54 protein-coding genes, 2 pseudogenes and 1 riboswitch (2 of these 57 cut by a window edge) are annotated in these 56486 nt (G+C 76.3%); of the genes and pseudogenes, 27 read left to right on the top strand and 29 right to left on the bottom strand.

Annotated features, from left to right (window positions below; genetic code table 11):
- Positions 1–155, top strand: the 3' end of a protein-coding gene (locus ACI784_RS10680; protein WP_456924771.1) for a lysophospholipid acyltransferase family protein. It extends 610 nt beyond the left edge of the window; 155 of the gene's 765 nt are visible here — the last part of the coding sequence; the start codon falls outside the window, past its left edge; its stop codon occupies positions 153–155.
- A gap of 181 nt (positions 156–336) precedes the next feature.
- On the opposite strand, the gene ACI784_RS10675 is transcribed toward ACI784_RS10680, so the two are convergent.
- Together ACI784_RS10675 and ACI784_RS10670 are read right to left on the bottom strand one after the other, a co-directional pair.
- On the bottom strand, positions 337–651 hold the full coding sequence (locus tag ACI784_RS10675) for a DUF6221 family protein (protein WP_457013434.1): 315 nt from the start codon (positions 649–651) through the stop codon (positions 337–339).
- Positions 648–2033: pseudogene (locus ACI784_RS10670) on the bottom strand (FGGY family carbohydrate kinase); the annotation flags it as partial. The gene ACI784_RS10675 and the pseudogene ACI784_RS10670, both read right to left, overlap by 4 nt.
- Positions 2034–2234: 201 nt before the next feature.
- Between ACI784_RS10670 and ACI784_RS10665 the strand changes: the two are divergent.
- Positions 2235–2720, top strand: coding sequence for a polyadenylate-specific 3'-exoribonuclease AS (locus tag ACI784_RS10665; RefSeq protein ID WP_457013433.1), 486 nt, complete (start codon positions 2235–2237; stop codon positions 2718–2720).
- A 9-nt stretch (positions 2721–2729) separates the two neighbouring features.
- Here the strand turns inward: ACI784_RS10665 and ACI784_RS10660 are convergent, their stop codons facing one another.
- From ACI784_RS10660 to ACI784_RS10650, 3 genes are all read right to left on the bottom strand, one after another.
- A complete protein-coding gene (locus tag ACI784_RS10660) occupies positions 2730–3941 on the bottom strand; it encodes a cytochrome P450 family protein (protein WP_457013432.1) in 1212 nt (403 codons plus the stop codon).
- A 44-nt stretch (positions 3942–3985) separates the two neighbouring features.
- Entirely contained in the window at positions 3986–4840 is an 855-nt protein-coding gene (locus ACI784_RS10655; RefSeq protein WP_457013431.1) for an oxygen-binding di-iron domain-containing protein, read from the bottom strand.
- A gap of 89 nt (positions 4841–4929) precedes the next feature.
- Complete coding sequence (locus ACI784_RS10650; protein ID WP_457013430.1) at positions 4930–5829, bottom strand: NmrA family NAD(P)-binding protein; 900 nt, start codon at positions 5827–5829, stop codon at positions 4930–4932.
- A 77-nt stretch (positions 5830–5906) separates the two neighbouring features.
- On the opposite strand from ACI784_RS10650, the gene ACI784_RS10645 reads away from it, so the two are divergent.
- The 3 genes from ACI784_RS10645 to ACI784_RS10635 are packed head-to-tail and all read left to right on the top strand — an operon-like array spanning position 5907 to position 9298.
- The gene (locus ACI784_RS10645) at positions 5907–6929 is read left to right on the top strand and encodes a 6-phosphofructokinase (protein ID WP_456924777.1); all 1023 of its coding nucleotides are present in this window, start codon (positions 5907–5909) and stop codon (positions 6927–6929) included.
- 28 nt (positions 6930–6957) lie between these two features.
- Entirely contained in the window at positions 6958–8295 is a 1338-nt protein-coding gene (locus ACI784_RS10640) for a class II 3-deoxy-7-phosphoheptulonate synthase (RefSeq protein ID WP_457013429.1), read from the top strand.
- On the top strand, positions 8288–9298 hold the full coding sequence (locus ACI784_RS10635) for a threonine aldolase family protein (protein ID WP_457013428.1): 1011 nt from the start codon (positions 8288–8290) through the stop codon (positions 9296–9298). The genes ACI784_RS10640 and ACI784_RS10635 overlap by 8 nt, the downstream gene beginning before the upstream one ends.
- Before the next feature lie 46 nt (positions 9299–9344).
- On the opposite strand, the gene ACI784_RS10630 is transcribed toward ACI784_RS10635, so the two are convergent.
- From ACI784_RS10630 to ACI784_RS10605, 6 genes are all read right to left on the bottom strand, one after another.
- A complete protein-coding gene (locus ACI784_RS10630; RefSeq protein ID WP_457013427.1) occupies positions 9345–10589 on the bottom strand; it encodes a S8 family peptidase in 1245 nt (414 codons plus the stop codon).
- A 236-nt stretch (positions 10590–10825) separates the two neighbouring features.
- Entirely contained in the window at positions 10826–11320 is a 495-nt protein-coding gene (gene bfr / locus ACI784_RS10625) for a bacterioferritin (protein ID WP_457013426.1), read from the bottom strand.
- A gap of 92 nt (positions 11321–11412) precedes the next feature.
- Positions 11413–11610 carry a (2Fe-2S)-binding protein gene (locus ACI784_RS10620; protein ID WP_457013425.1) on the bottom strand — a complete coding sequence of 66 codons (198 nt, stop codon included), beginning with the start codon at positions 11608–11610 and terminating at the stop codon, positions 11413–11415.
- Positions 11611–11734: 124 nt separating this feature from the next.
- Positions 11735–12637 (bottom strand): deoxyribonuclease IV, encoded by a 903-nt coding sequence (locus ACI784_RS10615; protein WP_457013424.1) that lies wholly within the window; start codon positions 12635–12637, stop codon positions 11735–11737.
- A 23-nt stretch (positions 12638–12660) separates the two neighbouring features.
- Positions 12661–14664, bottom strand: a complete 2004-nt coding sequence (pknB, locus tag ACI784_RS10610) for a Stk1 family PASTA domain-containing Ser/Thr kinase (RefSeq protein WP_456924784.1) — start codon at positions 14662–14664, stop codon at positions 12661–12663.
- Between the two features lie 97 nt (positions 14665–14761).
- Positions 14762–16219, bottom strand: coding sequence for a glycine hydroxymethyltransferase (locus ACI784_RS10605; protein ID WP_457013423.1), 1458 nt, complete (start codon positions 16217–16219; stop codon positions 14762–14764).
- A 27-nt stretch (positions 16220–16246) separates the two neighbouring features.
- Positions 16247–16332: riboswitch (ZMP/ZTP riboswitch) on the bottom strand.
- A gap of 70 nt (positions 16333–16402) precedes the next feature.
- Here ACI784_RS10605 and ACI784_RS10600 point away from each other — a divergent pair.
- The 3 genes and pseudogenes from ACI784_RS10600 to ACI784_RS10590 all read left to right on the top strand — a co-directional run.
- Entirely contained in the window at positions 16403–16726 is a 324-nt protein-coding gene (locus ACI784_RS10600; RefSeq protein ID WP_456924786.1) for an Rv2175c family DNA-binding protein, read from the top strand.
- Between the two features lie 22 nt (positions 16727–16748).
- Positions 16749–17171: a lycopene cyclase domain-containing protein gene (locus ACI784_RS10595; protein ID WP_457013422.1), complete on the top strand. Its 423-nt coding sequence runs from the start codon at positions 16749–16751 to the stop codon at positions 17169–17171.
- Positions 17168–17377 (top strand): annotated as a pseudogene (locus ACI784_RS10590) (lycopene cyclase domain-containing protein); the annotation flags it as partial. The gene ACI784_RS10595 and the pseudogene ACI784_RS10590, both read left to right, overlap by 4 nt.
- Here ACI784_RS10590 and ACI784_RS10585 read toward each other — a convergent pair.
- Genes ACI784_RS10585 through ACI784_RS10575 form a run of 3 tightly spaced genes read right to left on the bottom strand, consistent with a single transcriptional unit; the run spans position 17374 to position 20935 of the window.
- On the bottom strand, positions 17374–18327 hold the full coding sequence (locus ACI784_RS10585; protein ID WP_457013421.1) for a phytoene/squalene synthase family protein: 954 nt from the start codon (positions 18325–18327) through the stop codon (positions 17374–17376). The pseudogene ACI784_RS10590 and the gene ACI784_RS10585 sit on opposite strands and share 4 nt — an antisense overlap.
- Positions 18324–19808: a phytoene desaturase family protein gene (gene crtI, locus ACI784_RS10580; RefSeq protein WP_457013420.1), complete on the bottom strand. Its 1485-nt coding sequence runs from the start codon at positions 19806–19808 to the stop codon at positions 18324–18326. The genes ACI784_RS10585 and crtI overlap by 4 nt, the downstream gene beginning before the upstream one ends.
- Complete coding sequence (locus ACI784_RS10575) at positions 19808–20935, bottom strand: polyprenyl synthetase family protein (RefSeq protein ID WP_456924790.1); 1128 nt, start codon at positions 20933–20935, stop codon at positions 19808–19810. The genes crtI and ACI784_RS10575 overlap by 1 nt, the downstream gene beginning before the upstream one ends.
- A 167-nt stretch (positions 20936–21102) precedes the next feature.
- Between ACI784_RS10575 and metF the strand changes: the two genes are divergently transcribed.
- Positions 21103–22005: a methylenetetrahydrofolate reductase [NAD(P)H] gene (metF, locus tag ACI784_RS10570; protein ID WP_456924791.1), complete on the top strand. Its 903-nt coding sequence runs from the start codon at positions 21103–21105 to the stop codon at positions 22003–22005.
- On the opposite strand, the gene ACI784_RS10565 is transcribed toward metF, so the two are convergent.
- The 3 genes from ACI784_RS10565 to ACI784_RS10555 all read right to left on the bottom strand — a co-directional run bounded on the left by ACI784_RS10565 (position 21935) and on the right by ACI784_RS10555 (position 24528).
- Positions 21935–22624: a hypothetical protein gene (locus ACI784_RS10565; RefSeq protein ID WP_456924792.1), complete on the bottom strand. Its 690-nt coding sequence runs from the start codon at positions 22622–22624 to the stop codon at positions 21935–21937. The two genes, metF and ACI784_RS10565, sit on opposite strands and share 71 nt — an antisense overlap.
- Positions 22625–22749: 125 nt before the next feature.
- Complete coding sequence (locus ACI784_RS10560) at positions 22750–23634, bottom strand: hypothetical protein (RefSeq protein ID WP_457013419.1); 885 nt, start codon at positions 23632–23634, stop codon at positions 22750–22752.
- Between the two features lie 87 nt (positions 23635–23721).
- Positions 23722–24528, bottom strand: coding sequence for a lipase family alpha/beta hydrolase (locus tag ACI784_RS10555; protein ID WP_457013418.1), 807 nt, complete (start codon positions 24526–24528; stop codon positions 23722–23724).
- Positions 24529–24596: 68 nt separating this feature from the next.
- On the opposite strand from ACI784_RS10555, the gene ACI784_RS10550 reads away from it, so the two are divergent.
- Both ACI784_RS10550 and ACI784_RS10545 read left to right on the top strand, forming a co-directional pair.
- A complete protein-coding gene (locus tag ACI784_RS10550; protein WP_457013417.1) occupies positions 24597–25253 on the top strand; it encodes a CDP-alcohol phosphatidyltransferase family protein in 657 nt (218 codons plus the stop codon).
- Between the two features lie 128 nt (positions 25254–25381).
- Positions 25382–26359: a carbohydrate kinase family protein gene (locus tag ACI784_RS10545; RefSeq protein WP_456924797.1), complete on the top strand. Its 978-nt coding sequence runs from the start codon at positions 25382–25384 to the stop codon at positions 26357–26359.
- Positions 26360–26469: 110 nt separating this feature from the next.
- Here ACI784_RS10545 and ACI784_RS10540 read toward each other — a convergent pair whose 3' ends face one another.
- Genes ACI784_RS10540 through ACI784_RS10515 form a run of 6 tightly spaced genes read right to left on the bottom strand, consistent with a single transcriptional unit; the run spans position 26470 to position 31780 of the window.
- Positions 26470–27120: a flavin reductase family protein gene (locus tag ACI784_RS10540; RefSeq protein ID WP_457013416.1), complete on the bottom strand. Its 651-nt coding sequence runs from the start codon at positions 27118–27120 to the stop codon at positions 26470–26472.
- Positions 27117–28253 (bottom strand): glycosyltransferase family 2 protein, encoded by a 1137-nt coding sequence (locus tag ACI784_RS10535; protein WP_457013415.1) that lies wholly within the window; start codon positions 28251–28253, stop codon positions 27117–27119. The genes ACI784_RS10540 and ACI784_RS10535 overlap by 4 nt, the downstream gene beginning before the upstream one ends.
- On the bottom strand, positions 28250–29050 hold the full coding sequence (locus tag ACI784_RS10530) for a carotenoid biosynthesis protein (protein WP_456924800.1): 801 nt from the start codon (positions 29048–29050) through the stop codon (positions 28250–28252). The genes ACI784_RS10535 and ACI784_RS10530 overlap by 4 nt, the downstream gene beginning before the upstream one ends.
- Entirely contained in the window at positions 29047–30687 is a 1641-nt protein-coding gene (locus ACI784_RS10525) for a phytoene desaturase family protein (protein ID WP_457013414.1), read from the bottom strand. The genes ACI784_RS10530 and ACI784_RS10525 overlap by 4 nt, the downstream gene beginning before the upstream one ends.
- Complete coding sequence (locus ACI784_RS10520) at positions 30684–31271, bottom strand: GNAT family N-acetyltransferase (protein ID WP_456924802.1); 588 nt, start codon at positions 31269–31271, stop codon at positions 30684–30686. The genes ACI784_RS10525 and ACI784_RS10520 overlap by 4 nt, the downstream gene beginning before the upstream one ends.
- A complete protein-coding gene (locus tag ACI784_RS10515; protein WP_456924803.1) occupies positions 31268–31780 on the bottom strand; it encodes a YbaK/EbsC family protein in 513 nt (170 codons plus the stop codon). Before ACI784_RS10515 ends, ACI784_RS10520 begins: the two co-directional genes overlap by 4 nt.
- Before the next feature lie 227 nt (positions 31781–32007).
- Between ACI784_RS10515 and ACI784_RS10510 the strand changes: the two genes are divergently transcribed.
- The 7 genes from ACI784_RS10510 (at position 32008) to ACI784_RS10480 (ending at position 39737) form a co-directional block, all read left to right on the top strand.
- Entirely contained in the window at positions 32008–32328 is a 321-nt protein-coding gene (locus ACI784_RS10510; protein ID WP_456924804.1) for a DUF6504 family protein, read from the top strand.
- On the top strand, positions 32328–32816 hold the full coding sequence (locus tag ACI784_RS10505) for an SAV_6107 family HEPN domain-containing protein (RefSeq protein ID WP_456924805.1): 489 nt from the start codon (positions 32328–32330) through the stop codon (positions 32814–32816). Before ACI784_RS10510 ends, ACI784_RS10505 begins: the two co-directional genes overlap by 1 nt.
- A 73-nt stretch (positions 32817–32889) precedes the next feature.
- On the top strand, positions 32890–36657 hold the full coding sequence (locus ACI784_RS10500; RefSeq protein WP_457013413.1) for a DNA polymerase III subunit alpha: 3768 nt from the start codon (positions 32890–32892) through the stop codon (positions 36655–36657).
- Positions 36658–36806: 149 nt separating this feature from the next.
- Complete coding sequence (locus ACI784_RS10495; protein ID WP_457013412.1) at positions 36807–37295, top strand: VOC family protein; 489 nt, start codon at positions 36807–36809, stop codon at positions 37293–37295.
- Between the two features lie 260 nt (positions 37296–37555).
- On the top strand, positions 37556–38314 hold the full coding sequence (locus tag ACI784_RS10490) for a class I SAM-dependent methyltransferase (protein WP_457013411.1): 759 nt from the start codon (positions 37556–37558) through the stop codon (positions 38312–38314).
- A 14-nt stretch (positions 38315–38328) separates the two neighbouring features.
- Positions 38329–39507, top strand: a complete 1179-nt coding sequence (locus ACI784_RS10485) for an alkaline phosphatase family protein (protein WP_457013410.1) — start codon at positions 38329–38331, stop codon at positions 39505–39507.
- A 101-nt stretch (positions 39508–39608) separates the two neighbouring features.
- Positions 39609–39737, top strand: coding sequence for a hypothetical protein (locus ACI784_RS10480; protein ID WP_457013409.1), 129 nt, complete (start codon positions 39609–39611; stop codon positions 39735–39737).
- 3 nt (positions 39738–39740) lie between these two features.
- On the opposite strand, the gene ACI784_RS10475 is transcribed toward ACI784_RS10480, so the two are convergent.
- The 3 genes from ACI784_RS10475 to ACI784_RS10465 form a co-directional block, all read right to left on the bottom strand.
- Positions 39741–40682 carry a sucrase ferredoxin gene (locus tag ACI784_RS10475; protein ID WP_456924811.1) on the bottom strand — a complete coding sequence of 314 codons (942 nt, stop codon included), beginning with the start codon at positions 40680–40682 and terminating at the stop codon, positions 39741–39743.
- A 10-nt stretch (positions 40683–40692) separates the two neighbouring features.
- The gene (locus ACI784_RS10470) at positions 40693–41781 is read right to left on the bottom strand and encodes a cupin domain-containing protein (protein ID WP_456924812.1); all 1089 of its coding nucleotides are present in this window, start codon (positions 41779–41781) and stop codon (positions 40693–40695) included.
- A 233-nt stretch (positions 41782–42014) separates the two neighbouring features.
- Complete coding sequence (locus ACI784_RS10465; protein WP_456924813.1) at positions 42015–42323, bottom strand: BatC protein; 309 nt, start codon at positions 42321–42323, stop codon at positions 42015–42017.
- Positions 42324–42538: 215 nt separating this feature from the next.
- Here ACI784_RS10465 and dinB point away from each other — a divergent pair, with 215 nt between their 5' ends.
- The 3 genes from dinB (at position 42539) to ACI784_RS10450 (ending at position 44757) form a co-directional block, all read left to right on the top strand.
- Entirely contained in the window at positions 42539–43741 is a 1203-nt protein-coding gene (gene dinB, locus ACI784_RS10460; RefSeq protein ID WP_457013408.1) for a DNA polymerase IV, read from the top strand.
- Positions 43742–43926: 185 nt separating this feature from the next.
- On the top strand, positions 43927–44334 hold the full coding sequence (locus ACI784_RS10455; protein WP_456924815.1) for a DUF3040 domain-containing protein: 408 nt from the start codon (positions 43927–43929) through the stop codon (positions 44332–44334).
- A gap of 84 nt (positions 44335–44418) precedes the next feature.
- Complete coding sequence (locus ACI784_RS10450; protein ID WP_457013407.1) at positions 44419–44757, top strand: DUF2750 domain-containing protein; 339 nt, start codon at positions 44419–44421, stop codon at positions 44755–44757.
- A 4-nt stretch (positions 44758–44761) separates the two neighbouring features.
- Here ACI784_RS10450 and ACI784_RS10445 read toward each other — a convergent pair whose 3' ends face one another.
- From ACI784_RS10445 to ACI784_RS10435, 3 genes are read right to left on the bottom strand one after another with little or no spacing between them, the layout of a single operon-like run.
- Complete coding sequence (locus ACI784_RS10445) at positions 44762–47161, bottom strand: transglutaminase family protein (RefSeq protein WP_457013406.1); 2400 nt, start codon at positions 47159–47161, stop codon at positions 44762–44764.
- Positions 47158–48516, bottom strand: coding sequence for a DUF58 domain-containing protein (locus tag ACI784_RS10440; protein ID WP_457013405.1), 1359 nt, complete (start codon positions 48514–48516; stop codon positions 47158–47160). The genes ACI784_RS10445 and ACI784_RS10440 overlap by 4 nt, the downstream gene beginning before the upstream one ends.
- A 14-nt stretch (positions 48517–48530) precedes the next feature.
- Complete coding sequence (locus ACI784_RS10435) at positions 48531–49511, bottom strand: AAA family ATPase (protein WP_457013404.1); 981 nt, start codon at positions 49509–49511, stop codon at positions 48531–48533.
- 363 nt (positions 49512–49874) lie between these two features.
- Here ACI784_RS10435 and mraZ point away from each other — a divergent pair, with 363 nt between their 5' ends.
- From mraZ to ACI784_RS10405, 6 genes are all read left to right on the top strand, one after another.
- A complete protein-coding gene (gene mraZ, locus ACI784_RS10430; protein WP_448619832.1) occupies positions 49875–50309 on the top strand; it encodes a division/cell wall cluster transcriptional repressor MraZ in 435 nt (144 codons plus the stop codon).
- 421 nt (positions 50310–50730) lie between these two features.
- Complete coding sequence (gene rsmH, locus ACI784_RS10425; protein WP_457013403.1) at positions 50731–51726, top strand: 16S rRNA (cytosine(1402)-N(4))-methyltransferase RsmH; 996 nt, start codon at positions 50731–50733, stop codon at positions 51724–51726.
- A 380-nt stretch (positions 51727–52106) separates the two neighbouring features.
- Complete coding sequence (locus ACI784_RS10420; RefSeq protein ID WP_456924861.1) at positions 52107–52505, top strand: hypothetical protein; 399 nt, start codon at positions 52107–52109, stop codon at positions 52503–52505.
- Positions 52506–52507: 2 nt separating this feature from the next.
- Positions 52508–54334, top strand: a complete 1827-nt coding sequence (locus ACI784_RS10415) for a peptidoglycan D,D-transpeptidase FtsI family protein (protein ID WP_457013402.1) — start codon at positions 52508–52510, stop codon at positions 54332–54334.
- A gap of 71 nt (positions 54335–54405) precedes the next feature.
- The gene (locus ACI784_RS10410; RefSeq protein ID WP_457013401.1) at positions 54406–55980 is read left to right on the top strand and encodes a UDP-N-acetylmuramoyl-L-alanyl-D-glutamate--2,6-diaminopimelate ligase; all 1575 of its coding nucleotides are present in this window, start codon (positions 54406–54408) and stop codon (positions 55978–55980) included.
- Positions 55981–56053: 73 nt separating this feature from the next.
- Positions 56054–56486, top strand: partial view of a UDP-N-acetylmuramoyl-tripeptide--D-alanyl-D-alanine ligase gene (locus ACI784_RS10405; protein WP_457013400.1) — the 5' portion only. It continues 965 nt past the right edge of the window; 433 of the gene's 1398 nt are visible here — the first part of the coding sequence; its start codon is at positions 56054–56056; the stop codon falls past the right edge of the window.

Genomic DNA, 56486 nt, shown 5'->3' with positions numbered 1-56486 from the left:
TGACGCTGTCGGCGCAGGAGTACGTCGACGTCTACGGCGCCAAGGTGAAGAAGTCGATGGACGCCACCGGCGCCAGCGCCTCCGAGGTCATCAAGGGCATGCAGCCCCCGGTCGACGAGGCCGCCGAGCGGACGCCGGACACCCTCGCGGGCTGAGGACCGCCCCTCGCGGGGCTCGAGCCCCGCGCCACGGCTCTGCCCCGGCCACCTCGGTCCGCGGGCTGTACGTCTCTGAGTGCCACCGCACTCAGAGACGTACAGCCCGGAACCCCTGGACCGTTCCGCCACCGGTCGGCCCGGGAACCCGCGGACGGCGAGGTCCGACGGGCACCGACCCTCAGGGGTGCGACTCCGGGTGCCACTCCGGGCGGTAGTGCGGGTGGTCGGCGTAGGTCTGCCCGATCAGGCGCAGCGCGTGGTCCATCGTGTCGCCGCGCGGGCCCTGCCGCTCGAGGTCGCGGAAGTACTCGACCAGCTGCCGCTTGGTCGCGACGTCACGCAGCACGTGGGCGACCAGGGCGCGGTTGCTGGGCGCGCGGCTGAGCTGGACGAAGCGGGCGGCCTCCTCGTCCTCGTCGAACCGCGCGAGCAGGAACTCCACGAGGTCGCCGTCCCGCAGCGGGAGGTCCGCGTGGCGCTCACCGTTCGTCACGCCCGGACCGCCCAGCTCCCGGCCCGGGCCAGCCCGGCGCGCCAGCGGTCGTGGCGGCCGTCGTCCCGCCGTCCCGGCTCCGGCTCGAACCGGCGGTCCAGCGACCAGGTGGCGGCCAGCTCGTCGGTGGTCGACCACACGCCGGTGCCGAGGCCGGCGAGGAACGCCGCACCCAGCGCCGTGGTCTCGGTGACCACCGGGCGGCGCACCGGCACGCCGAGCTGGTCGGCCTGCAGCTGCAGCAGCAGGTCGTTGGCGCTGGCGCCGCCGTCGGCCGACAGCTCCGGAACCTCCAGCCCCGCCTCGTCGACCATGACGTCGACGACGTCGCGCACCTCGAACGCGATCGCCTCCAGGGTGGCCCGCGCCAGGTGCGCACGGGTGGTACCGCGGGTGAGGCCGACGATGGTGCCGCGGGCGTGCGGGTCCCAGTGCGGGGCGCCCATCCCGGTCAGCGCGGGGACGAAGACGACGTCGCCGGAGTCGGGGACGGTGCGCGCCAGTCCCTCGATCTCGGCGGCGGAGTCGATGAGGCCCAGCCCGTCGCGCAGCCACTGAACCGCCGCGCCGGTCACGAAGATCGACCCCTCCAGCGCGTAGACCAGGCCGTCGCCGAGGTCCCAGGCCACCGTGGTGAGCAGCCCGGCACCGGAGCGGACGGGGGTCGTCCCGGTGTTGGTGAGGACGAACGAGCCGGTGCCGTAGGTGCACTTGCTCGTGCCGGGGGTGTAGCAGGCCTGGCCGAAGAGGGCGGCCTGCTGGTCGCCGGCGATGCCCGCGACGGGCAGCTCCAGGCCCAGGAACGCGTCGGGGTCGGTCGTGCCGACGACGCCGGAGCTCGGCACCACCTCCGGCAGCGCGGACCGGGGGACGTCGAACAGCTCGCACAGCTCCTCGGACCACCCGCCGGCCTCGAGGTCGTAGAGCAGCGTGCGGCAGGCGTTGCTGGGGTCGGTGACGTGCGCAGCGCCGCCGGTCAGCCGGGAGACGACGAACGAGTCGACCGTGCCCAGCGCCAGGCTGCCGTCGCGGACGCCGGCCCACAGGCGGGGCTCCTCGGCGGCCAGCCAGCAGAACTTGGTGCCGGTGAAGTAGGGGTCCAGCCGCAGCCCGGTGAGCCGGGCGACCCGCTCCTCGGCGCCGGCCTCCCGCAGCCGGTCGCAGATGCCGCTGGTGCGCCGGTCCTGCCAGACGATCGCCGGCCGCGGCGCCCGGCCGGTGCGCCGGTCCCACACGACGGCGGTCTCCCGCTGGTCGGTGATGCCGACGCAGGTGGGCTGCGCGTCGGTGCCGGCCAGCGCCTGGCGGCAGGCGGCGAGGGTCGCCGTCCAGATGTCCTCGGGCTCGTGCTCGACCCAGCCCGGGCGGGGGAACAGCTGCGCGAACTCGCGGTAGCCGCGGGGGGGGGGGGGGGGGGGGGGGGGCGCGGCCCGGCCCGCCCCCCCCCCCCCCCCCCCCCCCCCCCCCCCCCCCCCCCCCCCCCCCCCCCCCCCCCCACGACCAGCGCGGTCACCCCGGTCGTCCCCGCGTCGATCGCCAGCACCGGCATGAGGGGGAACCTAACCCGCACCTACGGTGGGTGTGTGCGGCGGTTCTTCTACGACACGGAGTTCATCGAGGACGGCACGACGATCGACCTGGTGTCGATCGGCGTCGTCGACGACACGGGACGGGAGTTCTACGCCGTCAGCACGGAGTTCGACGAGCGCCGGGCGATCCCGTGGGTGCGGCGCAACGTGCTCGACCAACTGCCGCCGCCGGCCGACCGCGCCTGGCGGACCCGGCAGCGGATCCGCGACGACCTGCTCGCGTTCCTCACCGGGCCCGGTGAGGAGATCGAGCTGTGGGCCTGGTTCGCCGCCTACGACCACGTGGCGCTGTGCCAGCTGTGGGGGACGATGCCCGCCCTGCCCCGGCCGATCCCGCGGTTCACCCGGGAGCTGCGCCAGCGGTGGGACGACCTCGGCCGGCCGCCGCTGCCCCCCAAGCCCGAGGGCACCCACGACGCGCTGGTCGACGCCCGCTACAACCTCGCCCGCTGGCGCGCGATGGAGGGCGCCCGCCGCTGAGCCGGCCGCTCAGCCACTCGGCGTCGGGGTGAACGTCACCGGCAGCTGCCGCAGCCCGCGTAGCACGCCGCCGGCCGACCACTCCAGCTCGCTCTCGTCGACGGCGAGGGCCAGGCCGGGCAGCCGGGCCAGCAGCGCGGTGAACGCGACCTGCCCCTCCAGCCGGGCCAGGGGCGCGCCGAGGCAGTAGTGGATGCCGTGCCCGAAGGCCAGGTGCCCGGGGCCGGCCGCCGCCACGTCGAGCCGGTCGGGGTCGGGGAAGCGGTCGGGGTCCCGGTCGGCCGCGGCGGTGGCCAGCAGGACGACGTCCCCGCGCGGGATGGCCACCCCGCCGATCTCGAGGTCCTCGAGGGCGTAGCGGGTCAGCCCGGGGTTGACCGGGCCGTCGAAGCGGAGCAGCTCCTCGACCGCCTGCGGCACCAGCGACGGGTCCGCGCCCAACCGGGCCAGCTGGTCGGGAGCGCGCAGCAGCGCCAGCGTGCCGTTCCCGATCAGGTTGACCGTGGTGACGTACCCGGCGATGAGCAGCAGGAAGGTCATCGCGAGCAGTTCCTGCCGGTCCAGCCGCTCGCCCTCGTCGGTCGCCTCCACCAGGTCGGTGAGCAGGTCGTCGGCGGGCCGGGCACGCTTGGCCTCGACCAGGTCGGCGAGGTAGCCGTGCATCCGCTCCCGGGCCGCCGTCACCCGCGCCAGGTCCTCGCCCGGGTCGAACGGCCGGTCCAGCACCTCGTCGGTCCACGCCCGGAAGCGCTCGCGGTCGGTCTCCGGGACGCCCAGGAGCTCGCCGATGACGGTGATCGGCAGCGGGAGGGCGAACTCGCCGATCAGCTCGGCCCGGCCCCGCGGGGTGATCCGGTCCAGCAGCGTGTCGGTGATCTCCTGGATCCGCGGCCGCAGCCCCTCGACGCGGCGGGCGGTGAAGGCCTGGGACACCAGCCGTCGCAGCCGGGTGTGCTCGGGCGGGTCGGTGCCGATCATGCTGCGGCTCAGGAAGTCCCCGCGCAGCAGCGCGCGCAGGGCCACCGCGTGGTGCGGGTCGTTGCTCAGCCGGGGGTCCGACAGCGCCGCGAGGACGTCGTCGTACCGGGCGACGACCCACACCGGCAGGCCCAGCCTCGGGTCGACGCGGCGGACCGGGCCGCTCTCCCGCAGCGCGGCGAGGACGGGCCAGGGATCGGCCAGCTCGACCGGGTCGGCCAGCGGGGTGGTGGGCACGGTCATGGCCGTCGTCCTCCGGGGTCAGGGGGTGGCGGCCGTTCGGGCCGTCACGTCACGGGGGTCGTCTGTGGTGCCGCCTCCGTGCGGGGCACCGGCACCCCGGCGCGCTGCATCTCGGTGAGCGCCGTGATCATGTGGGTGAACTCCGCCGCGTCCGGCGGGACGAACCGCTCGGCCGTCGGCACCTGCTGCAGCACCCGCAGGAAGTCCTCGAGTGCCGTCCCGTTGGCGGTGGGCAGGTGCGAGGAGAAGATCCGGGCCGGCTGCAGCCGGCGCACCCGGTCCAGGACCTGACCGAACTCCGCGGGCTCGGTCAGGTGGACCCACGGCGAGTCCATCGTCGCCCACCCGAGCATCCCGCCCGCGAGCGCCTCGGGCGGCACCTCGGCGGCGTCCTGCGTCGCCTCGGGGATGATCGCCCCGAAGGCGTCGACGCTGAACAGCGCGCCGGTGGAGCGGTCCAGCACGCCGGTGGACATCGGGTTGTCGAACAGCGGCGGAGCGACGGCGGTCAGGGTGCGGTCGCCGACGTGGACCTCGTCACCGAACCGGATCGCGTGCACCCGGTCCATCGGCACCGGCCACCAGGTCGCCATCCGCAGGGCGCTGAACCCGTGGGTGACCAGCCGGGCGTCCGGCGCCAGGTCCATGACCCGCTGGATGTTGCCGGTGTGGTCGGCGTCGTCGTGGGTCAGCCAGATCCAGCGCAGCGAGCGGGGGTCGATGATCGAGCTCAGCGCGTCGACGAACTGGTCGGCGTCGACCCCGAGGCCGGTGTCGACGAGCACCGGTTCCTCGGCCATGAGCAGGAAGGCGTTGATCGGCAGGACGCCGGCTCCCGGCAGCGCCAGGTTGGCGGGGAGCACGTGGACGTCGGGCGCGGCCTGGTACGGACTGTCCATCCCGACACCTCCGGACGGGTGGTCGGCGGCGCCGAGGTTCGGCTCCGCGGGCTCGACGCTAGGCGCCCGGCGAGGCACCGAGCAGGGCACTAGTGCCCCGGCTCAGCCCGCAGGTGGGCCCAGTCCTCCGGGTGGGCGCGCAGGTGCTCGGCCACGGTCCGGGCGGGGTGACCGGTGAGCGAGGGGACGACGTCGGTGACCGGCGCCATCTCGCCGGCGGCGATCGCCAGGTAGCTGGTCACCCAGCCCTCGATCTCCCAGTCGGGGTGCCCGGAGGGGCGTCGCGTCGCCCAGGCCTCCTCGACGGTCTGCCGGCGGTACTCGGCGGGCAGGCCGGTGACCTCGGTGAGGACGGCGGCCGCGTCGTCCAGCGTCAGCGCCGCGGGCCCGGTGACGTCGAGCGTGGCGCCGTCCAGGCCGGGGGAGTCGTCCCCGAGGACGGCGGCGGCGACGTCGGCGAGGTCGTCGCGGGACACGAACGAGGCCCGGCCCTCGCCGGCGGGTGCGGCGATCACGGCGCGCCCCGCCTCGAGCGTGGCGAAGAACGGGACGAAGTCGGCGTACATCGCGTGCCGGAGGACGGTGGCCCGCAGGCCGGTGGCGCGGATGGCGTCCTCGGTGGTGGCGTGCTGGCGGGCCAGGGTGAAGACGGCGTCCGGCGCGGCGCCGAGGAAGGAGGTGTAGACGATCCGCCGCACACCGGCCGACGCCGCGGCGGAGACGGCGGTCAGGTGCTGCTGCACGCGGTCCTCGGCCTCCGCGGCCGACACCAGGTACAGGGTGTGCACGCCCTCGAGGGCGGCGGCGAGGCCGGGACCGTCGGCGTAGCCCCCGGGTGCGGCGGCCACCTGCGTCCCGGGCAGGCGCGGCGCCCGCTGGGGATCGCGCACGACGAGCCGCAGCGCGACGCCGTCCCGCCCCGCGAGCCGGGCGGCCACCCGGCCGCCGAGCACCCCCGTGGCGCCGGTGACGGCGATCACGCGCTCCATGCGACCACGGCTCCCACCTGCGGCATCATGACGGCTGCCAACCACACACCCGGCACGGATCTTCCGGAGGACCGCACATGCGCATCGGCATCCTGACCGGCGGCGGTGACTGCCCGGGGCTGAACGCCGTCATCCGGGCCGTGGTCCGCAAAGGCGTCACCCACGGCGACCAGGTCGTCGGCTTCCGGGACGGCTGGCGCGGCGTGCTCGAGGCCGACACGGTGGCGATGGACCTCTCCGCCGTCCGCGGCATCCTGCCCCGCGGCGGCACGGTGCTGGGCACCTCGCGCACCAACCCCTACGCCCTCGAGGGCGGCGCGGACCGGGTCATGGCCAACCTGGAGCGGCTCGGCATCGACGCGCTGATCCCCATCGGCGGGGAGGACACCCTCGGCGTCGCCACCAAGCTGGCCGAGGCCGGGGTGACGGTCGTCGGCGTCCCGAAGACCATCGACAACGACCTGGACGCCACCGACTACACGTTCGGCTTCGACACCGCGCTGGGCGTGGCCACCGAGGCGATCGACCGGCTGCACACCACCGGTGACAGCCACCACCGCACGCTCGTGGTGGAGGTCATGGGCCGGCACGCCGGGTGGATCGCGCTGCACGCCGGGATGGCCGGCGGCGCGACCGTCGTCCTGATCCCCGAGCAGCCCTTCGACGTCGACGCCGTCGTCGCGCACTGCCAGCACCGCTTCGACTCCGGCTACTCGCCGATCGTCGTCGTCTCCGAGGGGGCGGTGGCCAAGGGCGGGGACCTCGTGCTCGCGACGGGGGAGACCGACGCGTTCGGCCACGTGCGGCTCGGGGGGATCGGCACCGCGCTGGCCTCCCTCATCGAGCAGCGCACCGGCCGGGAGGCGCGCTGCGTCGTCCTCGGCCACGTCCAGCGCGGCGGCACCCCCTCGCCGTTCGACCGGGTGCTGGCCACCCGCTTCGGGCTGGCCGCGGTCGACGCCGTCCACGACGGCGAGTCGGGGGTGATGGTGGCGCTGCGGGGCACCGACATCGTCCGCGTCCCACTGACGGCGGCGACCGCGCAGCTGAAGCTGGTGCCCGTCGAGCGGTACGCGGAGGTCGAGGTCTTCTTCGGCTGACGAGGGGACCGCCGTACCCTCTGTAGGCGTGAGTCTCCCCGATCCCGCCGATGTGGTCCCCGGCCTCGACCGGTGGCGTGAGCTGCCCGCTGCCCAGCAGCCGGAGTGGCCCGACCGCGCGGCGCTGGACGCCGTCCTCTCCACCCTGTCCACCGTGCCGCCGATCGTCGCGCCCAGCGAGGTCGACGAGCTGCGCACCCGGCTGGCCGAGGTCGCCCAGGGACGGGCGTTCCTGCTGCAGGGCGGCGACTGCGCGGAGACCTTCGACCTGAACACCGACGCGCACCTGCAGAGCACCACGCGCACGCTGCTGCAGATGGCCGTCGTGCTCACCTACGGCGCCAGCGTGCCCGTGGTCAAGGTGGGCCGGGTCGCCGGCCAGTACGCCAAGCCGCGCTCGTCGAACATCGACGCCCTGGGCCTGCCGTCCTACCGCGGCGACATGGTGAACTCGCTGGAGCCGGTGCTCGAGCAGCGCATCCCCGACCCGTACCGGCTGGTGCGCGCCTACGCGAACTCCGCGGCGGCGATGAACATGATCCGGGCCTACGCGCGCGGTGGCATGGCCGACCTGCACGCGGTGCACGACTGGAACAAGGACTTCGTGGCCAACTCCCCGGCCGGGGTGCGCTACGAGGTCATCGCGCGGGAGATCGACCGGGCGCTGGCGTTCATGAAGGCCTGCGGCGTCGACGACGCCGCGCTGCGCGGCGTGGAGCTCTACAACAGCCACGAGGCGCTGATCCTCGACTACGAGCGGGCGCTGCTGCGGGTGCACGACGGCCGGCCCTACGCCGCCTCGGCGCACTTCGTCTGGATCGGCGAGCGCACCCGCCAGCTCGACGGCGCACACGTGGAGTTCATGTCGCGGCTGGCCAACCCGATCGGCGTCAAGATCGGTCCGACCACGACCCCCGAGCAGGCCACCGAGCTGGTGGAGCGCCTCGACCCCGAGGGCGTCCCGGGCCGGCTGACGCTCATCAGCCGGATGGGCAACGGCAAGATCCGCGACGTCCTGCCGGGCATCGTCGAGAAGGTCACCGCCAGCGGGCACCAGGTGGTGTGGCAGTGCGACCCGATGCACGGCAACACCCACGAGTCCTCCACCGGCTACAAGACCCGGCACTTCGACCGCATCGTCGACGAGGTGCTCGGCTTCTTCGACGTCCACCGTGCCCTGGGCACCTGGCCCGGCGGCATCCACGTCGAGCTCACCGGTGAGGACGTCACCGAGTGCCTCGGCGGGGCCATGGAGATCAGCGACGAGGACCTCAACAGCCGATACGAGACGGCCTGCGACCCGCGGCTGAACACCGGGCAGTCGCTGGAGCTGGCCTTCCTCGTGGCCGAGATGCTCCGTGGGTGACCTGGTCGACCTGCGCAGCGACACCGTCACCCGGCCCACGCCCGGCATGCGCCGGGCGATGGCCGAGGCCGAGGTGGGGGACGACGTCTACGGCGAGGACCCGGCGATCCGCGCGCTCGAGGAGCGGGTCGCCGACCTCATGGGTCACGAGGCGGCGCTGTTCGTGCCCTCGGGGACCATGGGCAACCAGATCGGCATGCGCCTGGTCTGCGAGCCGGGCCAGGAGGTGCTCTGCGACGCCGACGCGCACGTGGTCACCTACGAGATGGGGGCCGCGGCCGCGGTGTTCGGCATCTCCACCCGCACGGTCGTGAGCGAGGGTGGCCGGCTGGACGCCGGGCAGCTGATCGCCCAGGTGCGCCCGCGCGGCGACTGGCACCTGACCGCCACCGCCGCCCTCGCCGTGGAGAACACCCACAACCGCGGCGGCGGGCTGGTGCAGCCGCTGGAGCAGCTGCAGCGGCTGTGGGACTGGTCGCGGGAGGCCGGCGTCGCCGTCCACCTCGACGGGGCCCGGCTGTTCAACGCCTCCGTCGCCTCCGGGATCGACCTGGCCACCTACGGGCGGCTGGCCGACACCGCCTCGGTGTGCCTGTCCAAGGGCCTCGGCGCGCCGGTGGGCTCGGTGCTGGTCGCCTCGGCGGAGCGGATCGCGGCCGGCCGGCTGTGGCGCAAGCGGCTCGGCGGGGGGATGCGGCAGGCCGGCGTCCTGGCCGCGGCGGGGCTGTACGCCCTGGACCACCACCTGGCCAGGCTGGCCGAGGACCACGAGCACGCCCAGGCGCTGGCCAAGCGGCTCGGCGTCGACCCGGCCACGGTCGAGACCAACATGGTTGTGCTGGACGACGTCCCGGCGCCGGTCGTCGCCGAGGCGGCCAAGGCCCAGGGGGTCCTGGTCTCCCAGGTGAGCCCGCGCCGGATCCGGCTGGTCACGCACCTGGACGTGGACCGGGCCGGCGTCGAGCGCGCCGCCGAGGTCCTCGCGGGGCTGCTCGACCGGTGACGCGGGAAGGGCCCGGACCCCGACGTGGGATCCGGGCCCTCCCCGGTCAGCCGGCGGCCGTCGCCGTCAGCGGGACCGTGTAGAGCAGCAGGTTCGGGGTGCCGGTCAGCGTCCGGGTGACGACGCCGCGGGTGGCCGCGACGGTGACGGCGGCGCCGACCTCCCCGGGCGCGGCACCGGGGTGGGCCTGCAGGTAGAGCGCCGCGGCGCCGGCCACGTGCGGGGTGGCCATCGACGTGCCGCTGATCGTGTTCGTCGCCGAGCTGCTCGTGTACCAGTCACTGGTCACGCCGACCCCGGGCGCGTACAGGTCGACGCAGGTCCCGTAGTTGCTGAAGGACGCCGACACGTCCTTGGTGTCCGAGGCGGCGACGGTCAGCGCGTCGGGCACCCGCGCGGGGGAGGAGGCGCAGGCGTCCTGCGGCTTGCCCAGCTGGTTGCCGTTGCCGGCCGCGATGGCGTAGGTGACGCCGGTGGCGATGGAGTTCTGGATCGCGGTGTCCAGCGCCGAGCTGGTCGGCCCCCCGAGGCTCAGGTTGGCCACGGCGTCCGCCGACCGGCGGGTCCCCGCCCGGACGTCGGCCAGCGCCCGCTGGTGGTCCGCCGTCAGCCAGTCGATCCCCTCGATGACGTCGGCGTAGGAGCCGTCGCCCGCGCAGTCGAGCACGCGGACGGGCACCAGCGTGACACCCGGCGCGACCCCGTTCCGCGTGCCGCCGAGAGTGCCGGCGACGTGGGTGCCGTGGCCGTTGCAGTCCTCCGGGGCGTCGCCGTCCAGCGCGTCGTAGCCGGGGGCGACCCGGCCGGCGAGGTCCTCGTGGTCGCTGCGGACGCCGGTGTCGACGACGTACGCCGTCACCCCTGTGCCGCCTCCGGCAGCCGCCGAGCCGTAGGTGCCGGTCAGCGGGAGTGCGCGCTGGTCGATGCGGTCCAGGCCCCACGGGAGGGTGGGCGCGGAACCCGTCGGCTTGACGGGCCGGCCCTGCACGAGGTGGTCCTGCTCGACGGCGACCACCCCGGGGAGGCGGTGCAGCTGGGCGGCGGCGGCCGCGTGCAGGCGGACGGCGAAGCCGTTGAGGGCCGCGGTGTAGGCGTGGGTCACCTCCCCGCCGAGCCCGCGGGCCCGCTGTGCGACGGCGGCCGGTGACCGTTCGGGGTCGACCGTGACGATGTAGGTGGTCAGTGGTGCGGCGGCGGGCGGCGCGGCGGCGGCGGGGCCGGCCGTGGCGCCCAGCCCGGTGACGGCCAGGGCGGCCAGCGCGGCGGAGGCCAGGGAACGACGGGAGGGCACGGGTCTCCTCGGTGCGGGTCAGCGACACCCCGGGGTACGCGGGGGCGCTGGCAGCCAACACGCAGCGGGAGATCACATCCAGTTGCCACGCGGTGACGATGCGCGCGGGCGCTTGTCCACCACGCACGAGGGCCCCGCACCCGGAGGTGCGGGGCCCGTCGTCCGCCGGAGGGCGCGGGAGGCCCGGCGGGCGGTGGAGTCGCTGGAGGCCGCGGAGAGCGCCGGTCCGTGCCGTTCTACTCGGCGTGGTCGCCCGGCGTCGGGTGCTCGATCTGGCCGGCCAGGTACAGCTGCTCACCGAGGGTGTCGAGCAGGTGCAGCTGGGTCTCCAGGTAGTCGATGTGGTGCTCCTCGTCCTCGAGGATCTTCTCGAAGAGGTTCTTGCTGACCCGGTCGCCGACCGACTCGCAGTACGGGATCGCCTCGCGCAGCCGGGCCAGGACCTCGACCTCGATGGCCATGTCGGACTCGAACTGCTCACGGACGGTCTGCCCGATCCGCAGCGGCAGCAGCTTCTGGTAGTTGGGCAGCCCCTCGAGGAAGAGGATGCGGTCGGTGAGCCACTCCGCGTGGTGCATCTCCTCGATGGACTCGTCGCGGGTGTGCTTGGCGAGCTTGTTGTAACCCCAGTTGGCCTGCATCTTCGCGTGCAGGAAGTACTGGTTGATCGCGGTCAGTTCGCTGGTCAGCTGCTCGTTGAGCAGCTCGATGACGCGCGCCTCACCCTGCATGGGGGCCTCCTCGGATGCGGTTGTCGCCGAGGTTAGTGGCCCCGTCGAGCCCCGGCCGAGGTCAGGTCGGCCTCAGCATGGACAGCCTGCCCTCAGGCGGCGGTCTCGCGGAGGTCGAGGCCGTGCAGCGGGTCGGCGGCGCGCAGCCGGTCGCAGATGCGGTCCAGGCAGTTGCCGCAGCCGGTGCCCGCGCCGCAGGCGTCGCCGACCTCCTCCTCGGTGCGTGCACCGTCGTCGATCACGCCGGCCAGCTGGGTGTCGCTGACGGCGAAGCAGATGCAGACGTACACGCGCGCACTCCCGGGAGCAGGGGAAGAAAGGCACGCCTAAGTTAGCCCAGCCTCACCTGTGTGCCAAGGGTCTCAGGACGGATCCGTACCGCGACTTCTGTCGCACGTCCGGGAACGGCCGGGCTCAGGCCGCGTCGCGCGTGGGGACATCGGCGTCGCGCAGACCGGACAACAGGGCGATGTCGGCGGCGTGGCCGGCCCACGGGACGCCGTCCCGCTCCGAGGGGGTCTCCACCACGACCGGGACGCCGGCCATCGACGGGTGGGCCAGCAGCTCGGCGAACGGGCCGGTGCCGTACTCGCCGCTGCCGATCGTGCCCTCGCCGATGGTGGTGTGCCGGTCCCGCTTGGAGCCGCACTCGTCCAGCGAGTCGTTGGCGTGCACCAGACCCAGCCGGCCCGGTCCCACCGTGGCCTCGAGCGCGTCCAGCGTGGCCGTCATGCCGCCGGGCGCCGACAGGTCGTGGCCGGCCGCCCAGGCGTGGCAGGTGTCGAAGCAGACGCCGACCAGCGGGTGGTGTTCCAGCGCCGCGAGGTAGGGGCCGAGGTCCTCGACGGTGGCGGCCAGCGACTTCCCGCCACCGGCGGTCGGCTCGACCAGGAGCCGCGGGCCGTCGTCCGGCGCGGCCTCCAGGACCGGCAGCAGCCGCTCGTGCAGCTGCCGCAGGGCGGCCTCGTAGCGGTCCTCGCCGACGGCGGAGCCGGCGTGCACGACCACGCCGCGGCAGCCGAGCTCCGCGCCCCGCGCCAGGTTGTGCGCGATCGAGGCGATCGACTGCTCGACGGTGGCCTCGGTGGGGGAGCCGACGTTGACCAGGAACGGCGTGTGGATGAACGACGGCACCCCGCGCTCGGCGCAGCCCTCGACGAACAGCGCGTCCTGCCTCGGGTCGCCCGCGGTCAGCTTCCACCCGCGGGGGTTGCCCACGAAGACCTGCACGGCCCGGGCGGCGACGGCGTCGGTGTAGGCCAGGCCGCCCTTGGCCAGCCCGCCCTTGATCTGGATGTGCGCGCCGATCGGCGGCACACCGGGGGGAGTGCTCAGTGTTCTCAGTCCTGTCCGAACGTCACCAGGATCGTCACCGACGTGCCGATGTCGACCACCTCGCCCGCGTTGGGCGTCTGCCGCAGCACCCGGTTGCCGAAGAACTGGCTGACCTTGACCTGGAGGCCGGCGGCCTCGAGGGCGGCGGTCGCCTCCTCCTCGCTCCTGCCGACGACGTCCGGCACGGTCACCTGCGGCACGCCGACCGACACCTGGATCGTGACGGCGCTCTGGTACGGCGCGGCCTGGCCGGCGGCCGGGTCGACGGCCATCACCTCGCCGGGGTCGACGTCGGCGCTGCGGCCCTCGCTGCGCTGCACGGTGAACCCGAGCGCCTGCAGGTTGGCGGTCGCCTCGTCGGGGGAGAGGCCGACGACGGCCGGGACGGTCACCGGCTCGTGGCCGCGGCTGACGTAGACGATCAGCTCCTGGCCACGCTTGAGCTCGGTGCCGGCCTCCGGCTCGAAGCCGGTCACGTGGCCGACGGGCACCTTGTTGTCGTAGTCCTGGACCACCTTGGCGGTGACCGGGACGCCGGCCTCGATCGCGGTCAGCACCTCGTCCTGCGGGCGGCCGACCATCGCCGGGTCCACCTCGAACCGCTCGGGGCCCTTGGAGACGGTCAGCCGGACGTCGGTGCCGCGGATCGCCTCGCCGCCCTCGGGGTCGGCGGCGATGACCACGCCCTCGGCGACGTCCTCGCTGAACTGCTCCTCGCAGCAGTCGGGGGTCAGCCCCGCCCCCTGCAGCAGGTCGATCGCGGCCGACTGCTCCGTGCCCACCAGCGTGGGCACCGTCGTCCAGCGGCCGGAGCCCATCCACCAGCCGATCGCGCCGATCGTGACGGCCAGCAGCAGCACGATCGCGACGGCCAGGCGCGCGCGGCGGCGGCGGATGTGCTGCGGCACCCCCGGACGGCGCTGCTCCAGCGGCGGGCGGCGGCCGGCCACGTCGGTGGTCGGGCCGCCGCCCATGCCGGGCAGCATCGAGGTGCGCGCCCCGCGGCCCGGGCGGGTGCCGGTGGTGCCGAGCACCTCCGTGCCGTCGGGCGGGCCGGGGTCGCTGGGGTGGGGGCGCGACCGGCTGGGGCGGTTGGTGGGGCGCAGCGTGCCGGGGCCGGCGGTGCTGCGACCGGTGGGGACCGGGACCCGCTCGATGCCGAGGTCCTTGCGGGCGTCCTGCAGGTCGGCGAGGAACGCGCCGGCGTCCAGCGGCCGGAGGGCGGGGTCGCGGCGGGTGGTGCGCGCGACGAGGTCGTCGACCTCCCACGGGATGCCCGGGACCTCCTCCGAGGGCGTGGGCATGTCGTGGTGCACGTGCTGGTAGGCCACCGCCAGCGGGGTGTCGCCGCCGTAGGGTGGGTGGCCGGTGAGCATCTCGAAGAGCACGACCCCGGCGGCGTAGACGTCGCTGCGCGCGTCGGCCTTGCCGCGCTCGAGCTGCTCGGGGGAGAGGTAGGCGACGGTGCCGATGAGCACCCCGCCGGTGTGGCTGGTCTGCCCGGTGCCGGTCAGGGCGCGGGCCAGGCCGAAGTCGGCGACCTTCACCACACCGTCGGAGCCGATGAGCACGTTCTCCGGCTTGATGTCGCGGTGCACGATGCCGGCCCGGTGGGCGGCGGTCAGCCCGGACAGCACCGGCTCGAGGACGGCGAACGCCTCGCCGATGGTGAGCCGGCCGCGGGCCTGCAGCAGGTCGCGCAGCGTGCGGCCGCGGACCAGCTCCATGACTAGGAACACCAGGCCCTGGTCGCTGCCCTGGTCGCTGACCGAGACGACGTTGGGGTGGCTGAGCATCGCCGCGGCCCGCGCCTCGCGGGTGAACCGGCCGACGAACGTGGGGTCGTGGGCCAGGTGCTCGGCCATGACCTTGACCGCGACGGTCCGGTGCAGCCGCAGGTCCTGGGCGGCGTAGACGGTCGACATCCCGCCGCGGGCCAGCCGCTCCTGGAGGTGGTAGCGCCCCTCCAGTACGAGGCCGACCACGGGGTCGGTCACGGCGGTGTCCACCCGGTCGAGTGTAGGAGTGACGGAGCTGTTCGCCGCTGCCACACGCGGGCGGGACCGGTGTGGCGGTTCACCCGTCACACAGGTCCCGCCCGGCGCGTCAGTCGAGGTCGAGGCCCGGGTAGAGCGGGTGCTTGTCGAGCAGTTCGGCGGCGGCGGCGCGGGTCCGCTCGGCCAGGCCGTCGGTGGTCGTGTACTTGGCCTTGGACACCCCGCCGTCCCGGGTGGCGGTGGGCGTGGTGCCCGACAGGACGTCGACGATGAGCTCGGCGGTGCGGTCGAACTCGGCGGCGCCGAAGCCGCGGGTGGTCAGCGCCGGGGTGCCCAGCCGGACGCCGGAGGTGTACCAGGCGCCGTTCGGGTCGGCCGGGACGGCGTTGCGGTTGGTCACGATGCCGGCGTCCAGGAGCGCGGACTCCGCCTGCCGGCCGGTCAGGCCGAAGGAGCTGACGTCGACGAGCACCAGGTGGTTGTCGGTGCCTCCGGTGACGAGCTTCGCGCCGCGGCGGGTGAGGCCCTCGGCGAGGCTCTGCGCGTTGTCCGCGACGGCCCGCGCGTACCCGGCGAACTCCGGACGGCGGGCCTCGGCGAAGGCGACGGCCTTGGCGGCCATGACGTGCGGGAGCGGGCCGCCCAGGACCATCGGGCAGCCCCGGTCGACGGCGTCGGCGTACTCCGGCTGGGCCAGCACCATGCCGCCGCGCGGGCCGCGCAGCGACTTGTGCGTGGTCGTCGTGGTGACGTGGGCGTGCGGCACCGGGTCGAAGTCGCCGGTGAACACCTTCCCGGCCACCAGGCCGGCGAAGTGCGCCATGTCGACGACGAGGGTGGCGCCGACCTCGTCGGCGATCTCGCGCATCGTCGCGAAGTCGATCCGGCGCGGGTAGGCGGAGTAGCCGGCCATGAGGATCAGCGGGCGGAACTCCCGGGCCCGGGCGCGGACGGCGTCGTAGTCCAGCAGCCCCGTCTGCGGGTCGGTGCCGTAGGAGGACTGCTCGAACATCTTGCCGCTGATGTTGGGCCGGAAGCCGTGGGTCAGGTGGCCGCCGGCGTCCAGCGACATGCCGAGCATCCGCTGGTCGCCCAGGGCGTGGCGCAGGTCGCTCCAGTCGGCGTCGGTGAGCTCGTTGACGTGCCGGACGCCGGCCTTCTCCAGGGCCGGGGCCTCGACCCGGGTGGCCAGCACCGCCCAGAAGGCGACCAGGTTGGCGTCGATGCCGGAGTGCGGCTGGACGTAGGCGTGCGCCGCGCCGAACAGCTCGCGGGCGTGCTCGGCGGCCAGCGCCTCGACGGTGTCGACGTTCTGGCAGCCGGCGTAGAAGCGGTGCCCGACGGTGCCCTCGGCGTACTTGTCGCTGAACCAGTTGCCCATGGTCAGCAGCACCGCGGGGCTGGCGTAGTTCTCGCTGGCGATCAGCTTGAGCGAGGCGCGCTGGTCGGCGAGCTCGGCGCCGATCGCGTCGGCCACGCGGGGCTCGACGGCGCCGATGACCTGCAGGGCGCTGCGGTAGGCCGCCGAGGCGGTGGCGGCGTCGAAGGGGGCGGTGGCGTCGGTCATGGGTGCCCTCCAGCGGGGGTCGGCTCGGGGAGGTGCCCAGGCGCCCGGCGGGGTGGTGCGGGCCGCTCCCCGGTGGTCGGTCCCACCTCGATGCGCCAGTCACGGCCCCGCAGGGATCCTAGCCGTGGTTCCCGGGCCGGTCCCGCCGGTGTCCGTGGTCCCGGCGCCATAGGCTCGCTCCCCATGGAGACGCTCACCCCCGCGGAGGTCGCCGCAGCCCTCGGGGTCTCACCGAACCGGGTCCGCCAGCTGCTGCGCGAGCGCAAGCTGATGGCGGTACCCGGTAGCGGGAACAGCCGGATCCCGGCCGACTTCCTGCAGGACGGCGCCGTCCTCAAGCACCTGCCCGGGCTGATCACCGTCCTCCGGGACGGCGGGTACAGCGACGAGGAGGTCTTCGAGTGGCTGTTCCGGGCCGACGAGTCGCTGCCCGGCACCCCGGTGCAGGCGCTGCGCAACGACCGGCACACCGAGGTCACCCGTCGGGCCCAGGCGCTGGCGTTCTGAGGGGCGGGCGGGGCAGGCGGTCGTGGGCGCACTGACGTACCTGGCGCTGCTGGCCGGCTGCCTGGTCGTCACCGCGCCGCTGGAGCTGGTCCTGGGGGTGCGGGTCTACGCGCGCTGGCGGCGGCTGCTGGTCGCCGTCGTCCCGGAGTTCGTCGTGTTCGTCGTCTGGGTGCTGTACGCGATCGCGCAGGGGCACTGGGACTACTCCGACCGGCTCACCCTCGGCGTCCGGCTGCCCGGCGGCATCCCGGTCGAGGAGGTGCTGTTCTTCCTCGTCGTCCCGCTGTGCTCGGTGCTGGCGCTGGAGGCGGTGCGGAAGGTGACCGGCTGGGACGCCGGTTACCCGGCTGAGGAGGCCGAGGGCGGGTCCACCTCGCCCACTGCCGGTCCTGCAGCACCGGCAGTGGGCGAGGAACCCCGGCAACGGGGCGGGGCCGAGCGGTGAGCTACTCGACGCTGGCCGTGCTCGCGGTCGTCGCCGTGCTGGTGGTGGACCTCGCCGTCTACCGGACGCGGATGGTCACCCGGCGGGTGTTCTGGGTGGCCTACGCGATCGTGGTGGCCTTCCAGCTGCTCATGAACGGCGTGCTCACCGGGCTGGGCGTCGTCGTCTACGACCCGGACACCGTCTGGGGCCCGCGGATCGCCTACGCCCCGGTGGAGGACCTGCTGTTCGGCTTCGCCATGGTCACCCTCACCCTGGCCAGCTGGGCGGCGGTCAACCGGCGGGCGAACACCGCCAGGCGGCGCGGCCTGGACACCCGCACGCGGCGGTCGAGCACCCGGTAGTCGGCCCGCTCGATCTCGGTGAGGATGCCGCCGTAGAGGTCGGTGGCGGCCCGCACGCAGTCGCGGGACTCCGGCGCGAGCAGCGGCGTCCCGGGGGCGGCGTCGTCGTAGCGGCGGCGCACGATCGCGACCATGTCGCGCATGAGGGCGGCGAACCGGGCGTCGTGCCGCTTCGCCGCCAACTGCTCGCGGGTCACCCCGTGGGCGGCCATGAGGTCGGCGGGCAGGTAGACCCGGCCGCGGTCGACGTCCTCGGCGACGTCGCGACAGAAGTTGGTCAGCTGGAACGCCTCGCCCAGGGCGATCGCGTGCGGCGCGGCCTCCTCGCGGAGGACCCCCGGCGCGGTGCCGAGCACCGGCAGCACCTGCAGCCCGATCACCGAGGCCGAGCCCCACATGTAGCGGTCGAGAGCGTCCATGTCGGGGTAGCCGGTCACCTCGAGGTCGCTGGTCATCGCGGCGAGGAAGTCGACCAGGTGCTCGACGGGGATCGCGTACCGGCGGTAGGTGTGCACCAGCGCCAGCCGGACGGGGTCGTCGGACCAGCCCGCCTCCAGCTCGGCGAGCACCGCGCGGGACCAGTCGGCGAGGTCGCCGGCGGGGTCGGCACCCGGGTGGTCGACGAGGTCGTCGGCGGTGCGGGCGGCGGCGTAGAGGGCGTGGACGGCCGGACGGCGGTCGGGGGTGAGCAGCCGGGTGGCCAGGTGGTAGCTCTTGCCGTGCCGGGCGGCGATCGCGGCGCAGTGCCGGTAGGCGGCGTCCAGCCGTTCCTGGCGCTCGGCCCGGGAGAGCGGGCGGTCCGTCGCCGTCATCCCGTGATCCGTTCCGCCGCCAGCCGGCCGCTGATGACCACCATCGGCACACCGACCCCGGGCTGCACCGACGAACCGGCCAGCACCACGTTCTCCGGCCCGCGGCGGGGCAGCGTCGGCGTCCGGAACGGGCCGGTCTGGCCGAAGGTGTGGGCGAGGGCGAACGGCGTCCCGGCGGCCATGCCCTGCGCCGCCCAGGTCAGCGGGGTGTCCAGGTGCTCCACCTCGATCGCGCCGGTCAGGCCGGTCCAGCCGCGGGCCTCGAGCACGCCCAGCACCTCGTCGCGGTACCGGGGCGCCAGCGCGGTCCAGTCCAGGTCGGGGTTGCCGCCGCTGCGCGGGTCGAGGTTGGGCGTCGGGGCGACGATGCTCAGCACCTGCCCGCCGTCCGGGGCCAGGCTGCGGTCGGTCACCGACGGCATGCTCACCAGCAGGCTGGGATCCGTCATGGGCCGTCCCCGGCGCGTGAGCTCGTCGAACACCTCCCGCCAGGCGGCGCCGAAGCTGATCGTGTGGTGTGCCTGGCCGGGCAGCTGCGCCCGCACGCCCACGTGCAGCGCGACGCACGACGGCGAGTACACCGGACGGCGCCGGCGCGCGGACCCCGGGACCAGCAGCTCCGGCCGGTCGACGGTCACCACCACCGCGTCGGCAGGCAGCCGCTCCCCGTCGTCGAGGACCACGCCGGTGACGCGCCGTCCGGAGACGTCCAGCCGCTGCACCGCCGTGCCGTACCGGAGGACGACGCCGGCGTCGGCGGCGGCCGCGGCCAGGGCCCGGGGGACGGCGGCGATCCCGCCGGCCGGGTGCCACACGCCCGCGCCGATGTCGAGCTGGGCGATGACGGCGTAGGCGGCGATCGCCCGGTACGGGCTGACCCCGGCGTACAGCGCCTGGAAGCTGAACAGCCGGCGCAGCCGGTCGTCGGTGAAGTACCGGGCCACGTGGCCCGACAGCCGGCCGAACCCGCCGCGCCGGACCAGGGCGAGCAGCTCGGGACCGAGCAGGTCCAGCGGGGAGTCGAGGTTGCGGTCGATGAAGGTGTCCAGCTGCAGCCGGTAGAGCTCGGCCAGGTCGGCGAGGTAGCGGCGCAGGGCGGCGGCCTCACCGGGCCCGCACAGCGCCGCCACCTCCGCGGCGAAGGCGGCGGGGTCGGCGTGCACGTCCAGGTGCGAGCCGTCGGCGAACTGCGCGCGGTAGGTGGTCGCCAGCGGGGTGAGGGTCAGCCGGTCCTCGAGCTTGTCACCGACCGCGGCGAGGGTGTCGGCGATCAGCTCGGGGGCGGTGAACACCGACGGGCCCGTGTCGAGGGCGTAGCCGCGCTCCTCCACCCGCCCGGCCCGGCCGCCGGGCCGCGCGGCGCGCTCCACGACGGTGACCTCGCGCCCGGCGCCGCGCAACCGCAGCGCCGCGGACAGCCCGGCGAGCCCGGCGCCCACCACGACCACGCGGTCGGTGCGGCCGGGGACGGTCCGGACCATCAGGCGGTGCGGGTGGTGGCGGCCACGGCGAGCGCGTCGAGCGCGGTGCGGGCGTCCGCGGCGAACGGCGCCTCGGCGATGGCGGTGCGGGCGAGCTCGGTCCGCTCGGCGATGCGCTCCTCCACCCGCGCGCGGGCCCCGGTGGTCTCGATGAGGGCCCGCAGCGCGTCGAGGTCCTCCGTCGAGGCGTCCGGGTCGCCCAGCCGCTCGGCGAGCAGCGCACGCCCCTCGGCGTCCGTGGCCTCCTCGGCGAGGGCGATCAGCAGCGTCTGCTTGCCCTCCCGCAGGTCGTCGTCGGCGGACTTGCCGGTCACCGACGGGTCGCCGAACACCCCGAGGACGTCGTCGCGCAGCTGGAACGCCTCGCCCAGCGGCAGCCCGATCGCCGTGCAGGCCTCGGCGGCCCGCTCGTCGGCGCCGGCGATGGCGGCGCCGAGCTGCAGCGGCCGCTGCACCGTGTAGCCGGCGCTCTTGTACCGGGCGACGGTCAGCGCGCCCTGGGCGCCGGGCAGCCCGCCGGCGGCCCGCAGCAGGTCCAGGTACTGGCCGGCGGTGACCTCGGTGCGCATGGTGTCCCAGACCGCGCGGGCCCGGGTGAGGGCGGCGGGGGACAGGCCCGAGCGCCGGAGCAGCTCGTCGGACCAGACCAGCGCCAGGTCGCCGACGAGGATCGCCGCGCCGACGCCGAAGGTCTCGCCGTCCCCGTTCAGCCGCTTCTCCCCGTGCCGGGCGGCGAAGCCCACGTGGGTGGCGGGGCGGCCGCGGCGGGTGAGGGCGCCGTCCATGACGTCGTCGTGGACCAGGGCGCTGGCGTGCACGAACTCCAGCGCCGCGACCGCGCGCAGCACCGCGGCGTCGTCCTCCGCCGGGCCGCCGCCCCGCGTGCCGCGCCAGCCCCAGTAGGCGAACAGGGGGCGCAGCCGCTTGCCGCCGTCGGCCAGCGCGCGGACCTCGTCGACCACGGGCAGGAGGGCGGGGCTCATGGCGGCGAGGACGTCGCGCTGCGCGTCGAGGAAACCGGTGAGCGCGACGTGGACCGCGCCGCGCACCCGGTCGACCTCGGCGGCGGTGACGGGCGGGGCGTCGGGCAGGGCGGTGGTCCCGCGCGTGCGCGCCCCGGCGGTCATCGCCCAAGTATCGCCTGTGGGTGTCGGGGCCTGCCGAGTGTCCTCCACCAGGGTCAACGGACCAGCCTCCTCGTTCCGGGCGTGCACGCCTGCTCCGCCCTCTTCGCCCGGACGCCGCCGGGTGGATGCAGCCCGGCGGGGGAAACCGGTCCGTATCCTCTGCCCCCATGACCGGCACCGTGCGAGACCTGCTCGCCACCGCACGGCCGACGTGGTCGTTCGAGTTCTTCCCGCCCAAGACGCCCGAGGGCGCAGCAGGGTTGTGGACGGCGCTGCGCGAGCTGGAGCGGCTGCACCCGTCGTTCGTGTCGGTGACCTACGGCGCCGGCGGCTCCACCCGCGAGGGCACGGTGTCGGTCACCGAGCGGATCGCCACCGAGACGACGATGACGCCGCTGGCGCACCTGACCGCCGTCGACCACAGCGTCGCCGAGCTGCGGCACGTGGTCAGCCGGCTGGCCGCCGCCGGCGTGCACAACCTGCTGGCGCTGCGCGGGGACCCGCCCGGCGCCGACCCGCAGGCGGAGTGGGTGGCCCACCCCGAGGGCCTGCACTTCGCCTCCGAGCTGGTCGAGCTGATCCGGTCGATGGGCGACTTCAGCGTCGGCGTCGCGGCCTTCCCGGAGCGCCACCCGCGCTCGCCGGACTTCGACACCGACGTCGAGATGTTCGTGCGCAAGTGCCGCGCCGGCGCGGACTTCGCGATCACGCAGATGTTCTTCCGGGCCGAGGACTACCTGCGGCTGCGCGACCGGGTGGCCGGCCGCGGCTGCGACGTCCCGATCATCGCCGGGGTCATGCCGGTGACCAACGCCCGGCAGATCGCCCGGATCGTGCAGCTGTCGGGCCAGGCGTTCCCGGAGCACCTGGCCACGCGGTTCGCCGAGCTCGACGGCGACCGGCCCGAGGACAGGGCGGCCGTGCGCGCCTACGGCGTCGAGGTGGCCACCGAGCTGTGCCGGACGCTGCTGGACGAGGGCGTGCCGGGCATCCACTTCATCACCATGAACCGCTCGACGGCGACCCGTGAGGTCTACGCGAACCTCGCCGCGCTCCCCGTTCCGCACTGACCGGCTCCAGCGCCGTGACGGCCGCGCCGGCGGCCCGGCGCAGCGCCTCCCGCTCGGCGGCGTAGCCCCCGAGCACCCCGACCACGGGCAGGTTGGCCAGGAAGCGGTGGTGCAGCCGGCCCTTGGGACGAGCGTCGAGGGTCTCGTCGATGCGGCCCAGCAGGCGGCTCACCCGCCAGATGGTGCGCACGTTGCCGAGGACGCCGGCCCGGTCGTCCCGCGCGCCGAAGGCCTCGTCGGCGTAGGCGCCCTTGGCGCGCTGCAGCAGCGGCCGGACCTGCGCGACGGGGAGGTCGCGGTCGAGCAGCACCCGGGCCAGCAGGGCGACGCGCTCGGCGGGGTCCTCGACGCCGTGCTCGCTCGCGACGCCGCCGATGACGACGGCCTGCACGGCCGATCCGACGGTGTTCTGCAGGGGGAGCAGGTCGGCGAGCTTGCCGGCGAACCGCGGGGCCGCGCTGACCCCGGCGGCCACCCGGGACACCCGCTCGGCCCACCACCGGTCGCGCTCGGCCTGCGGCAGCGCCGGTGGCCGGCCCAGCCGGCGGACCAGCGGGGCGGTCAGGCGGTCGACCCGCCGGAGGACGTCGACGACGACCGCGTCGCTGAGGGCTGCCATGCGGGGGTCCTACCCGCCGGTCCGGGTGGGGCATGCGTGAGGTGTGCCGCCTCCGTGCTCCGGGCGCGGAGCCGGCGCACCGGAGTCCTGCTCTGCCCTCCGGGGTGGGCAGAGCACGAGCGTCGTCAGAGCGGGGTGCCGACCCCCTCGGGTGGCTCGGCCAGCGGGGCGCGGGTGCGGGTCATCAGGTCGACCAGCTCGGTCATCGCAAGCCGGACGCCGGCGATCTCCTCGGCCACGCCACCGATGCCGCCGTCCCCGTGCCCGGGGGCGGCCGTCTCCACGGTCAGCCCGTCGATCACCGCCGCGCTGCGCTCCAGCCGCTCGAGGTCGGCCAGCTGGCGCAGCTCGGCAGAGAGCAGGGCCGCCTGGTCGCGGTACCGGATGAGCGCGTCGGCGCGCCGGCCCAGCTGCCGGGCGGCGTTCTCCAGCGCCCCGGACTGCCGGTCCCAGTACTCGGCGGCCGGCCCGGCGGGGCGCAGGCCGAGGGTGAGCCGGGCGGACCGGATGCGCAGCGCCAGGTCCACGATCTGGTCGACCTCGGCCTGCCCGTCGAACGCCGCCCGGCTGGAGGCGAGGAAGGGGGAGTGCCAGGCCGGCTCGCGGACCGTCTCCGCCCACGCCCGGGAGGCCGCCGCGGCCACCCGCGCCTCGGTGGTGTCCCAGGTGGCCAGGGAGGCCTCGGGCGACGGCGGGGGAGCGGCGGGCGGGGTCGCGCCTGCCTCCCTCCGGTACCGGTGGACGGCGACCCCCGCCAGCGGGACCAGCAACCCGAGCCCGGCGGTCAGGAGGAACAGCAGGACGCCGAGGACCAGCTGCTGGTTCGACGGCAGCCGCAGCCACTCCCGGCCGAGCCAGTCCAGCCAGTCCAGCCGGACGACGGCGTCGCGCAGCTGCGCCCAGGTCGGCACCGGGCTCACCGGCCGCGGGCTGCGGACGACGACCAGCCGGTCGCCGGTGAGGTACCGGGTCGGCCACAGCGCCTCCCCGTCGGGGGTTGCCGAACTCATGTGCGGGTCCTCTCCTCGCCGGTCCTCCTCCCAGCATCGGCAGCGCGGGCGGGGACTCCTGTCCAGCGCGCCGCCTCCTGCCGCCGGTCAGCCCGTCCGCAGCCGCGTGCAGTCCGCGGCGCCCGGTGCGGTGGGCTCCGCGGCGTCGAGCACCTCGACGACCAGGCTCATGACGAGCGGGTCGCCGGGCAGGTCCTCGTGGCGGGTACGGGCATCGGCACACACCGACTGCACCGGCACGTCGAGCGCGCCGTCCAGCCGCGCGGACTCCGGCGGGGTGACCGTCGCGTCCGCCGTCGTCCAGACCGAGATCCACTCCGGGCCCTCCGGCGTCTCGTCGCCGGCGTTCAGCCCGGCCACCAGCGCGCTGCCCGTCGTCATCTGCCGGCACCCCTCCGGGCACCGGTCCGGGGCGACGGCGGCGGCCAGGTCGGCGACGGTCGTGCCGTGGTGCGGCGCGCCGAGGGTGACCACGCGGCGGGCCACCTCGGCACCGCCGTCGGCGGCCCACAGCCGGGCGACCAGCCCGCCGGCCGAGTAGCCGACGACGTCGACGCTGCCGGCGCCGGTGCGGGCCAGGGCGCCGTCGACGGCGTTCGCGAGCGCGTCGGCCGCGGCGGTGAGGTCGCCGGTGCCGTCGCCGGGCAGGTCGACCACCGTCGCGTCCCGGCCCGCCGCACCCAGGCGGTCGGCCAGCGGCCGGAGCGCCGCGGTGGAGCCCCCGTAGCCGGGCACCAGCAGCACCGGTCCCGGCTCCTTCGCCTCGGCGGACGTGCCGGCGGCCCCCCGGTCGCCGCCCCACAGCAGCACCGCCCCCACCACCAGGATCGCGACGAGGGTGAGGGCCGTGGCCCCCAGGACGAGGCGGCGGGGGATCGGGGGACCGGCGGGCACCCGCCCACTGTCCCCGATCTCGCCGCCGCACGGCCGGCCTGGTGGACTGCCCGCGTGGGAGGGACGCCGTGCTGAGCCGGGAGGAGTACCTCGCCGCGTGGTCGGAGTGGCACGGCGGGACCGACCCGGCGGGCAACCGGCTGGTCCGCGGCTGGCTGTCGGCGGCCTACGCCGCGGCCCGCCCGCTGGCCGGACTGCCGCCGATCGCGGCCACGGCGCTCGGACTCGCGGTCGCCGTCGCCGCCGTCGTCCCCGCCTGGGCCGGCGGCGCGTGGCTGGTGCTGGCCGGGCCGCTCATCGGCGTCTCCGCCGTCCTCGACTCCCTCGACGGCGCGCTGGCCATCGCCACCGGCCGGGCCTCCCGCCGCGGGTTCGTCCTCGACTCCGCGGTGGACCGGCTCTCCGAGGCCGCCTTCGCCGCCGCGCTGTGGGCCGCCGGCGCACCCGGCTGGCTGGCCGCCGCGTACGGCGCGCTCTGCTGGCTGCCCGACTACCTGCGGGCCCGGGCCGGGCAGGCCGGCGTCGCCGAGACCGGCGCCGTCTCGGTCTGGGAGCGGCCGAGCCGGGTGGCGATGACCGGTTTCACCCTCGGCGGGGCCGGGGTGCTCTCCGGCCTGGACCTCGCGACCGAGACGGTGACCGCCGGCACCGCTGCGGGATGCCTGCTCGGCGTCGTCGGCGTCGCCCAGCTCGGGGTGTCGTTGCGCCGGGCGCTGGCCGACTGACGCCGGAGCGGCGCCGGACGGCGGCGCCCGGGGGCGCCTCCTAGGCTGGTCGCGGCCCGGCACCCCCGCCGTCCACCTCGTCCCGACACCGCGCGGGCCGTCAGAGACCGTCCCCGAGGGAGCGCCCCGTGCCCGTCGTCGTCACCGGATCCATCGCGACCGACCACCTGATGACCTTCCCCGGCAAGTTCACCGAGCAGTTCGTCGAGGGCCAGATGGAGAACGTCTCGCTCTCCTTCCTCGTCGACGACCTGGTGCAGCACCGGGGCGGCGCGGGCGCGAACATGGCCTTCGGCCTGGGCCTGCTGGGCCTGGGGCCGGTGCTGGTCGGCGCGGTGGGCAGCGACTTCGCCGACTACGAGGCGTGGCTGAACCGGCACGGCGTCGACACCGGCAGCGTGCACTGGTCCGAGCTCAAGCACACCGCCCGGTTCGTGTGCACCACCGACGCGGTGAACAACCAGATCGCCTCCTTCTACTCGGGCGCGATGAGCGAGGCGTCGTCCATCGAACTGGCGCCGGTCGCCCGCCGGGTGGGCGAGCCGGACCTCGTCGTCGTCGGCCCCAACGACCCGACCGCGATGGTGCGGCACACCCAGGAGTGCCGCGCCCGCGGCTACCGCTTCGCCGCCGACCCCAGCCAGCAGCTGGCCTGGGCCGACGGCGGGATGATCCGCGACCTCGTGGACGGCGCGGAGGTGCTGTTCACCAACGAGTACGAGGGCGCGCTGCTGCTGCAGAAGACCGGCTGGACCGACGCCGAGGTGCTCGACCGCGTCGGCACGTGGGTGACCACCCGCGCCGCGGACGGCGTCCTGGTGCGGCAGGCCGGGACCGAGCCGATCTCGGTGATCGCCGTCCCCGAGACCAAGCCCGTGGAGCCCACCGGTGGCGGCGACGCCCTGCGCGCCGGGTTCATCGCCGGCCGCACGTGGGGGCTGTCCCTGGAGCGGGCCACCCAGCTCGGGTCGGCGGTGGCCACCGAGGCCGTCGAGGTCATCGGCACGCAGGAGTACGAGCTGCGGAAGGGCCCGTTCCTCGAGCGGTTCGCCGCCGCGTTCGGCGCCGATGCCGCCGACGAGGTCGCCCCCCACCTGCCCGGCTGAGCGCCGGGTGCTCCGTTCCGTTCCCGGGTCTGGGGAGCACGTTCTGTGCACAGACCGTGCTCCAGCGGGCTCCGACAGCACGTTCTGCGCACAGACCGCGCTGCCCTCGGCTACTCGTTGCGGAGCTGCTCGCCGATCGAGGGGTCCTCGCTCCAGCGGCGGTAGGAGATCCGGCGGATCTCCTTGACCTCGCCGACCGTCGTCCACTCGTTGCCCCCGAGGCGGGCCAGGGGCTGCAGGTGCTCGATCCGCGGCCGGCCGTCGGTGACCGCGCTCTCCCAGACGCTGACCAGCTCGACGCGGCCGAAGACGACCGTGCTGTCGCCCAGCCGCAGCGTGGAGTGCAGCGTGCACTCCACCGCGACCGGCGACTCCGCCACCCGCGGCACCGACACCCGCTCGCCGGGCTCGAGGGCCACGCCGCACTCCACGGCCTCGCTGGTGCCCGGGGGGAAGTCCGTACCACTGGCGTTTACCTGCTCGAACAGCCACTCCGGGGCCAGGCTGACGGTGAACTCCCCGGTGGCCTCGACGTTGCGCAGCGAGTCCTTGCGGCCGACCGAGGTGAACTGCACGACCGGCGGGTCGACGCAGGCCACGGTGTAGAAGGAGTGCGGCGCCAGGTTCACCACGCCGTCGGCCGAGCGGCTGGTCACCCAGGCGATCGGGCGGGGCACGACGATCGAGTTGAGCACCCGGTAGAAGGCGCCGCTGTCCATGGCCGCGGGGTCGAACGGCACGCGGGCGTGCGGGCTGGTCACCGGGGCATCGTCTCCCAGGCCGGGCCGGCCGCGCCGACCGGGCGGCCCCGCCAGGACAGCGTGCCCCGCCGCCGGCCGGCCACCGAACCGGCCAGCAGGACGTCGAACAGCAGCACCGACACCGGGTGTGCCAGGGAGTCCGGCCACACCCGGCTGCCGGTGACCGCCGCCGACACCGCCCGCCCGGCCACCCCCGCCGCGTAGCCGGCCAGCCCCGCCCGCGAGCCCTGCAGCGCCGCCAGCGCGGGCAGCACCTCCACCGCGGTCAGCCCGGCGGCGACCGCGACGCTCGCCGCCGGGGACCCGCCGACCGAGGCCCACAGGGACTTCGCGTACCCGGCGCGCAGCTCGCCCCAGCCCGCGTACATGCGGCACGCGGCCAGCCGCGACCCGTCGACCGGCACCGCCCGGCCGCCGGCCCGCTTCACCGCCCGCGCCAGGGCGACGTCCTCGATCACCTCGCCGCGGACCGCGCCGTGCCCGCCGGCCGCCGCGTAGCCCGCCCGCGTTGCGACCAGGAACTGCCCGTTGGCCGCGGTCAGCGACGGCCGGGGCGAGCGCTCGGCCAGCCGCACCGGCAGCGTCGTCATCCACAGCCACGGTCCGAGGGGCTGCACCAGCCGCTCGGCGAGCGTGCCCGTCACCGGCCGGGGCCACGGCGAGACCAGATCCAGACCGTGCCGGTCCAGCAGCGCCACGGCACCGGCCACGGCGTCCGGGAAGAGCCGGACGTCGGCGTCGACGAACACCAGGACGCCGTCCACCGTGTCCTCCGCAGCCGCGCCGACGGCGCACGCGTGCGGCTTGCCCAGCCAGCCCGCGGGCGGCTCCGGCGCGGTCACCAACCGCACCCGTGGGTCGTCCACCGCCCGGACCGCCGCCGCGGTGCCGTCGGTGGAGCCGTCGTCGACGACCACGACACGCAGGTCGGGCACGGCCTCCTGCGCCAGCACCGCGGCCAGGCAGGCGCCGACCTGCGCCTCCTCGTCCCGTACCGGCAGCACCACCGTCACGGGGCAGCGCACCGGCGGCGGGCGCTCCGGAGGACGGCGCAGCAGGACGGCGTTCAGCGCGGCGTGCAGGGCACCGGCGACCGCCGCCCCGGACAGGACGCGCAGCAGCCGGCCGCTCACCGGCGCGGAGCCCGGCGGGCCTGGCGCGCGAGCGCGACGAGGACGGGGACGGCGAGGACGACGCCCCACGCCGCGGACCCGGGCAGGCCGAGCCAGCCGGCGTGGGCCAGCGCACCGCCGAGGGTCATCCAGGCCAGGGCGAGCAGCGGGGCGCCGTCGCCGAGGCGGGGGGACGTGCCGGCGACGAGGAGGTCCAGCAGCGTCATGAGCACCAGCCCGGCGAGCAGCCAGCCCGCGAGGTTGGTCAGGGGCACCGTGTCGATGCCCGGCAGTGACGGCCGCGGGTGCGCCCACGTCCAGTAGCCGGCCTGGACCATCTGCGGATCGAGCACGACGTCCCAGGCGGCGAAGACCGCCGCGGCGACGGCGACGCGCGCCGGGCGGTCGCGGGACGGGCGCACCCCGCGGGTCAGCCGGGCCGCCAGCAGCCAGCTCGGCCAGGCCATCATCAGCCAGGCCAGCGGCACCAGGAACGGGACGCCGAACAGCGTGGGCCCGAGGTCGTCGCTGTAGACGTACTGCCCGTACGGGACGCCGGTGGCCAGCCCCACCGCCTCGAAGGCCACGGCCGTCACGGCGGTGACCAGCAGGACGCCGGCGCCGGTGCGGGCGCCCCGGCTGAGCCCGGCGTGACCGACCGACAGGGCGGCACCGAGCAGCACGATGGTCCAGCTGACGACGTTCCGGGCGGCGCCGTCGGTGAGCGGGTAGGAGACGGCGACCAGCACCAGGAGCCCGGCCAGCGCCCAGGGCACGAGACCGGCCGCGCGGCGCGCCCGCGGCACGGTCAGGGTCACCGCCGGCTCCGCACCCGGCGGGCCAGCCGGCCGGCCGCCGCGCGGGCCCTCGGAGGCAGCCGCCGGTCGGCGAGGACGACGCCGGCCGCCGTCCGCCCGGAGTTGCCGGAGACCCCGCCACCGGGGTGGGTGGAGGCGCCGGCCAGGTAGAGGCCGGGCAGCCCCGGCACCCGGTAGCCCGCCAGCGCCGGCGTCGGCCGGAAGGCGAACATGCTGGCCAGGCCCATCTCCACGTGCATGACGTTGCCACGCAGCAGGGACAGTTCGCGTTCCAGCAGCACCGGCGTCTGGACGTACAGCCGCTGTACCGACGCCGCGAAGCCGGGCGCGTACCGGTCGACGGCCGCGACGAGGCGCTGCGCCTCCGACTCGGCGAGGGCGTCCCAGTCCGTGCCGTCGGCGAGTGCGTACGGGTACCACTGCCCCCACACGGTGACCACGTGCTGCCCGGGCGGGGCGAGGGTGTCGTCGGTGGCGGAGAAGCACATGGCCAGCGGCACCGGCTCCCGGGGCAGCCGGCCGGCCCGCCAGTCGCCGTGCGCGGCGGCCAGCTGCGCGCGGTCGGTGCACAGCAGCTGCAACCCGCCCTGCGCCAGCTCCTGCGGCACGCCCGGGTAGACCGGTGGGGAGTCGGTGAGCGCCCGCAGGACCAGCCCGAAGCCGTTGCCCAGCGGCGGGTCGGCGTCGGCCAGGGCGGGCGGGGCGTGCTCCCCGGCCAGGTCGCGGGTGGCCAGCACGTGGCAGGCGGCGACGACCACGGGCGCGGCGATCCGCCGTCCGGACGTCGTCCGCACGCCGGCCACCCGGCCGTCGTCCACCAGGAGCCGGGCGGCGCCGTCGCCGAGGGTGACCCGCCCGCCGTCGGCCTCGAGCCGGCGGCGGAGGGCGGCGCTCAGGCCGCCGGAGCCGCCGACCGGGTGCCCGGGCGGCACGTCGTGCAGCAGCGTCGCCCAGGCCACCATCGCCGCGGTGCCCGGCTCGGACGTGGGCGGACCCGACTGCGCGCCGAACCAGGCCAGCGCCGCCTTGAGCCGCTCGCTGGTGAACCAGCGGTCCAGCAGCGCGTCGCCGGACCCGAGGAAGTCGACGGCGAGGTCGCCGCCGGGCGTGCGCGGCCGCCCGTCGGCCGGGGCGCCGAGCGGCCAGAAGGAGCGCAGCAGCCCGGCGGCGTTCGGCCGGCGGCCGAAGGAGGCGACGACGGCCCGGCTGCGGGGTGCCCAGACCTCGACGAAGCGCCGGTAGGCCGCGGCGTCCGCGGGCCCGCAGGCGGCCTCGATCGAGGCGCAGGTGGCGTCGAGGTCCACGGAGAAGACCAGCGGACGGCCGTCGGGACCGGGGGCGCCGGGGCAGGGGGCGGGGGCGAAGCCCCAGGGGTCGCAGTCGAGGTAGCGCAAGCCGTGCGCGGCCAGGTCGAGCTCCTCGACGATGCCGCTCTGCCGGATGATGACGTGCGCGCTGGAGCCGCGGTCGACGCGGACGCCGGGCCACCGCTCGACGGTGGAGACCGCGCCGCCCAGCACCTCGTCGGACTCGACGACCTCCACCGCCAGCCCGGCGCGGGCCAGGTAGCAGGCGGCGACCAGCCCGTTGTGCCCGGCGCCGACGACGACGGCGTCGACGGTGGCGTCGGCGCTCACGCGGAGTCGGACCGGGGCACCGGGGAGGGCAGCGGGAGGCGGGCGCCGAGGATCGCGAACGGCCGCGAGTCGCCGGGGAAGTGGTGGTTGCGGGCCAGGTCGACGAAGCCGTCGGCGTGGTACAGCCGGAAGGCCTTGGTGTCGTTGTCCGGGGTCGACAGCAGCGCCGCCGGGTACGGCAGGTCGGCGACCAGAGCGTGCAGCAGCCGGCGGCCCAACCCGCGGCTCTGGTGGTCGGGGTGGACGTGCAGCTCGCAGACCTCGAAGGCGCCGGGCAGCCACCGCTTCGCCGTCCGCCGGTCCAGCGCGGCCCGCACCTGGTCGTGCCACCACTGCCCCGGTGCCACGAGGTAGCCGTAGCCGAACCCGACCAGCTGCTCGCCCTCGGGGGTCGTCACGAACGCCCCCACGGCCCGGAACCCGGCGCGCTCGGTGTGCTGGATGGCGTAGCCGTACCGGCCGGCGACGACCGACGGCGAGTACCCCATGGCCGCGCCGTAGATCGCCAGGGCGTCGTGCATGTGGTCACGCAGCCACGTGGTGGGGAGCTCGGTGACCCGGGTGGCCGGGGTCGTGCCGGTCACGGGGCGACCACCTCCACCGGGGCGACGAGGCCGTTGCCGACCTCGGCGGCCGTGCCACAGGTCAAGCGGAGCAGCTCCTCGTAGGTGGTGGGGAAGACCGCGTGCGGGTGCCCGGCCGCGGCCCAGACCCGCTCGTGGCGGGCCAGTTCGATGTCGACCAGCGTGCCGATCGGCTCGGGGTGGCCGATCGGGGCCACGCCGCCGATCGGCTGGCCGGTGTGCCGGCGGACGAAGTCGGGGGAGCCCGGCCGCATGCCGGGGACGCCGAGCAGGGCCGCGACCTGGACGACGTCGACCCGGTGGGCGCCGCTGGTGAGCACGAGCACCGGCGTGTCGTCGACGTCGAAGACCAGGCTGTTGGCGATCGCGCCGACGGGGACGCCGAGCTGTGCGGCGGCCGCGGCGGCGGTGCGGGCGCTGCCGGGCAGCTCGCGCACCTGCCCGGTCGCGCCCGACTCGGCCAGGAGCCGGGCGAAGGCGGCCACCCGCGGGTGCTCGGGTCGGCTCATGGGTCCGATCCTGCCATTGGCCCGGACCGCTCGCGCCCGCGCGAGCTGCGGCATCTCCCCACTGCCGCGCGTCCCGCTTGACGTCGTCGGTGGGGTCGGGTCTACTCGACGTCGTTCGAACACGCGTTCGAACAGCGAGCCGGCCTCCCGCCGCTCCCGGGTCCTTCCCCACCCGGTTGCGGTGGGCCGGGGCCGGCCGCTCGGCGCAGAGCGGTGGGGAGTCTGTCATGAGCCGGGTGCTGGGTGGGGTCGGCGGTCGGGTCGGCGAGGAGGTGCAGGTGGAGCGGGGGCCGCTCGGTCCGGCACAGTTCTGGCGCGGGCAGTCGCGGTACGTCGTGGGCGAGCTGCTCGACTCGTGGGTGGAGACCGCGCCCTGGTGGGACGCCGGGGTGGCCGGCGGCGCCTCCGCCGAGCTGGTCGCCACCCGCGAGGTGTGGCGGCTGGAGGCGGTCCGGGCCGGGCGCTCCCGGATGAGCTTCGCCGGGGTCTTCGACCTGTCCTGGGACCCGACGGCCAACCAGTGGTCGCTCGTGCGGGTGCACGACTGATGGGCGCCGTCCACGTCATGGCCGACCAGCTGCCGCTGCCCCCACCGCTGCCCCCGGCTGCCGTCCAGTTGCTCGACCAGGCCTCCCGGGCGCTGGCGGAGGCGGCGGCGAGCACCGACGCGCGCCAGCGCTACGCCACCGCCCACCTGGGTGCCCTGCGCGCCGCCGCGGCGGTGCTCGCCGCCCGCACCCGTCCGGAGGGCGGCCGCCGGCGGCCGCGCAGCGCCTGGGTGCTGCTCGGCCAGGTCGCCCCGGAGCTGGGCGAGTGGGCCACCTTCTTCGCCGCCGGTGCCGCCAAGCGGGCCGCCGCGGAGGCCGGCCTGTCCCGGGCGGTCACCGAGCGCGAGGCCGACGACCTCGTCCGCGACGTCCGCGCCTTCCTCGCCGTGGTCGAGAGCAGCCTGGGCAGCACGCCGCCCGAGCCTGAGTCGCCCCGCCTGGCGCGGCCCCGGGTGGTCGGCGGCTCCGAGCACCGTCGCCGGAGGTGAGCGAGCTCGCGAGCTCACCAGGGGGCGCAGCAGCCCCGCGAACGCGGCCGACGAGCGCCAGCGAGTCGGACTCGTGAGCGCCGACCCCTTCGTCCACCTCCACGTCGCCTCGGGCTACTCCATGCAGTACGGGGCCAACCACCCGGCCGACCTGGTGAACCGGGCCGCCGAGCACGGCATGCGCGCCCTGGCGCTGACCGACCGGGACGGGCTCTACGGCGCGGTGAAGTTCGCCCTCGCCTGCCGGGCGGCCGACGTGCGCCCGGTCTTCGGGGTGGACCTGGCCGTGGTCCCGTCGGTCGACTCGACCGTCCCACCGGCGCTGGCGCCGGCCCTCGGTGGAGGGCACTCGCCCGGGCTGACCCGCGCGCGCCGGCCGGACACCCCGGCCGGGCGGGCCGGCTCGGGGCGCCGGGTGCCGGCCCGCGGCGGTGCCAGCGTCGACCCGCGGCTGCCGCGGGTCACCTTCCTCGCCCGGGACGGCGCCGGCTGGCGCTCGCTGTGCCGGCTCACCAGCGCCACCCACCTGCGCGGCACGCGCGGGGAGCCGGTGAGCTCGCTGGCGCTGGCCGCCGAGCACGCCACGGGGCTGGTCGCGCTGCTGGGCCCCGACTCCCCGGTGGGGCGGGCGCTGGCGGCCGGCCGGGCCGACGTCGCCGCCGCGCGGCTGGCGGCCTGGCGCGCGGTCTTCGGCGCCGGCTCCCTGGTGCTGGAGGTCGTGCACCACCGCGGCCGGGGCGATCGCGCCCGGGGGCAGGCGCTGATGCGCTTCGCCGCCGCCGAGGGGGTCCCGGTGGTGCTGACCAACGCGGTCCGCTACGTCGACGCCCTCGACGCGCCCACCGCCGACGTCCTCGACGCCGCACGTCGGCTGGTCCCGCTCGACGCCCGGCACGTCGACCGGCGCACCGCCGAGGGCTACCTGAAGTCGGGCAAGGAGATGGCCCAGGTCGCCGAGGAGCTCATCGGCCCCGACCGCGAGGCGGTGCTGCGGTTGCTGGAGCGCACCGCCCGGCTGGCCGAGCAGTGCGCCGTCGACGTCCGGGCCGATCTCGGCATCGGCACCGTGCGCTACCCCGAGCTCGACGTGGTCACCACCCCGGCCGAGCAGGGGATGGGGCCGTCGCAGGTGCTGCGGGCGCGCTGCGAGGCCGGGCTGGGCCGGCGCGGGATGGCCCTGACCGAACGGGTGCGGGTGCGGCTGGAGGAGGAGCTGGAGGTGATCGACGCCCTCGGCTACCCGTCCTACTTCCTCACCGTCGCCGACGTGGTCGACCTCATCTCGAGCTTGAGGGTCCGCGCGGCGGCGCGCGGCTCAGGGGCCGGGAGCCTGGTCACCTACCTGCTCGGCATCTCCGACGTCGACCCGATCCGCTACGGCCTGCTGATGGAGCGCTTCCTCTCCCCGCTGCGCCACCAGCTGCCCGACATCGACATCGACGTGGAGTCCGCGCGCCGGATGGAGGTCTACGACGCGGTCATCGACCGCTTCGGGGCGCACCGGGTCAGCTGCATCTCGATGATGGACACCTACCGGGTGCGGCACGCCATCCGGGACGTCGGTGCCGCGCTGGGGCTGCCCCCGGCGGAGATCGACGCCGTCGCCAAGGCCTTCCCGCACATCCGGGCCAACCAGGTGCACGCCGCGCTCAAGGACCTCCCGGAGCTGCGGGCCAGCCGGCTCGGGTCGCGGCGCAGCGGCGGCTCGGGCGACCTCGACCTGCTGTTCGACCTCGTCGCCCGGCTCGACGGCCTGCCCCGGCACATCGCCCTGCACCCGTGCGGGGTGCTGCTCTCCGACGCCACGCTGCTCGACCGCACCCCGGTGGAGAACAGCTACCTCGGCTACCCGATGAGCCAGTTCGACAAGGACGACGTCGAGGAGCTCGGGCTGCTCAAGCTGGACCTGCTCGGCATCCGGATGCAGTCGGCGATCGCGCACGCCCTCGACGAGGTGGCCCGGGTCGACGGGGAGGTCGTCGACATCGACGCCGTGCCCCGCGACGACCCGACGACGTTCGAGCTGATCCGCAGCACCCGCACCCTCGGCATGTTCCAGATCGAGTCGCCGGGGCAGCGGGAACTGGTCGGCAAGTTCGGGCCGCAGACGTTCGAGGACATCATCATCGACATCTCGCTGTTCCGGCCCGGGCCGGTGAAGAGCGACATGGTCACCCCCTTCCTCATGGCCCGGAACGGCTGGCGGGACGCGGTCTACCCCCACCCCGACCTCGCCTTCGCCCTCGAGGAGACCGCCGGGGTGGTCGTCTTCCACGAGCAGGTGCTGCAGGTGGTCCACCGGATGACCGGCTGCACCCTGGCCGAGGCCGACGAGGTGCGGCGTGCGCTGGGGGAGAAGGACGCCCACCCGGAGGTGCGCGCCTGGTTCGTGCCGCAGGCGCTGGCCGCGGGCTACCCGCCCGAGGTCGCCGAGCAGGTGTGGGAGGTGCTGGTCGCCTTCGGCTCGTTCGGGTTCTGCAAGGCCCACGCGGCGGCCTTCGCCCTGCCCACCTACCAGTCGGCGTGGCTCAAGGCGCACCACCCGGCGGCCTTCCTGGCCGGGGTGCTCACCCACGACCCGGGCATGTACCCCAAGCGGCTCATCCTCGACGACGCCCGCAACTTCGGCGTCCGCGTGCTGGGCCTGGACGTCAATGCCTCGACCGGCGCCTACCGCGTCGAGCGGCTGGACGACGAGGACGAGGACGCGGGCCCGTCGTGGCGGCGGCCGGAGTGGATGCCGACGTCGATGGCCCACCCGTCGCGGTACGGCATCCGGCTGTCCCTGGCTGACGTCAAGGGGATCTCCGACGACGAGGTGGCCCGCGTCGTCGCCGGGCAGCCCTACCGGTCGCTGACCGACTTCTGGCACCGGGCGTCGGTGTCCCGGCCGGTGGTGGAGCGGCTGGTGCTGGCCGGCGGCTTCGACTCCCTCTACGGCTTCGGGGTGCGCGACCGAGAGGCCGGCCGGCCTACCCGCAGCCGTCGGCAGGTCACCCGCCGTGACCTCCTGCTCCAGATCGGTGAGCTGGACCGGTGGAGCCGCAACGGTGCGAAGGCGAGCTCCGGCGGGCAGCTCAGCCTCGACCTCATGGGGCTGGAGCTCCCCGGGGAGGAGGACGCCGGCCCGGAGGAGGCGGGCCTCAGCTGGGCCGCGGGCAGCGGGCTGCCCGAGTTCACCGACGCCGAGCTGGTCCGCGCGGAGCTGGAGGTCCTGGGCCTGGACGCCAGCCGGCACGTCGTCGACTTCTACCGGCCGTTCCTCGCCGCGATCGGCGCGGTGCCGGCCGGGGAGCTGCTCGGCAGCCGCAGCGGCGCGGAGGTGCTCGTCGCCGGGGTCAAGGTGGCCACCCAGACGCCGCCGATCCGGTCCGGGCGGCGGGTGGTCTTCGTGACCCTCGACGACGGCACCGGCTGCACCGACTCCACCTTCTTCGAGGACGCGCAGGGTCCCTACGCCGCCACGGTCTTCCACTCGTGGCTGCTGGTCATCCGGGGGGTGCTGCGCCGCACCGGCCCGCGGGGGGTGTCGCTGCGGGCCACCGGGGCGTGGGAGCTGCCGGCGCTGCACGAGGCGTGGGAGACCGGCGGGGTGGCCGCGGTCGCCGAGCAGATGGCGGCACCGGGGGAGTACACCGAGGCGGCCATCACCGGGGCGGCGGCCTCCCGCGGCTCGCGCCCGGTGGTGGTCAAGCCGGTGCTGGTCCACCCGACCGGGTTCCGGATGTCGCCCTACGCCGACATCAAGCCGGCAGGGGACGACGCCGCCACCGCGGCGCGGCGGGCGGCCGCGGCACCGCGGAAGCTGTGGCACTCCAGCCCCGGCAGCTCGGGCCACTGAACAGGCCCCGCCGGTGGCGTGCGGTTCCGGCGCGTTCCCCCACCGGGTGCGCCGGAACCGCACACCCACCGCCGACGAGAGCCCGATGAGTTCCGGGCGGCCGCGCCGTCTCCCCCCTGACGGGCAGACCAACCGGGGAGGAGACCCCCATGCCGAAGCAGATCCCGTGCCTGTGGTTCGACGGGCAGGCCGAGGAAGCCGCCCAGCTCTACACCTCGGTCTTCCCGAACAGCTCGATCGGCGACGTCACCCGCTACGGCCCCGACATGCCGCCGCCCATGAAGGAGGGCGACGTCCTCACCGTGGACTTCACCCTCGACGGGCAGGAGTACACGGCCCTCAACGGCGGGCCGCAGTTCCCGTTCACCGAAGCGATCTCGTTCCAGATCATGTGCGCCGACCAGGACGAGGTCGACCACTACTGGGACCGGCTCATCGCCGACGGGGGCGAGGAGAGCCAGTGCGGCTGGCTCAAGGACAGGTTCGGCGTCTCGTGGCAGGTCGTCCCCGTCGAGATGCTCAGCCTGCTGAGCGACCCCGACCCCGGCCGGGCGCAGCGTGCCACCCAGGCGATGCTGCAGATGCGCCGCCTCGACATCGCCGAGATCCGGCGGGCCGCCGACAGCGTCCCCGCCTGAGGGGCCCCGTCCAGGGCACCGCCGCGAGCGTGCGAGCGGTGAGGACGGGGTCCTCCTTGGCTCTTGGCCCCGTCCAGAGGCTCGCCGCGAGCGTGCGAGCGGTGAGGACGGGTCCTCCTTGGCTCTTGGCCCCGTCCAGAGGCTCGCCGCGAGCGTGCGAGCGGTGAGGACGGGGTCCTCCTTGGCTCTTGGCCCCGTCCAGAGGCTCGCCGCGAGCGTGCGAGCGGTGAGGAGGACGGGGTCCTTATAGGCTCCGACGGGTGCCGCCGTCTGCTCCTGCCTCGCCCGCCGCGGACCAGCTCCCTGCCCGGGCGGCCGCCGTCTGGGCCGCCCTGGACCCGCTCGTCGCGGCCGGCACCCCGCTGCGCGTGCTCGACGTCGGCGGGGGCAGCGGCAACTTCGCCGTCCCGCTGGCCCGCCTCGGCCACGAGGTGACCGTCGTCGACCCCAGCGCCGACGCCCTCGCCACCCTCCACCGCCGGGCGGAGACCGCCGGCGTCGCGCGGCGGGTCCGTGGCGTGCAGGGCGACGGGGACCTGCTGCACGAGGTGGTCCCGGCGGGGAACGGCGACGAGGGCAGCTACGACCTGGCCCTGTGCCACTCGGTGCTCGAGGTCGTGGACGACCCCGCCACCACCCTCCGCGAGATCGCCCGCGCGCTGCGCTCGGGCGGCACCGCCAGCATCGCCGCGGCCAACCGGGCCGGGGCGGTCCTCGCCCGCGCGGTCGCCGGGCACCCGGTCGAGGCCCTCGCGCTGCTCGAGGACCGCGACCCCGCCCCGCGCCGCGCGGCCCGCCCCGCCCGCCGGCGCTTCACCCCCGACGACCTGCTCGCGTTGGTCGAGGGCGCGGGGCTGCAGCCGGGCTCCTGGCGGGGGGTGTCGGTCGTCGCCGACCTGCTCGACGTCACCTCCGGCGCTGACCCGGCCGCCGTCCGCGGCCTGGAGCTGGCGCTGGCCGGGAGCTCGCCCTACCGCGACGTCGCCGCGGGGCTGCACGTCCTGGCCACCCGGACGTGACGCGGGACGGCGCAGTGTCGGCCGCGTCCCTCCCGGCGGACCTGGCCCGCCCCCGCTACGGGACCGCGACGCTCGCCGACGTCCTCCCCGGGGCCGCCGCCGCCCTGGGCGTCCCGGTGGAGCGCGGGGACCTGCCCGCCGACCCCCTCGGGCTCACCGCCGCCCTGGCCGGCGCCCGCCGGGTGGCCGTCCTGCTGGTGGACGGACTCGGTGCCGACCTCGTGCGCGCGCACGCCGACGTCGCGCCCGTCCTCGCCGGCCTGTCCACCCCCGTCGGTGACCTGTCGGCGCCCTGCCCCAGCACCACCCCGGTCAGCCTCGCCACCCTCGGCACCGGCCTGCCCCCGGGCAGCCACGGGATCCTCGGCTTCGTCACGGCCGTACCGGGGGAGGAGCGCACCCTCAACCACGTCCAGTGGGCCGACGACCCCGACCCGCAGGCCTGGCAGGCCCGGCGCAGCGTGTTCGAGCAGGTCGCCGCCGCGGGCGTCGAGGTCAGCGCCGTCGCCCCCTACGCCTTCGCCGGCTCCGGGCTCACCCGGGCGGTCTACCGCGGCGCGCGGTACGCGGGCACCGTCAGCCCGGGCGACCTCGCCGCCCGCCTGGTGCACTCGCTGGCGGCCGCCCCGCGCAGCCTCGCGTACGGCTACACCGCCGAGCTCGACCTCACCGGCCACGTGCGCGGGCTGGACTCCGACAGCTGGCGGGCCCAGCTGGCCATCGTCGACCGGCTCGTCGAGCAGGTCGTCGACGGCCTGCCCGACGACGCCGCCCTGCTCGTCACCGCCGACCACGGGATGCTCGACGTCCCGCCGGAGACCCGCATCGACCTCGACGCCGACCCGGTCCTCGACGAGGGCGTCCGGCTGCTCGCGGGGGAGCCGCGGGCCCGCTACGTGCACGCCGTCGACGGCGCCGCCGACGACCTGCTGGCCCGGTGGCGGGAGGTCCTCGGCGACCGTGCCTGGGTCGCCGGCCGGGACGAGGCCATCGCCAGCGGCGTGTTCGGCCCGGTGGACGACGACCTCGCGCAGCGGATCGGGGACGTCGTCGCCCTCACCCGCGGCACCTGGGCGCTCACCGCGACCGAGCGGGAACCCGGTCCCAGCCGGCTGGTCGGCTACCACGGCTCACTCACCGCGACCGAGCTGGCGATCCCGTTGCTCGCCGCGCGGGGCCGCGCCCTGACCTGACCCCGGCCCCGCGCGGCCGTTGACGGCGGCGGCCGGGAGGACGACAGTGCCCCGCGACCGGCGCTCGACGTCCCCTCGCTCCCGGCAGGGCGGAGTCCCCGATGACCGCCAGGCGCGCACGCCGCACACCCGTCTGGACCGGCCTGGCCCCCGCGCCGGTCGTCGCGGTGCCCCTCGTGGGGTCGGTGCTGGTCGCGTCCGGCACGGCCGCCGCCGGCGCGGGAGCCTGACCCCTAGACCGCCGGGACCAGCCGCACGTGCCAGACGTGGGTGTGCGCCTCGTGGGTCGCCCGGCAGGTGAGCCGGGCCGCCTCCTCCGACATCCGGCTCTCCACCTCGGCCACCACGTCGCCGCCCGGGCCGGCGAGGGTCACCACCCACCGCTCCACGTCCGAGCCGTGCGGGGTCAGCCGCCGCACCGCGCGCGGCGGCAGGTCGTCGACGCCCAGGAGTGACAGCTCGCCCCGGGCGGCGTGCTGGGCGGCCTGCACCGGCGGCGGGCAGCCGGCCCGGCCGCGCAGCCACGGCAGCGCCACCCGCCCGGCGGCGTGCGCGGCCACCAGCGGGGCGCCGTCGTCGGGCACCTGCCCGTAGTAGAAACCGTGCGGCAGCACCAGCACGTTGGCCGCGAAGCGGTCACCGCCCAGGTGGCTGCACTCCCACACGTCGTCCGACGGCATCAGCCGCGCCAGCGGCCGGCCGCGCAGCGCGCAGCAGGCGTCGTGGCCGCCGTGCGCGCACACCAGGTACGTCGGCCCGGTGGCGGGCTCGCCGACCGAGCCGTCCCACGGGGCGTCGAGCAGCTCGCCGTCCGCGGCGCGGGAGGACCACCACAGCCCCTCCCGCCCGGGCCGGCCGTCGACGTAGGCCCAGCGGCGCGGGGAGTCGGTCAGCCGGTCGCCGGGCCGGCGGACGAGCAGCACCCGCACGTTCTCCACCCGCGCCCGGTGCGCCACCTCCTTGGCGACGTCGGGGTCGAAGCGGGACTGCCGCAGCGCGTCGACGCCCCACGGCCCCGGCTGCTCGATGAGCAGCCAGCGCTGCGCGGGGGAGGCAGTGGCCACCCCGGAGTCGCCGCGGACGAGCGCACGCACCGAGCAGCGGTCGTCGTCGATCCGGCCGACCGGCCGTCCGGGGACCTCCCCGGGGCGGCAGAAGTCGGTCGCGTCCGTCACGCCGGGCGGCTCACGATCCGGTCCCGGGCGCGCGGTCACGCGCCCCATCGTGCCCCGGGACCCGGCCGGGGACGACGGCGTCGGGGACGACCGCGATCGACTCGGTCACCAGCCGCCGCGCGAGGGTCAGCTGGTCGGCGTCGTCGAGGCCGGGCAGGTCGGCGACCTTCAGCTCGCCCGCGGCCAGCAGCGCGGCCAGCGCGGGGCGGGTCGCTGCGGGCGACTCGAGCGACCGGCGCCCGGCGTCCAGCGTCACCCGGTCGCCGTCGGCCTCTCGCAGCCGGCAGCGGAGGCGGGGGCGGACCCGCAGCACGGTGTCGGCGGTCAGGGCCGCGGCGGCGGTCGCCTGGGCCAGGGGCGCCACGGGCTCGGGCCGCACCTGGGCCCATGTGCGGCTGCGCAGTCGGTCGGCGACCTCGGCGGGGTCGACCCGGTCCAGCCAGCCCTTCAGTGCGGCCACGACCGCCGTGACGTCACCGGTCACCGCCGACGGGTCGGCGAGGTCGAGGCCGAGCGGGAGGGAGCGACGCAGCTCGGGGTCCTCGGCGGCGAGCACGCGCACGAGGTCGAGCGCGGACTCGGCGGCCGCCCAGCGGGTCACCGGGTGAACCCCGATGGTGAGGTGCGCGCTGATCTCGCCCAGCGCGGTCGCCGCGTGCAGGTAGCCCCGGGGCAGGTAGAGGGCGTCGCCGGGGCGCAGCACCGCGTCGATCACCGGCTCGCCCTCGGCGGCGGCGGCCACGGCGGCAGCCCGGTCGTTCCACGGCTGGGTGCGCAGCGGGTCGGGGAGCACCGGCTCGTGGATGCGCCAGTGCTTCTCGCCGGCCACCTGCAGGACGAAGACGTCGTGCACGTCGTAGTGGGCGGAGAACCCGCGCGAGGACGGCGGGGTGATGTAGGCGTTGACCTGCGTGGGGTGTCCCAGGTCGGCGGCGAGCTGGTCGGCGAACTCGATCAGCGGCGGCCACAGCCGGTGCAGCCCCTGGAGGACCACGGTGCTGCCGTCGGCGAACAGTCGCAGCACCGCGTCGGAGGAGATCTGGTCGGCGATCTCCGCGCCGGCGCCGCCGGAGGTGGTGAACCGCTTCGGGTCGACCACCGCGCCGTCCTTGGCGATCCGCAGGAACGGGGTGCGCAGCCCGCGGCGGGACAGCAGCTCGTCGACCGCGGCCAGGTCGAGCAGGTCGGCGAAGGACCCGCCGGTCCGCTCGGCCCGGGTGAGCAGTGGCCGGCGCGACCAGTACTCCTCGGCGAAGACCTGCGGGTCGAGGGCGGTGCACCGACGCAGGGCCGGCCGGGAGTCCGGCCGGCCCTGCGTGGTGGTGGTCTCGGTCAGGCCGAACCGTCCGCGCCGCCGTCGGCACCGCCGTCCGCGCCACCGTCGCCCGCACCGCCGTCGGCGCCTCCGTCCGCGCCACCGTCGGCCCCGCCGTCACCCGCACCGCCGTCGGCGCCTCCGTCCGCGCCACCGTCGGCCCCGCCGTCGGAGCCGCCACCGGAAGCCCCGCCGTCGGCCGGGCCGTGCGCGCCGCTGTCAGCCCCGCCGTCGGCGCCGCCGTCACCCGCGCCGCCGTCGGCACCGCCGTCCGCGCCGCCGTCGCCCACGCCGGCCGTGGTCATGTCATCGTCGTCGAGCGCCATGGGTCTCCGATCACATCGGGTCGCGAGCCACCGGACGGTGGCCCTCCGGGCGTGCTGTACCTCACGCATCCTGCTCTCACACACCCGCTCCGACCAGCGGGAACGGCGTGTCGGCAACGGCTCGGTCACGACGCGGTGTCGGGGTGCCGGGACCGCGCCGGGGGCGTTACCGTCCTCCCGAATGTCGAACACGCGTTCGACGTCGGGAAGGGGTCATGAGCCAGTCCGCCCGTGCTGCCGGGTGCGGCGTGCTGCACGTCGACATGGACGCGTTCTTCGCCAGCGTCGAGGTGCGCCGCCGGCCCGAGCTGGCCGGCACCCCGGTGATCGTCGGCGGGGCCGGCAACCGCGGCGTGGTCACCTCGGCCACCTACGAGGCGCGCCGGTACGGGGTGCACGCCGCGATGCCCACCTCGCGGGCGCTGCGGCTGTGCCCGACGGCGACGGTGCTGCCGGGGGACATGGCGCTCTACGCCGAGGTGTCCCGGTCGGTCATGGCGCTGTTCCGCTCGATCACGCCGCTGGTCGAGCCGCTGAGCCTCGACGAGGCCTTCCTCGACGTCTCCGGGGCGTCCCGGCGGCTCGGCGACGCCGCCGAGATCGGGGAGTACATCCGCGCGCGCGTCTACGACGAGCAGGGCATCACCTGCTCGGTGGGCGTGGCCGGCACCAAGTTCGTGGCCAAGCTGGCCTCCACCTCCGCCAAGCCCGACGGGCTGCGCGTCGTCCGGCCCGCCGAGGTCATGGAGTTCCTGCACCCGCTGCCGGTCGGCGCGCTCTGGGGGGTGGGTGCCAAGACCGAGGAGGTGCTGCTGCGGCTGGGGCTGCGCACCGTCGGCGACCTCGCCCACGTGCCGGCCCGCACGCTGCAGCGGGCGGTGGGCGCCGCGGCCGGCTCCTCCCTGCACGAGCTGGCGTGGGGCCGTGACCCCCGGCGGGTGGTGCCCGACGAGCCGGAGAAGTCCGCCGGGCACGAGGAGACCTTCGCCACGGACGTCGACGACCCCGTGGTCATCCACCGGGAGCTGTTGCGGCTGTCCGAGCGGACGGCGGGCCGGCTGCGCGCGGGTGGCTGGCTGGCCCGCACGGTGAGCATCAAGGTGCGGTTCGCCGACTTCGCCACGATCACCCGGTCCCGCACCCTCGACGTCCCGACCGACGTCGGGCAGGAGCTCTACGACACCGCCCGCGCCCTGTTCGACGCCCTGGGGCTGGAGCGGGCGCGGATCCGGCTGGTGGGGGTCCGGGCCGAGCGGCTGGTCGAGGCCGGCTCGGCGCCCCGGCAGCTGGAGCTCGGCGCCCGGGAGCGCGGCCGCCGGGAGGCCGAGCTCGCCGCCGACCGGGCCGCCCGCCGGTTCGGTGCCGGCGCGGTGCGCCCGGCGACCCTGCTGCACCGCGACCGGCAGCGCACCCGGTGACCGCCGGCGAGGAACCCCGGACGACGCTCGTTCGTCCTCTCCCTGGAGTCCCCGACCCACTCGCGAGAGTGATCACGGCGGGTCGGGGACGACTCGCCTTTCGCGCCCCGCAAAGGGCTCGTATCCTCGATGTCACCGTCGGCGGCACCTCCGACGGGATGTGTTCAGGCCCCATGGAGGTCGACGTGCCGCTCTCCGAGCACGAGCAGCGTCTGCTGGAGCAGATCGAGCGCGCCCTCGTCGATGACGATCCGAAGTTCGCCTCGCAGGTCCGCACCGGTGACCGTCGGGTCAAGGCCCGCCGCAAGCTGCAACTGGGTGCCCTCCTGCTCCTGGTCGGGATGGCCGTCCTCGTCGGTGGCGCCGTGGCCCCGTCCGTCCCTCTCGGCGTCCTCGGGTTCCTGGTCGCCTTCGGTGGCCTGGCCCTCGCCGTCCTCAACTACCGGTCGGCCACCGGCGTGGTCGAGTCCGGCCCGACCGGGTCCACCGGGCCCGCGGCCGCGCCCGGGCGCGGCGGCCGGGGTGGCAAGCCCCGCCGCCAGCCGCTGAAGAACCGCCTCGAGGAGCGCTTCCGCCGCCGCTACGACCAGTAGCCCCCACGAGCCCCGCGACAGCCGCCGTCCCCGCCGGACGGCGGCTGTCGCGCGTCAGGGCCTCCGACGACCGCTGGAGGAGTCGTGTCCGAGCAACCGGTGTGGCAGGCCCTGACCGCCGCCCGCGGGCTGTGGGGCTGGGGCGACGACGACGGCATCGTCCCGTGGACCGCCGAGGACGGCCGCGACGTCGTCCCCCTGTGGGCCTCGGCGGAGGAGGCCACGGCCGCGGCCGGCACCGAGGGCGACCCCGGTGAGGCGCCGGTGTTCCTCGACCTGGACACCCTGCTCGCCGAGATCCCCGGCTGGCTGGACGCCGGGATCGCCGCCGCCGTGCTCTCCGCGGGCGGTGACGGGCACCGCGTGCCCCTCACCGAGCTGACCGAGCGGCTGCTGCGCCTGCAGGTCGACGGCCCGGCCTGACGCCTCAGCCGCGCAGCGCCGGACGGCGGCCCCACCTCGGCCGCGGCAACCGGACCGGCAGTTCCCGCGCGCTCCGGGCCAGGGACGGCGGCCAGAGCACTGCGCGCAACCGGGTCCGGGGTGCGGCTCCGGCCAGCAGCCCGTGCCGGGCGGTGGCCAGCGCCGCCGCCAGCTCCGTCCCCGCCGCGGGGGTGCTGCCCGGGCGCGCGTAGCTGGCCGCCTCCTCCGCGCGGGCCAGCCGGGTGACCGCGTCGGCCGCGGCCTGCGCGCCTCCGTGCCGGCCGCCCGGGCGGTGCGTCCCGCCGCCGCGCTCGCCGATCGCCGCGATCAGCTGCTCGGCCACCTGCCGGGGGGTCCGGGCGGGGTCGCCCTCCAGTCCGACGTCCAGCGCGGTCGCCGACAGCTCGTCCCACAGCGCGGCGGCGCTGCCGTCGGACAGCCGGCGCCGCCGCTGCAGCGCCCGCAGCCCGGCCGGGACCGCGACCAGGGTCGCCGCAGCGAGCACGCCGGCGGCGCCCAGCAGCACCGGGCGCAGCCAGTCGTTCGACTCCGGCGCGGCCTGCGGCGCCGGCAGCTGCTGCGGCACCGGCTCCAGCTGCGGCGTGGGGGTGACCGGCCCGGGCAGGGGGACGACGGGGGCGTCGGCGCGGTCGTCGGCCTCCTGGTCCTGCACCCGCGGGGACCACGGCAGGTCCACCGCCCGGTCGACGTCGATCGGGGTGGGGTCGAAGGGGATCCAGCCCAGGTCGTCGAAGTAGACCTCGACCCAGGCGTGCGCGTCGTCGCTGGTGACCACCCGGCTGCCATCGGGCTGCACGGTGCCCGGCGTGTACCCGAGCACCACCCGCGCCGGCACCCCGGCCGCCCGGACCAGCGCCGCCATCGCCCCCGCGTACTGCTCGCAGTAGCCCCGCTTGAGGCGCAGGAAGTCGGCGAGGTCGTCGCCGCTGGTGCCGGGGGCGGTGGACAGGGAGTACTCGAAGCCGTTCGCCGGGTCGGTGAAGTGCCCGTAGATGGCCCGGACCCGCTCGTAGGGGCTGGTCAGGCCCTCGGTCAGCGAGGCGACCAGGTCGGTGACCGCCGGGTCCATCGGGGGCAGCGCGGTGTAGCGCTGGATCAGCGGGAGGTCCGGCGCCGGCGGCTCCGCGGCGGCCAGCTCCTCGGGGGCGGGGCGCGGCTCGACCGCGGCCACCGACCAGGTGCGCCCCTCGGTGGTCACGTCGCGGCCGAAGACGGCAGCGGTGCCCGGGTCGAACCGCCACTGCTGGGCGTCGGTGACCGAGACCGAGAGGGGGGAGTAGAGCAGCGGCAGGTAGACGTCCTCGTGCCCGAGGGCGGTGACCAGCGCGTCGACCGGGCGGCCGTCCCGCCGTCCGGGCAGGGGGGCCAGCTCGCTGTCGTCGGCCACCGCCGTCTCGCCGTCCAGGTTGCCCACCGACCAGCCGTCCTCGGCGTCGTAGACCTCCAGCGCGACCACGCGCAGGTAGCCGGGGTCGTCGACCGAGGCCTGCACGCGCAGCAGGTCGATCGGCTCGTCGAGGGTCAGCTGGCCCTGCAGGGCGGCGGCCGGGTCGAGCGCCGTCCCGGTCGACCCGCCCGGGCCCCGGCCGATCCCGCCGGCGAAGGTGCCCTCGGTGAGGGTCGGCACCACCGCGCCGACGACCAGCCCCAGCAGCACCGCGATCGTGCCGGTGCGCAGCGCGGTCAGCGTGCCGGTGCCCAGCAGCGGCCGGTGCCCCCCGGCGGGCCGGTGCCGCAGCCGGCGGTGCTGGTCGGCCCACAGCAGCAGGGCCAGCCCGGCCGCGGGCGCGGCCACCGGCAGCGCGCCGATCGTGCCGGTCACCGTGCTCACCGGCACGCAGATCAGCACCAGCAGCCCGAGCCCGGCCAGCGCCGGCTGCCGCCCGCCGACGGCGACGAGGTCCACGACCACCGCGACGAACCCGACCATCAGCGTGGTCAGCGCCAGCAGGCCGGTCAGGGGCAGCGCCGGTGTCGCCTGCTCCTGGATCTCGGCCGAGCCGTCGGCGAGCACCGACAGGAGGTCCGCGACGCTCGCGCGGGTCGGCAGCCACCCGCCGGCGGCCTGGGCGGGGGCGAACACCGCGGTGACCAGGCAGCCGAGCAGCGCCAGCTGGCCCAGCGGCACCAGCGGCACGCCGAGAGCGGCCCAGCGCACGGACACGGGGCGGCCCGGCGCGAGCGACGTCCACAGCACCGCGCCGGCGCCGCGCAGGAGCAGCCCGCCGGCCGTGACGACGGCGACGGCGGCCAGCACCGGCGGCAGCCACGAGCGGTCGGTGAAGACGGGGACGAGCGCGAGCGTGCCCAGGGCGGTGGCGACGGCGGCGGCGAGCGCCGTGCCGGCCTCGGCCAGCGCGATGCGGGAGCCGGGGCCGGTCACGCCGGCACCCCGCGCAGCCCGGCCGCGGCGGTGCCGGGGCGGCCGAGCTGGGACCACACCGCGGCCACGGAGTCCCCGGAGGCGGCGACGGCGACCCGCCAGCCGCCGGCGCGCAGCAGGCGCGCGGCCGCCTCGCGCTGGCGGGCCAGCTCGTCGCGGGCGGCGCCGGTGGCCGCCCGGCGGCCGCGGGTGAGCTCGGTGCCGGCCCAGCTGCCGATGTCGGCCAGCACGGCGAGGTCGGTGCCGGGGCCGGAGCGGGCGCGCACCAGCTCCGCGGCGTCCTCGGGCCCGACCGCGCCCAGCAGGGCGATGACCGGGCCGTCACCGGCCGCGCGGGTGAGCAGGTCCAGGCCCGGCCCCAGCGCCGACAGCCGGGACGGCGAGACCGCGGCCAGCCGGTCCAGCAGCTCGCCGGCGCCCAGGCCGTCGGCGTGCTCGGCGGGCGCCAGCTCGACCGCGTCGGTGACCACCCGCAGGGTGGCGCCCCGGCCGAGCAGCTCGGTGCCGATGCTGGCGGCGGCCTCGACCAGATACTCCAGGCTGTCCGGCGCGGGCGCGTCGCTCCCGGCGGTGGCGGCGGCGCGGTCGGCCGCGTGCCCCCGGGCCAGCACGTGCGCGCGGGCGCGGGTGTCGAGCAGCAGGGTGGCCTGCGCCCGCCACGGGCGCTCCTCCAGGCGCACCATCAGCTCGCCGGTGCGCGCGGTGGCCCGCCAGTGCACCTTCCGCAGGTCGTCGCCGTGCCGGTACGGGCGGGTGCTGACGTCGTCCTCGCCGTGGACGGCGATGGCGCGGCGGGCGCCGGCGTCGCCACCGCCGTGGCCGCCGGACGGGCCGCCCGGGCCCAGGGCCACCACCCGCGGCACGACGACGAGGGGGGCGCTGTCGGCGCCGGCGACGCTGCGCAGCACCAGGCCGAACGGGTCGACCAGCCGCAGCTTCAGCGGGCCGAGCCGGTAGCGGCCGCGGCGGCCGCCGTGCACCCGGTACCGCAGGGTGGCGGTCTCCCCGCCGGGCAGCCGGTCGACGACGAACTCCGGGGTGGCGCCCAGCTCGGCCGGGACGGTCTCGGCCATCAGCCACAGCCCGCCGGTGCCCCGGCCGGCGTTGGTGACCTCCAGGCCCACCTCGGCGTCCCCGCCGCGGGGCACGCGGGCCGGGGTCACCGTGCGGCGGGAGGCCACCCGGAACCGGCGCCGGGCCACGGTGGCCGCCGACAGCAGCGGCAGGGCCAGCACGAAGACGGCCACCTGGACCAGCGGACGCTCGCCCAGCAGGACGCCGAGCAGCAGGAGCGTGAGACCCGCGGCGACCAGGCAGCGCCCGCGGAGGGTGAGCGTGGCGAGGGCGGTCGCCACCGGTCCGCGCACGGTCAGCGCCCGCGCGGCACCGGGACGGTCGCCAGCAGGTCGCTCACCACCTGCTCGCCGCTGCGCCGGGCCGCCGCGGCGTCGGCGGTCAGCAGCAGCCGGTGGGCGAGCACCGGGACGGCCACGGTCTGGACGTCGTCGGGCAGGACGTGCTCGCGCCCGGCCAGCGCCGCGGCCGCCCGCGCCGTCCGCAGCAGCTGCAGGCCCGCGCGGGGGGAGGCGCCCAGGCGCAGGTCGGGGGAGCGGCGGGTGGCCTCCACCAGGGACACCACGTACCGGCGGACGGCCTCGGAGACGTGCAACCGCCCGACCGCGGCGACCAGCGCCCGCACCAGCGCGGCGTCGGCGACCGGCGTGAGGCTGGCGAGCGGGTCGGTGGTGACCAGGTCGTCGAGCATGGCCAGCTCCGCCTCGCGGTCGGGGTAGCCCATCGACACCCGCGCGGTGAACCGGTCCCGCTGCGCCTCGGGGAGGGGGTAGGTGCCCTCCATCTCGATCGGGTTCTGGGTGGCCATCACGAGGAAGGGGCGGGCCAGCTCGTAGCTGACGCCGTCCACGGTGACCTGCCGCTCCTCCATGCACTCCAGCAGGGCCGACTGCGTCTTCGGCGAGGCGCGGTTGATCTCGTCGGCGACGACGATGTTGGCGAACACCGCGCCGGGCTTGAACTCGAACTCCCGGCTCTCCTGGTCGTAGATCGCCACGCCGGTGACGTCGCTGGGCAGCAGGTCCGGGGTGAACTGGATCCGGCGCACGCTCGCGTCGATCGAGGCGGCCAGCGCCTTGGCCAGCGTCGTCTTGCCCACGCCGGGCACGTCCTCGACCAGCAGGTGTCCCTCGGCCAGCAGCACCACGAGCGCCAGGTGGACGACGTCGGGCTTGCCGTGCACGACACGGGCCATGTTGGCGGCGATGCGGGCACCCTCGGCCGCGACGTCGATCGAGGACTCCGTGCCGTCAGCGGTGCGGGTCACCTCGGTCACGTTCCCCAAGGTACGTGCGCGTGGGGACACCGGGGCGGTCGCCGGACGCCGGACCGGTGGTTTCCCCAACTTTCGGGGTCGTGGTGGGCGGGCGCCCCACGGCGACCGTGCGCGACGACCTGCCGGGGGAGGCCGCGCCCCACCCCGCCCCACCGTGCGCCCCACCCCGCCCCCACCGGGGTCCGGGACCCCCGCGGACGGCGCCCTGACCAGCGGGAGCAGCGGTGGGGGAGGCCGGTCACGACATGGTGTCGAGTGGTGTTTGGTGGGGCCCAGTGGGTTACTGTGTGGCCCGGTGGGGAGGCAGGGCCCGCTCCGGGGTCCTCCCAGAGCGAGTGGAGGACCTGTGGGGGAGGTGATCCGGTGTTCGTCGGCAGCTATCCGCTGCGGCTCGACGAGAAGGGCCGGCTCGCACTCCCCGTCCGGTTCCGCGAGCAGGTGGCCGGCGGCATGGTGATCAAGAAGGGGCAGGAGCGCTGCATCTACGGCCTCACGATGTCCCGGGTCGCCGAGCAGAGCGCCGCGGCCGCCGCCATGGCACCCTCCGACACCGCCGCCGCCCGCATGCGGGCCCGCATGAGCTTCGGGTCGATGGTGGAGGTGGAGCCCGACAAGACCGGGCGCATCACCATCCCGGCCAACCTGCGTGAGTACGCCGGTCTCGACCGCGACGTCGTCGTGGTGGGTGTCGACACCCGCTTCGAGATCTGGGACGCCGCCACCTGGGACGCCTACGTCGCGGAGCAGGAGGCGATCTACGCCGACATGGAGAGCGAGGGGATGCCCACCCTCTCCTGACCCGACGTCTCGTCCCTCCGATCCTCCGGGCCCCACCCCGACCGAGCCGACTTCCCCGCGGCTCGACCGGCCGGCCCGAGCCGCCTTCCCCGCGGCTCGGTCCGACGCGGCACGGAGGAGCAGCTCCGCCCCCCCTGGGCGCGTGGCCGGCGCGGCTCCCCAGCCGCGCGGACCGGCACGGGCCCTCCCCGTCCCCGCGGGGCACCACCTGGCGTACTTCCCCGGCGCCAGGCGGGCCCCGCGGGGGGCGGGCCGGCCGGAGCCGCCCCACCGCGCCCCACCGGCCCCACTCCGCCCCACCCTTCACCCGACTCGGTCTCGAAACGCCCGCCGCGCTCCACCCGCCGACCACCGCCCCGCGTCACCATGGACGGGCCCCCGGGCCCCGCGCCCACCCGACCCGTTCGAGGAGCAGTCGACGATGAGCAGCACGGGTTCCGCCGCGGCGCCGGGCCCGTCCCGGCCCGCGGTGCACGTCTCCGTCCTGCTCGACCGGGTCAGCGAGCTGCTCGGCCCCGCCTGCGCCGCCCAGGGCGCCGTCCTCGTCGACGCCACCCTGGGCCTGGCCGGGCACTCCCTGGCGCTGCTGCGGGCCCACCCCGCGCTGCGCCTGGTGGGCCTGGACCGCGACCCCGACGCCCGCGCCGAGGCCGCCCGCCGGATCGAGGCGGCCGGCTGCAGCGACCGCGTCACCCTCGTGCCCGCCGTCTTCGACGAGCTGCCCGACGTGCTCGACCGGCTGGGCATCGAGGAGGTGCAGGCGGTGCTGTTCGACCTCGGCGTCTCCTCTCTGCAGCTGGACCGGCCCGACCGCGGCTTCAGCTACGCCGCCGACGCCCCCCTCGACATGCGCATGGACCCCGCCGCGCCGCGCACCGCCGCCGACGTGGTCAACACCTACTCCGTCGCCGACCTCACCCGCGTCCTGCGGGTCTACGGCGAGGAGCGCTTCGCCTCCCGGATCGCCCGGGCCATCGAGCGCGAGCGGGCGCGCGAGCCGTTCACCCGCACCGGGCGGCTGGCCGAGCTGGTGCGCGAGTCCATCCCCGCCGCCACCCGCCGCACCGGCGGGCACCCGGCCAAGCGGACGTTCCAGGCGCTGCGCATCGAGGTCAACGACGAGCTCGGCGTCCTCGAGCGGGCCCTGCCCGCCGCGATCGAGGCCCTCGCCGTGGGCGGGCGCATCGCCGTCATCACCTTCCACTCCCTCGAGGACCGGATCGTGAAGCAGACCCTCGCCGCCGGCGCCACGGACCGCACGCCGCCGGAGCTGCCGGTGCCGCTGCCCGAGCACGGCCCCACCCTCCGGCTGCTCACCCGCGGCGGCGAGGCGCCGTCGGCGGAGGAGACCGAGGTCAACCCCCGTGCCGCCTCCGCGCGCGTGCGGGCCGCCGAGCGCATCCGGCGGGCGGCGTGAGCTCCGCTGCACGCGCCGGGGGGATGCCGCCGGAGCCCCGTCCGCCGCGCGCCGGGACGCCCCGCGCCGGGACGCCGCGCGCCGGGACGCCGCCCGAGCCGCGGGCGGCCCGGGGCGCTGCGGCTCCCCGGCGCACACCACCGACACCGGAGCGCGCACCCCGGACGCCGGCCCGCGCCCCGCAGGCCCCGGCGACGGGGGATCGCGTCGCCGTCCCGGCTGCTCGCGGGCGCGCCGCGGCCACCGACGGCACGGCCGCGGCCCGGCCGGCTGCCCGCACGGGAACGCCGGCCCCGGCCCGGCCGGTGCGCGCCCACACCGCGCCGGTGCGGGTCGGCTCGCTGCGGGCCCGCCCGCCCCGCGCGCAGGCTCCCGGCCCCGTGCCGAGGCCCGCGCCGGCGCCCGCCGCGCCCCGGTCCCGGCGGGTCGTGCTGACCACCCGCCGCGCGCCGTTCGTGCTGCTGGTGGTGGGCATGCTCGTGGCCACCACCCTGGGGCTGCTCATCCTCAACACGGCCATCGCGGTCAACTCGCTCAAGGCCACCCAGCTGGCCGCGGCGAACGCCGACCGCGAGCAGGAGGTGGAGCGCCTCGAGCAGCAGGTGGTCGCCGGCGGCACCTCCGCCGCGCTGGCCGCGGCCGCCACCGCCGCGGGCCTGGTGCCCGCCGGCCCGGCCGGCTACCTCGTGATCGGGGAGGACGGCACGGTCACCCTGCGGGGCGAGGCCGTGCCTGCCGAGGACCCGGCCGCGGCTCCCGAGCCCGGTGCGGGGGGCTGACCGTGCCCACCCCACCCCGGCCGCCCGCGCCCGGCCGGCGCACCGGCGACCGCCTCCCGGCCCGCGGCGGGTCCCGTGCCTTCGCGCCCCGCCGCCCGCCGGGCAGCCGCCGCGTCGCCGCCGGACTCCGGCCCGGCACCCGCCGGCTCACCATCGGCCTGGTGCTCGTCGTCGTCCCGCTGCTGGTCGTGATGGGCAAGCTCGTGCTCCTGCAGGGCGTGGACGGCGGCGACTACGCCGCGGCCGCCACGCAGGACCGGCTGCGCAGCTACCCGATCGCCGCCCTGCGCGGGCAGGTCCTCGACCGGGACGGCAACCCGCTGGCCTACACCGTCGAGGCCTCCCGCGTGGTCGCCGACCCGACCGTCGTCGCCGACCCCGCGCGCACCGCGCTGGCGCTCACCACGCTGCTCGACGTCCCCGTCTCCGAGCTCACCGACCTGCTCTCCCGCGACAGCCGCTACGTCGTGCTCGCCGGCCAGGTCTCCCCGGAGACCGTCGACGCCATCGACGAGCTCGGGCTCGGCGGGATCTTCTTCGAGGACGACCCGGTGCGGCTCTACCCGGCCGGCTCCGTCGCCGGGCAGGTCGTCGGCTTCGTCGGCCGCGAGGGCGGCGGTCTGGCCGGCATCGAGCACACCTTCGATGACGACCTCGCCGGCAGCGACGGCGAGCGGCGGGTCGAGGTGGGCTCCGGCGGGCACCCGATCCCCTCGGGCATCGACGAGTCGACCCCGGCCACCGACGGCGAGACGGTGCAGCTGACCCTCGACACCGACCTGCAGTTCGTCATGGAGCAGCGGCTCGCCGAGGCCTGCCAGGACGGCGCCACCACCCGCGCCTCGGCCGTCGTGCTCGACGTCCACACCGGCGAGGTCGCCGCCATGGGCTCCTGCCCGGGCTACGACCCGGGCGCGGCCTCCGGGACCGACCCGGAGCTGCTGGGCAACCCGGTGGTGTCCGGCGTCTTCGAGCCCGGCTCGGTGATGAAGGCGGTCACCCTCGCCGCCGCCGTCGAGGAGGGCGTGGCGGAGCCGGACACCGTCCTCACCGTCAACGGGCACATCCAGGCCGGGGACGCCGTGGTCACCGACGCCCACGACCACGCCCCGATCGACTGGACGGTCACCGGCATCCTCGCCAAGTCCAGCAACGTGGGCACGATCATGCTGGCCCGCGAGGTGGGCGACGCGAAGCTCGAGCAGTACCTGCGGGCCTTCGGCGTCGGCAGCCGGACCGGCATCGAGCTGCCCGGTGAGAGCGCCGGCATCCTCCAGGACTCCGCCGACTGGGAGGACAGCCGCGCGGCCAACATCGCGATCGGCCAGGGCGTCTCGGTGACCACGCTGCAGATGGCGTCGGTCTACCAGGCGATCGCCAACGACGGCGTGCGGATCGAGCCGCGGGTGGTCGAGTCCGTCGGCGGGACGGCGACCCCGGCCCCGGAGTCCGCGCGCGTGGTCAGCGAGTCCACCGCCGACCAGATGGCCTACATGCTCGAGGCCGTCGTCGGCCCGGGTGGCACCGCGCCGCTGGCGGAGGTCGACGGCTTCCGGGTCGCGGGCAAGACCGGCACCGCCCAGCGGGCCAACCCCGAGTGCAACTGCTACGCCGGCGGTGGCTACGTGACCACCTTCGTCGGGTTCGCCCCGGCCGACGACCCGCAGTACGTCGTCGCCGTCGACCTGGAGCGCCCGACCAGCTCCGCCGAGGGCGGTCAGGTGGCCGCCCCCGTGTTCGCCGACATCATGCGGCAGGCGCTCACCGCGGACGGCATCGTGCCCTCCGGCACACCCCGCCCGGAGTTCGACCTCACGGGCTCGGACTGAAGGCCGAACCCCCTCCGCATCCTCGGGGCGGTCCCCGGGCCGGGGCCTGCCCGCCGGTAGATTGGAGTCCCGTGACCCCGACCGCGGACGGGTCGGCCGCCCGCCCGGCGGGCACCGCCCCGCCGAACCCCTCCCCGACGCTCGGCGACCTCGCCGACCTGATCGGCGCGCCCGTGCAGGGCGACGCCGCGACGCCGGTCACCGGCGTCACGCTGGCCTCCGGGGAGGTCGGCCCGGGCGACCTCTACGCGGCCCTCCCCGGCGCCCGCACCCACGGCGCCCGCTTCGCCGCCGACGCCGCCGCCCGCGGCGCGGCCGCCGTCCTCACCGACCCCACCGGCCGCGAGCAGGCCGGCGCCACGGGGCTGCCGGTCTGCGTCGTCGAGGACCCCCGCGCCGTGCTGGGCGCCGTCGCCGCCCGGGTCTACGGGGAGCCCGGCCGGCGGCTGCAGGTCGTCGGGATCACCGGCACCAACGGCAAGACGACGACCAGCTACCTGGTCGAGGCCGGCCTGGCCGCCGCCGGCCGGGGGACCGGCCTGATCGGCACGGTGGAGACCCGCACCCGCGGCCGGGCCGACGACGGCACCCCGACGGTCACCACCCTGCCCAGCGTCCGGACGACGCCTGAGGCGCCCGCCCTGCACGCGCTGCTGGCCCGCATGGCCGACTCCGGCGTGCAGACGGTGGTCATGGAGGTGTCCAGCCACGCACTGGTGCTCGGCCGGGTCGGGGGCGTGCCGTTCGCCGCGGCCGGCTTCACCAACCTGGGCCGGGACCACCTGGACTTCCACGCCGACCTCGAGGACTACTTCCTCGCCAAGGCCCGCCTGTTCGACGGCCGCGCCGCGGTCGAGGTGGTCGACGTCGACGACCCGTACGGCCGGCGGCTGACCGGCATGCTGGAGGGCCGCCGGGCGGTCACCGTGTCCGGCCGCGGCACCCCCGCCGACTGGACGGCGACCGACGTCACCGTCGCCCCCGACGGCGGCTCCGCGTTCACCCTCACCGGCCCCGGCGGGCGCACCTGGCCGGCCCGGGTGCGGCTGCCGGGGGCGTTCAACGTCGCCAACGCCGTCCTGGCCGTGGCCCTGGTCGACGCAGTCGGCGTCCCTGTCGAGGCGGCGCTGACCGGGCTGGCCGAGACCGTGGTCCCCGGCCGCATGGAGCCGGTGGACGCCGGCCAGCCCTTCGTCGCCGTCGTCGACTACGCCCACACCCCGGACGCCGTCGCGACCGCGCTGTCGGCGCTGCGCGCGGCCACCGCCGGCCGGGTGGTCACGGTGCTCGGCTGCGGCGGTGACCGCGACCCGGGCAAACGGGCGGCCATGGGCGAGGCCGCCGCGCGGGGCAGCGACCTGCTCGTCGTCACCGACGACAACCCGCGCTCGGAGGACCCCGCCGCCATCCGGGCCGCCATGCTCGCCGGCGTCCCCGCCGACCGCCGCGCCGACGTCCTGGAGATCGGCGACCGGCGCGCGGCGATCGCCGAGGCCGTGGCCCGCGCCCGGCCCGGGGACGCCGTCCTCGTGGCCGGCAAGGGCCACGAGACCGGCCAGGAGGTGGCCGGCACCCTGCACCCGTTCGACGACCGCGCCGTGCTGCGCGAGGCCCTCACCCGGGCCGGAGTGGAGCCTCCCACATGACCGAGCTCGCGAGGTCATGCGAGTACACAGCATCCCGGAGCACGGGGACGACGAGCGCCGGCGAGGAGACCCCGTGATCCCCTTGAGCCTGGCCGAGGTGGCCGCTGCGGTCGACGGCCGGCTGACCCCGGACGCCGCTGCCGGCACCGTCACGGGGAAGGTCACCGTCGACTCCCGTGCCGTCGCGCCGGGCGACCTGTTCGTCGCCGTGCCGGGGGAGCGGGTGGACGGCGCCGACTTCCTGGGCGCCGCCGCCGCCGCCGGCGCCGTGGCGGCGCTGACCACCCGGCCCGACGCCGCGCTGCCCTGCGTGGTCGTCGACGAGCCGGTCGCCGCGCTGGGCCGGCTGGCCGCCGCCGTCCACGCGCGGCTGGTGGCCGGTGGCCTGACGACGCTGGCGATCACCGGCTCCTCGGGCAAGACCTCCACCAAGGACCTGCTGGGCCAGGTCCTCGCCGGCGCCGGCCCGACGGTCAGCCCGCCGGGGTCCTACAACAACGACATCG

Source organism: Geodermatophilus sp. SYSU D01186 (assembly GCF_054050215.1).
The sequence above is the reverse complement of the archived record's forward strand: the minus strand, read 5'-3'. Positions and strand labels throughout refer to the sequence as shown.

Coding starts and splice junctions, on each gene's coding strand:
- ACI784_RS10660 (WP_457013432.1), bottom strand. CDS start 3,941: ATGACCGTGCCCACCACCCCGCTGGCCGACCCGGTCGAGCTGGCCGAT.
- ACI784_RS10655 (WP_457013431.1), bottom strand. CDS start 4,840: ATGGACAGTCCGTACCAGGCCGCGCCCGACGTCCACGTGCTCCCCGCC.
- ACI784_RS10650 (WP_457013430.1), bottom strand. CDS start 5,829: ATGGAGCGCGTGATCGCCGTCACCGGCGCCACGGGGGTGCTCGGCGGC.
- ACI784_RS10645 (WP_456924777.1), top strand. CDS start 5,907: ATGCGCATCGGCATCCTGACCGGCGGCGGTGACTGCCCGGGGCTGAAC.
- bfr (WP_457013426.1), bottom strand. CDS start 11,320: ATGCAGGGTGAGGCGCGCGTCATCGAGCTGCTCAACGAGCAGCTGACC.
- ACI784_RS10605 (WP_457013423.1), bottom strand. CDS start 16,219: ATGACCGACGCCACCGCCCCCTTCGACGCCGCCACCGCCTCGGCGGCC.
- ACI784_RS10600 (WP_456924786.1), top strand. CDS start 16,403: ATGGAGACGCTCACCCCCGCGGAGGTCGCCGCAGCCCTCGGGGTCTCA.
- ACI784_RS10585 (WP_457013421.1), bottom strand. CDS start 18,327: ATGACGGCGACGGACCGCCCGCTCTCCCGGGCCGAGCGCCAGGAACGG.
- crtI (WP_457013420.1), bottom strand. CDS start 19,808: ATGGTCCGGACCGTCCCCGGCCGCACCGACCGCGTGGTCGTGGTGGGC.
- ACI784_RS10575 (WP_456924790.1), bottom strand. CDS start 20,935: ATGACCGCCGGGGCGCGCACGCGCGGGACCACCGCCCTGCCCGACGCC.
- metF (WP_456924791.1), top strand. CDS start 21,103: ATGACCGGCACCGTGCGAGACCTGCTCGCCACCGCACGGCCGACGTGG.
- ACI784_RS10565 (WP_456924792.1), bottom strand. CDS start 22,624: ATGGCAGCCCTCAGCGACGCGGTCGTCGTCGACGTCCTCCGGCGGGTC.
- ACI784_RS10560 (WP_457013419.1), bottom strand. CDS start 23,634: ATGAGTTCGGCAACCCCCGACGGGGAGGCGCTGTGGCCGACCCGGTAC.
- ACI784_RS10515 (WP_456924803.1), bottom strand. CDS start 31,780: ATGAGCCGACCCGAGCACCCGCGGGTGGCCGCCTTCGCCCGGCTCCTG.
- ACI784_RS10510 (WP_456924804.1), top strand. CDS start 32,008: ATGAGCCGGGTGCTGGGTGGGGTCGGCGGTCGGGTCGGCGAGGAGGTG.
- ACI784_RS10505 (WP_456924805.1), top strand. CDS start 32,328: ATGGGCGCCGTCCACGTCATGGCCGACCAGCTGCCGCTGCCCCCACCG.
- ACI784_RS10495 (WP_457013412.1), top strand. CDS start 36,807: ATGCCGAAGCAGATCCCGTGCCTGTGGTTCGACGGGCAGGCCGAGGAA.
- ACI784_RS10480 (WP_457013409.1), top strand. CDS start 39,609: ATGACCGCCAGGCGCGCACGCCGCACACCCGTCTGGACCGGCCTGGCC.
- ACI784_RS10465 (WP_456924813.1), bottom strand. CDS start 42,323: ATGGCGCTCGACGACGATGACATGACCACGGCCGGCGTGGGCGACGGC.
- dinB (WP_457013408.1), top strand. CDS start 42,539: ATGAGCCAGTCCGCCCGTGCTGCCGGGTGCGGCGTGCTGCACGTCGAC.
- rsmH (WP_457013403.1), top strand. CDS start 50,731: ATGAGCAGCACGGGTTCCGCCGCGGCGCCGGGCCCGTCCCGGCCCGCG.